Source organism: Methylobacillus draconifructus, from assembly GCF_045984385.1.
Classification (GTDB): Bacteria; Pseudomonadota; Gammaproteobacteria; order Burkholderiales; family Methylophilaceae; genus Methylobacillus; species Methylobacillus flagellatus_A.
The window spans coordinates 1-57671 of record NZ_JBJQIJ010000006.1; the positions used below are offsets into that span (position 1 = coordinate 1).

60 protein-coding genes (1 of these 60 running past the window's edge) are annotated in these 57671 nt (G+C 50.1%); 32 read left to right on the forward strand and 28 right to left on the reverse strand.

Annotated elements, in window-relative coordinates; translation table 11 throughout:
* Positions 1–336 precede the first annotated feature (336 nt).
* The gene (locus ACKF11_RS12705; protein ID WP_407997333.1) at positions 337–1467 is read right to left on the reverse strand and encodes a site-specific integrase; all 1131 of its coding nucleotides are present in this window, start codon (positions 1465–1467) and stop codon (positions 337–339) included.
* A gap of 2 nt (positions 1468–1469) precedes the next feature.
* Positions 1470–1748 (reverse strand): helix-turn-helix domain-containing protein, encoded by a 279-nt coding sequence (locus ACKF11_RS12710; protein WP_407997334.1) that lies wholly within the window; start codon positions 1746–1748, stop codon positions 1470–1472.
* A 183-nt stretch (positions 1749–1931) separates the two neighbouring features.
* Between ACKF11_RS12710 and ACKF11_RS12715 the strand changes: the two genes are divergently transcribed.
* From ACKF11_RS12715 to ACKF11_RS12740, 6 genes are all read left to right on the forward strand, one after another.
* Positions 1932–2963 carry a tyrosine-type recombinase/integrase gene (locus ACKF11_RS12715; RefSeq protein WP_407997335.1) on the forward strand — a complete coding sequence of 344 codons (1032 nt, stop codon included), beginning with the start codon at positions 1932–1934 and terminating at the stop codon, positions 2961–2963.
* 57 nt (positions 2964–3020) lie between these two features.
* A complete protein-coding gene (locus tag ACKF11_RS12720; RefSeq protein WP_407997336.1) occupies positions 3021–3338 on the forward strand; it encodes an integration host factor subunit beta in 318 nt (105 codons plus the stop codon).
* 222 nt (positions 3339–3560) lie between these two features.
* Positions 3561–4124 carry a 3'-5' exonuclease gene (locus tag ACKF11_RS12725; protein ID WP_407997337.1) on the forward strand — a complete coding sequence of 188 codons (564 nt, stop codon included), beginning with the start codon at positions 3561–3563 and terminating at the stop codon, positions 4122–4124.
* Between the two features lie 608 nt (positions 4125–4732).
* A complete protein-coding gene (locus ACKF11_RS12730; protein ID WP_407997338.1) occupies positions 4733–5707 on the forward strand; it encodes a nucleotidyl transferase AbiEii/AbiGii toxin family protein in 975 nt (324 codons plus the stop codon).
* A gap of 5 nt (positions 5708–5712) precedes the next feature.
* Complete coding sequence (locus tag ACKF11_RS12735) at positions 5713–6465, forward strand: hypothetical protein (protein ID WP_407997339.1); 753 nt, start codon at positions 5713–5715, stop codon at positions 6463–6465.
* A gap of 103 nt (positions 6466–6568) precedes the next feature.
* Entirely contained in the window at positions 6569–7348 is a 780-nt protein-coding gene (locus tag ACKF11_RS12740) for a metallophosphoesterase family protein (protein ID WP_407997340.1), read from the forward strand.
* A 44-nt stretch (positions 7349–7392) separates the two neighbouring features.
* Here ACKF11_RS12740 and ACKF11_RS12745 read toward each other — a convergent pair whose 3' ends face one another.
* Positions 7393–8175 carry a hypothetical protein gene (locus ACKF11_RS12745; RefSeq protein ID WP_407997341.1) on the reverse strand — a complete coding sequence of 261 codons (783 nt, stop codon included), beginning with the start codon at positions 8173–8175 and terminating at the stop codon, positions 7393–7395.
* Positions 8176–8183: 8 nt separating this feature from the next.
* Complete coding sequence (locus ACKF11_RS12750; RefSeq protein ID WP_407997342.1) at positions 8184–8621, reverse strand: hypothetical protein; 438 nt, start codon at positions 8619–8621, stop codon at positions 8184–8186.
* A gap of 94 nt (positions 8622–8715) precedes the next feature.
* Between ACKF11_RS12750 and ACKF11_RS12755 the strand changes: the two genes are divergently transcribed.
* The 14 genes from ACKF11_RS12755 to ACKF11_RS12820 all read left to right on the forward strand — a co-directional run bounded on the left by ACKF11_RS12755 (position 8716) and on the right by ACKF11_RS12820 (position 18033).
* Positions 8716–10668 carry a helicase-related protein gene (locus tag ACKF11_RS12755; protein ID WP_407997343.1) on the forward strand — a complete coding sequence of 651 codons (1953 nt, stop codon included), beginning with the start codon at positions 8716–8718 and terminating at the stop codon, positions 10666–10668.
* Between the two features lie 51 nt (positions 10669–10719).
* Positions 10720–11343, forward strand: a complete 624-nt coding sequence (locus ACKF11_RS12760; RefSeq protein WP_407997344.1) for a hypothetical protein — start codon at positions 10720–10722, stop codon at positions 11341–11343.
* Positions 11343–11807 carry a hypothetical protein gene (locus tag ACKF11_RS12765; protein WP_407997345.1) on the forward strand — a complete coding sequence of 155 codons (465 nt, stop codon included), beginning with the start codon at positions 11343–11345 and terminating at the stop codon, positions 11805–11807. Before ACKF11_RS12760 ends, ACKF11_RS12765 begins: the two co-directional genes overlap by 1 nt.
* A complete protein-coding gene (locus ACKF11_RS12770) occupies positions 11740–12708 on the forward strand; it encodes a hypothetical protein (protein ID WP_407997346.1) in 969 nt (322 codons plus the stop codon). Before ACKF11_RS12765 ends, ACKF11_RS12770 begins: the two co-directional genes overlap by 68 nt.
* A gap of 41 nt (positions 12709–12749) precedes the next feature.
* Positions 12750–13058, forward strand: coding sequence for a nicotinamide mononucleotide transporter (locus ACKF11_RS12775; RefSeq protein WP_407997347.1), 309 nt, complete (start codon positions 12750–12752; stop codon positions 13056–13058).
* A complete protein-coding gene (locus ACKF11_RS12780; protein WP_407997348.1) occupies positions 13037–13831 on the forward strand; it encodes a lytic transglycosylase domain-containing protein in 795 nt (264 codons plus the stop codon). Before ACKF11_RS12775 ends, ACKF11_RS12780 begins: the two co-directional genes overlap by 22 nt.
* A 7-nt stretch (positions 13832–13838) precedes the next feature.
* The gene (locus ACKF11_RS12785) at positions 13839–14168 is read left to right on the forward strand and encodes a hypothetical protein (RefSeq protein ID WP_407997349.1); all 330 of its coding nucleotides are present in this window, start codon (positions 13839–13841) and stop codon (positions 14166–14168) included.
* A 95-nt stretch (positions 14169–14263) separates the two neighbouring features.
* Entirely contained in the window at positions 14264–14482 is a 219-nt protein-coding gene (locus ACKF11_RS12790) for a hypothetical protein (RefSeq protein ID WP_407997350.1), read from the forward strand.
* A gap of 17 nt (positions 14483–14499) precedes the next feature.
* Positions 14500–15471 carry a hypothetical protein gene (locus tag ACKF11_RS12795; RefSeq protein ID WP_407997351.1) on the forward strand — a complete coding sequence of 324 codons (972 nt, stop codon included), beginning with the start codon at positions 14500–14502 and terminating at the stop codon, positions 15469–15471.
* A gap of 257 nt (positions 15472–15728) precedes the next feature.
* Positions 15729–16232: a hypothetical protein gene (locus ACKF11_RS12800; protein WP_407997352.1), complete on the forward strand. Its 504-nt coding sequence runs from the start codon at positions 15729–15731 to the stop codon at positions 16230–16232.
* Positions 16233–16320: 88 nt separating this feature from the next.
* Entirely contained in the window at positions 16321–16740 is a 420-nt protein-coding gene (locus ACKF11_RS12805; RefSeq protein WP_407997353.1) for a hypothetical protein, read from the forward strand.
* Complete coding sequence (locus ACKF11_RS12810; RefSeq protein ID WP_407997354.1) at positions 16737–17156, forward strand: hypothetical protein; 420 nt, start codon at positions 16737–16739, stop codon at positions 17154–17156. The genes ACKF11_RS12805 and ACKF11_RS12810 overlap by 4 nt, the downstream gene beginning before the upstream one ends.
* Positions 17157–17213: 57 nt before the next feature.
* Positions 17214–17666 (forward strand): hypothetical protein, encoded by a 453-nt coding sequence (locus ACKF11_RS12815; RefSeq protein WP_407997355.1) that lies wholly within the window; start codon positions 17214–17216, stop codon positions 17664–17666.
* A 70-nt stretch (positions 17667–17736) separates the two neighbouring features.
* A complete protein-coding gene (locus ACKF11_RS12820; RefSeq protein WP_407997356.1) occupies positions 17737–18033 on the forward strand; it encodes a WYL domain-containing protein in 297 nt (98 codons plus the stop codon).
* 106 nt (positions 18034–18139) lie between these two features.
* On the opposite strand, the gene ACKF11_RS12825 is transcribed toward ACKF11_RS12820, so the two are convergent.
* Complete coding sequence (locus tag ACKF11_RS12825) at positions 18140–18592, reverse strand: hypothetical protein (protein ID WP_407997357.1); 453 nt, start codon at positions 18590–18592, stop codon at positions 18140–18142.
* A gap of 36 nt (positions 18593–18628) precedes the next feature.
* The gene (locus ACKF11_RS12830; RefSeq protein ID WP_407997358.1) at positions 18629–19144 is read right to left on the reverse strand and encodes a hypothetical protein; all 516 of its coding nucleotides are present in this window, start codon (positions 19142–19144) and stop codon (positions 18629–18631) included.
* A gap of 141 nt (positions 19145–19285) precedes the next feature.
* On the opposite strand from ACKF11_RS12830, the gene ACKF11_RS12835 reads away from it, so the two are divergent.
* The gene (locus ACKF11_RS12835; RefSeq protein WP_407997359.1) at positions 19286–20572 is read left to right on the forward strand and encodes a tyrosine-type recombinase/integrase; all 1287 of its coding nucleotides are present in this window, start codon (positions 19286–19288) and stop codon (positions 20570–20572) included.
* Here the strand turns inward: ACKF11_RS12835 and ACKF11_RS12840 are convergent.
* The gene (locus ACKF11_RS12840) at positions 20569–20883 is read right to left on the reverse strand and encodes an immunity protein Imm33 domain-containing protein (RefSeq protein ID WP_407997360.1); all 315 of its coding nucleotides are present in this window, start codon (positions 20881–20883) and stop codon (positions 20569–20571) included. The genes ACKF11_RS12835 and ACKF11_RS12840 overlap by 4 nt on opposite strands.
* A gap of 103 nt (positions 20884–20986) precedes the next feature.
* On the opposite strand from ACKF11_RS12840, the gene ACKF11_RS12845 reads away from it, so the two are divergent.
* The 3 genes from ACKF11_RS12845 to ACKF11_RS12855 are packed head-to-tail and all read left to right on the forward strand — an operon-like array spanning position 20987 to position 23179.
* Positions 20987–22105 carry a hypothetical protein gene (locus ACKF11_RS12845; protein WP_407997361.1) on the forward strand — a complete coding sequence of 373 codons (1119 nt, stop codon included), beginning with the start codon at positions 20987–20989 and terminating at the stop codon, positions 22103–22105.
* Positions 22106–22121: 16 nt separating this feature from the next.
* Entirely contained in the window at positions 22122–22745 is a 624-nt protein-coding gene (locus tag ACKF11_RS12850) for a DUF2026 family protein (RefSeq protein ID WP_407997362.1), read from the forward strand.
* Positions 22746–22747: 2 nt separating this feature from the next.
* A complete protein-coding gene (locus ACKF11_RS12855) occupies positions 22748–23179 on the forward strand; it encodes a hypothetical protein (RefSeq protein WP_407997363.1) in 432 nt (143 codons plus the stop codon).
* Between the two features lie 139 nt (positions 23180–23318).
* On the opposite strand, the gene parC is transcribed toward ACKF11_RS12855, so the two are convergent.
* A complete protein-coding gene (gene parC / locus ACKF11_RS12860; protein ID WP_407997364.1) occupies positions 23319–25946 on the reverse strand; it encodes a DNA topoisomerase IV subunit A in 2628 nt (875 codons plus the stop codon).
* Positions 25947–26088: 142 nt separating this feature from the next.
* Here parC and ACKF11_RS12865 point away from each other — a divergent pair, with 142 nt between their 5' ends.
* Positions 26089–28452, forward strand: a complete 2364-nt coding sequence (locus tag ACKF11_RS12865; RefSeq protein ID WP_407997365.1) for an AAA family ATPase — start codon at positions 26089–26091, stop codon at positions 28450–28452.
* Positions 28453–28600: 148 nt separating this feature from the next.
* The gene (locus ACKF11_RS12870; RefSeq protein WP_407997366.1) at positions 28601–28885 is read left to right on the forward strand and encodes a hypothetical protein; all 285 of its coding nucleotides are present in this window, start codon (positions 28601–28603) and stop codon (positions 28883–28885) included.
* Between the two features lie 78 nt (positions 28886–28963).
* Here ACKF11_RS12870 and ACKF11_RS12875 read toward each other — a convergent pair whose 3' ends face one another.
* The 5 genes from ACKF11_RS12875 to ACKF11_RS12895 form a co-directional block, all read right to left on the reverse strand.
* A complete protein-coding gene (locus tag ACKF11_RS12875; RefSeq protein ID WP_407997367.1) occupies positions 28964–30961 on the reverse strand; it encodes a DNA topoisomerase IV subunit B in 1998 nt (665 codons plus the stop codon).
* A gap of 33 nt (positions 30962–30994) precedes the next feature.
* On the reverse strand, positions 30995–31222 hold the full coding sequence (locus tag ACKF11_RS12880) for a hypothetical protein (protein WP_407997368.1): 228 nt from the start codon (positions 31220–31222) through the stop codon (positions 30995–30997).
* A complete protein-coding gene (locus ACKF11_RS12885) occupies positions 31219–31806 on the reverse strand; it encodes a thermonuclease family protein (protein WP_407997369.1) in 588 nt (195 codons plus the stop codon). The genes ACKF11_RS12880 and ACKF11_RS12885 overlap by 4 nt, the downstream gene beginning before the upstream one ends.
* Positions 31807–32117: 311 nt before the next feature.
* Positions 32118–32804 carry a response regulator transcription factor gene (locus ACKF11_RS12890; protein WP_407997370.1) on the reverse strand — a complete coding sequence of 229 codons (687 nt, stop codon included), beginning with the start codon at positions 32802–32804 and terminating at the stop codon, positions 32118–32120.
* Complete coding sequence (locus tag ACKF11_RS12895) at positions 32804–34315, reverse strand: PAS domain-containing sensor histidine kinase (RefSeq protein WP_407997371.1); 1512 nt, start codon at positions 34313–34315, stop codon at positions 32804–32806. Before ACKF11_RS12895 ends, ACKF11_RS12890 begins: the two co-directional genes overlap by 1 nt.
* A gap of 248 nt (positions 34316–34563) precedes the next feature.
* Between ACKF11_RS12895 and ACKF11_RS12900 the strand changes: the two genes are divergently transcribed.
* Positions 34564–35991 carry an AAA family ATPase gene (locus ACKF11_RS12900; RefSeq protein ID WP_407997372.1) on the forward strand — a complete coding sequence of 476 codons (1428 nt, stop codon included), beginning with the start codon at positions 34564–34566 and terminating at the stop codon, positions 35989–35991.
* A gap of 219 nt (positions 35992–36210) precedes the next feature.
* On the opposite strand, the gene ACKF11_RS12905 is transcribed toward ACKF11_RS12900, so the two are convergent.
* Positions 36211–37023: a WYL domain-containing protein gene (locus ACKF11_RS12905; RefSeq protein WP_407997373.1), complete on the reverse strand. Its 813-nt coding sequence runs from the start codon at positions 37021–37023 to the stop codon at positions 36211–36213.
* A gap of 177 nt (positions 37024–37200) precedes the next feature.
* Between ACKF11_RS12905 and ACKF11_RS12910 the strand changes: the two genes are divergently transcribed.
* The 4 genes from ACKF11_RS12910 to ACKF11_RS12925 are packed head-to-tail and all read left to right on the forward strand — an operon-like array spanning position 37201 to position 45071.
* A complete protein-coding gene (locus ACKF11_RS12910) occupies positions 37201–38589 on the forward strand; it encodes a hypothetical protein (protein WP_407997374.1) in 1389 nt (462 codons plus the stop codon).
* A complete protein-coding gene (locus tag ACKF11_RS12915) occupies positions 38586–39413 on the forward strand; it encodes a hypothetical protein (protein ID WP_407997375.1) in 828 nt (275 codons plus the stop codon). Before ACKF11_RS12910 ends, ACKF11_RS12915 begins: the two co-directional genes overlap by 4 nt.
* On the forward strand, positions 39391–43944 hold the full coding sequence (locus ACKF11_RS12920; RefSeq protein ID WP_407997376.1) for a hypothetical protein: 4554 nt from the start codon (positions 39391–39393) through the stop codon (positions 43942–43944). The genes ACKF11_RS12915 and ACKF11_RS12920 overlap by 23 nt, the downstream gene beginning before the upstream one ends.
* Complete coding sequence (locus ACKF11_RS12925) at positions 43941–45071, forward strand: Wadjet anti-phage system protein JetD domain-containing protein (RefSeq protein ID WP_407997377.1); 1131 nt, start codon at positions 43941–43943, stop codon at positions 45069–45071. Before ACKF11_RS12920 ends, ACKF11_RS12925 begins: the two co-directional genes overlap by 4 nt.
* Before the next feature lie 97 nt (positions 45072–45168).
* Here ACKF11_RS12925 and trfA read toward each other — a convergent pair whose 3' ends face one another.
* The 4 genes from trfA to ACKF11_RS12945 all read right to left on the reverse strand — a co-directional run bounded on the left by trfA (position 45169) and on the right by ACKF11_RS12945 (position 47640).
* Positions 45169–45975, reverse strand: a complete 807-nt coding sequence (gene trfA / locus ACKF11_RS12930) for a plasmid replication initiator TrfA (RefSeq protein ID WP_407997378.1) — start codon at positions 45973–45975, stop codon at positions 45169–45171.
* Position 45976: 1 nt separating this feature from the next.
* The gene (locus tag ACKF11_RS12935; RefSeq protein ID WP_407997379.1) at positions 45977–46522 is read right to left on the reverse strand and encodes a hypothetical protein; all 546 of its coding nucleotides are present in this window, start codon (positions 46520–46522) and stop codon (positions 45977–45979) included.
* 93 nt (positions 46523–46615) lie between these two features.
* Positions 46616–47074, reverse strand: coding sequence for an ankyrin repeat domain-containing protein (locus ACKF11_RS12940; RefSeq protein ID WP_407997380.1), 459 nt, complete (start codon positions 47072–47074; stop codon positions 46616–46618).
* Entirely contained in the window at positions 47074–47640 is a 567-nt protein-coding gene (locus tag ACKF11_RS12945; protein ID WP_407997381.1) for a hypothetical protein, read from the reverse strand. The genes ACKF11_RS12940 and ACKF11_RS12945 overlap by 1 nt, the downstream gene beginning before the upstream one ends.
* Positions 47641–47763: 123 nt before the next feature.
* On the opposite strand from ACKF11_RS12945, the gene ACKF11_RS12950 reads away from it, so the two are divergent.
* Entirely contained in the window at positions 47764–47964 is a 201-nt protein-coding gene (locus ACKF11_RS12950; RefSeq protein WP_407997382.1) for a DUF5397 domain-containing protein, read from the forward strand.
* Positions 47965–48401: 437 nt separating this feature from the next.
* On the opposite strand, the gene ACKF11_RS12955 is transcribed toward ACKF11_RS12950, so the two are convergent.
* From ACKF11_RS12955 to ACKF11_RS13000, 10 genes are all read right to left on the reverse strand, one after another.
* Positions 48402–49130: a nucleotidyl transferase AbiEii/AbiGii toxin family protein gene (locus ACKF11_RS12955; RefSeq protein WP_407997383.1), complete on the reverse strand. Its 729-nt coding sequence runs from the start codon at positions 49128–49130 to the stop codon at positions 48402–48404.
* Positions 49120–49593 carry a helix-turn-helix transcriptional regulator gene (locus ACKF11_RS12960; protein ID WP_407997384.1) on the reverse strand — a complete coding sequence of 158 codons (474 nt, stop codon included), beginning with the start codon at positions 49591–49593 and terminating at the stop codon, positions 49120–49122. The genes ACKF11_RS12955 and ACKF11_RS12960 overlap by 11 nt, the downstream gene beginning before the upstream one ends.
* A gap of 355 nt (positions 49594–49948) precedes the next feature.
* Positions 49949–50365: a hypothetical protein gene (locus ACKF11_RS12965; protein ID WP_407997385.1), complete on the reverse strand. Its 417-nt coding sequence runs from the start codon at positions 50363–50365 to the stop codon at positions 49949–49951.
* Positions 50366–50382: 17 nt separating this feature from the next.
* Positions 50383–52707, reverse strand: coding sequence for a DotA/TraY family protein (locus tag ACKF11_RS12970; RefSeq protein WP_407997386.1), 2325 nt, complete (start codon positions 52705–52707; stop codon positions 50383–50385).
* Between the two features lie 161 nt (positions 52708–52868).
* The gene (locus tag ACKF11_RS12975; protein ID WP_407997387.1) at positions 52869–54620 is read right to left on the reverse strand and encodes a DUF2201 family putative metallopeptidase; all 1752 of its coding nucleotides are present in this window, start codon (positions 54618–54620) and stop codon (positions 52869–52871) included.
* A 10-nt stretch (positions 54621–54630) separates the two neighbouring features.
* Positions 54631–55482 (reverse strand): ArdC-like ssDNA-binding domain-containing protein, encoded by an 852-nt coding sequence (locus tag ACKF11_RS12980; protein WP_407997388.1) that lies wholly within the window; start codon positions 55480–55482, stop codon positions 54631–54633.
* 52 nt (positions 55483–55534) lie between these two features.
* Positions 55535–55762 carry a hypothetical protein gene (locus tag ACKF11_RS12985; protein WP_407997389.1) on the reverse strand — a complete coding sequence of 76 codons (228 nt, stop codon included), beginning with the start codon at positions 55760–55762 and terminating at the stop codon, positions 55535–55537.
* An 11-nt stretch (positions 55763–55773) separates the two neighbouring features.
* On the reverse strand, positions 55774–56715 hold the full coding sequence (locus ACKF11_RS12990; protein ID WP_407997390.1) for a hypothetical protein: 942 nt from the start codon (positions 56713–56715) through the stop codon (positions 55774–55776).
* Complete coding sequence (locus ACKF11_RS12995) at positions 56712–57083, reverse strand: hypothetical protein (RefSeq protein ID WP_407997391.1); 372 nt, start codon at positions 57081–57083, stop codon at positions 56712–56714. Before ACKF11_RS12995 ends, ACKF11_RS12990 begins: the two co-directional genes overlap by 4 nt.
* Positions 57084–57247: 164 nt before the next feature.
* Positions 57248–57671, reverse strand: the 3' portion of a protein-coding gene (locus ACKF11_RS13000; protein WP_407997392.1) for a class II aldolase/adducin head domain-containing protein. Its footprint extends 137 nt past the window's final position; 424 of the gene's 561 nt are visible here — the last part of the coding sequence; its start codon lies off the right edge, out of view — the gene reads right to left on this strand; it ends in the stop codon at positions 57248–57250.

Here is a 57671-nt window from a genome sequence, read left to right on the forward strand (position 1 = left end):
AAACACCGGATTGGCAAGACTATCGAACACAGGTTGAAACGCTATACCAGCGATCGTGAAAGTTAGCGACGGGCCGACCCTGTACGCCATGAGAGAATTTCAAACGATACCCTCCTGGGCAAGAAGCAACGCAAGTCTGCCAATTATTGTTAACGCAGATTGTGCTAATAATGTCCTCTCCACCTCCACTTTTCCAGCTACCGGATTGGCAATGAGGCAGCAGGAAAGAAAAATCTAAATTTGGAGGGGATTTATAGGATGTTGCAGCGGGAATTTATTCAATTTAATCAATTAAATGAAGGGTTTTTATTTAACACTAACCTGTGAAATAAAGTGTTAAAACGCTTCTTCGAACCTCATTGGGTTCACCATCACGACCGTATTTAGATCAATGATTTCAAGATATTGATCAGGTGCCGTAACTTTGTTATTGGCCATGAGCATTGACATAATTTTATGCATTAATACTTGTTCAGCTCTAACCATTGCATCATCTTCAGAGATGCCGGTGGCCACTAGATCATCAAAATCCAGGAACCTGTAGTGTATCCCATCATCACTGATCGTCTTAACGGCTGGGTAGGGCAGCAGACTATTTACGATCGTGTTGTTGCCCCTGGCCAACTTGTTGGAATCCAGCTTCTTGGCCAGTTTGATTGCGTGCAGGTGAGTATATCGCTTCAACATCGAGAGGGTCTTATGACCACTGATTGATGCGATTTCCATCATGTTCAGCCTACCAAGCTCAAATAGCCGGCTGATGGCCTCGTGACGTAGGTCGTGAAAATGGAGATCCAAAATACCCAACTTCTCATTCATGTAGCGCCAACATGATTTTAGGCCGTTCGAGCTATAGGTAAACACCGGGCCGTTAGATTTGGTACCAAGCAGCATCAGAGTCTCTTTTGCGCGCATGCTGAGGGGAACATCGCGAGTTGAGCCGTTCTTGGTTTCTGGCAAATGCACAACACGGTTACGTAAGTCTATGTGCTCCCAGGCGAGTGTCAGGATCTCCTTTTGCCTCATGCAGGTCTCAAGGGCAATCACTACAATTACATAGAGCTCTCGGTTAACATAGTTCCAGGCGTAGCTGAGGATCTGCCGATCCTCCCTGGCAGTCAATCTACGAGTTCTTCCGGCAGGAGGTTTGGGTTTTCGTACATCTTTGACAGGGTTCGGCCCGCAAATACCCCACTCAATGCGCCCGATGTCGAACATATTAGAGAGTAGCGACATTTCCAACCGTACGGTCGATGGTGACAACGGTTTAAGAGTCTTGGGATTGATTTGGCCAAGGCGGGTGTCACGGTACGTTGCAATATCGACGCTGGTAACTTTCGAGGCCTTTAGGCTGCAAATAGCTTCATTGCGAAGCAGGGAAGAAATTCGGTGCCGTTCTTGATCAAATCCCTTCTTCAGAATAGAAACTTCTTCCCTATACTTGATCAGGGCGTCCCTTATCAGCATAACTACTCCTGGTGACCAACGAGACTAATGCGGTAAGCCGTGGAAAAGGAACACAACAGGGCGTCCAGATCTGTTCCGAGACCGTTGCTCAGCTTGATGATCACAACGAGGGTAGGTGAATACATACCACGCTCTAAATCCCCAATGTAAGTTCTATCTAATTCACAGCGCGCTGCCAGCACGTCTTGGGTAAGGCCAGCGGCTTTCCTAGCATCCCTTAAGACTGCTCCAAAAATCAAACTGCTGGGCGCCTTTTGTTTTTTTGATATTGCCGTCTTCATGGCACCCAAATTTACTTTACATGGGATGCAAAGTCCTCCGGGTAAACACGGTATTAAAAATGAGATTAACGCAATTAAGTAAAAAATACTAAATACTGTTGTTTAGTCTTCAACTGACATGTTTATTTGCGTTAATCTCAAAATTAAATTTCAGCTGGCTTATCCCCAGTATAAAATTCACCTATGCGTACCAAAACATCTCAAAGCCTATTTGATCAGTGGTCGGAAGTGCAGCAACGCCGAGGCCTCTCCAAACCTAAGAGCCTTCAAGTCTACATTTCCATGTGGAATAGAATCTCCAAAACGGCAGCTAACATGGACTTGGACATTTCCAAGGCTAATCTAGTAGATCTGATTGAATTGGTGAATCAGTCGACTCAAGATTCAACGAGTTCCTATCCAAAGAGAATGGCGCAACTGCTGGCTCGTGTGCTTCTATCAGCTGATGACAAGAATTCAGCTGCAGCAAAGCTGCCTGATCAATTTCAGGATAATCGTCGAAAAAAACCTCTCATCCTCAATGCGACAGCTGTTATTACCACATTAACTGACGATGTGGCGCTCACTCCGAAACGTGTTAGTTCAACGCTAGGAGCAAAACGCGCACTTAGGCAGACAGAGATCCGCAAATGGAAGGTGACCAGGGCAAAGGCAATGGCTGCCTGCGCACTATATGCTGGCTTGAAAGCGAATGAAATTCTAAATCTGGAGCTAAATTCGATCATTCCAGACAATGATGGGTGTGATTTCAATATACAGGGAGCACGGCGCCGGCGAATTCCAATGTCTTCGCAAGGCCATCGATACATCATGGAATGGATGGACGCCAGGTCCAAGATTTTCGACAAGCTCAACCAGGAAGAAAAGGCGCAATTCACCACAAAGTTTTTTATTGGATCTTCCAGTGGAGGTCCTATTTCAAGGGCGACGGTTCACCGAGAAATTCAGAGGGTGTTGGAAGCGACCTTCAGTGAAGATGAGACTGGCCAGGAACAATCATTTACTGCAACCGCTTCCAGGAACGCTTTTGCTATCAAGCAAGCAATGAATGGCATACCCAAGCACATCATCACAGATTGGCTTGGATATAAGCACTCAGCCACTATCTACGATCGCATCAGTGCATTTGAAGAAAATGGAGGGGATGCGGTACCAGCTAAGGATAATAGCGCACCGACAAACCAGTATGCGTTATTCAAGCTTAGGCCCGTTTAGATACTATAGGCTGCTATAATCTAAAAATATTGCACACTCATTACAGGCGTACTGAAAATGGTTAGATCAGAGCTGGAGGAAAAGCTGGCAGATAGATTTTCACAAGACTTCTCCCGTGAGTCAGTGAAGGTTGCCTCTGATACCATTCTAAAAGCACTGTCTGAGCAATTGGCCAAAGGTGGACGTATTGAAATTCGTGGCTTTGGCAGTTTCTCTCTCAATATCAGGCCCCCCAGGGTCGGTCGTAATCCAAAAACTGGGGCTAGTGTTGAAGTGCCTGAAAAACGCGTCCCACATTTCAAGCCAGGCTTGGAAATGCGCGATCGTGTAAATTCCCACATCGAAACCAAAGAGCAGATCAAAATAGCTGCTTAATTCCTATACCTCATCCCTGCAGCCTGGCGAGATTCTCTCGCGACCAGGAGAAAGTTGGGGAGGGGTTCAAAGTTCTGTGCTTACTATAGGTTCCACAAAATCTAGTTTGGTGAGCACTTCAATTCTAAAGTGTTGCCATAAGCTGTCTTTATCCTATTTCCATACACAAGGATGTGATTCAAGGGCAGCCTAAACCACTCTATCTTTATAAATAGGACCAAATTGCAAGGATCTTTACCTGTACTTGTCATCGATCTGGAAGCCACTTGTTGCGACCAGGGCACCATTCCGCCTGAGCAAATGGAAATCATCGAAGTTGGAGCTGTTTGGGCCACGGTAGAGGGTGAAATCCTGGATAAACAACAATGGTTTGTGAAGCCATTGGAGCGACCGCTACTTACTGATTTTTGCCGCTCATTGACCCATATTGAGCAATCCAGTGTCGACGGTGCAAAACTTTGGCCAACTGTAGCTGCAGAGCTGATGGTATTCGCCAAACATTACCAGGGGCAATGCTGGGGGAGTTGGGGTGCATACGACCGCAGGCAGGTCGAGCGCGAGTGCACAAGGCATGGTATTGCAGACCCGCTGGATGGGCTTCGGCATATCAACTTGAAGGCTTCCTATGCCAAGGCCCGTAAAATTAAGCAGGTTGGAATGGCTACAGCACTTCAAATCTCGGGATTAACATTGGAAGGTGAACATCATCGAGCACTCTCTGATGCAATGAATATCGCACGCTTGATGCCTGGGTTAGATTTTGTTTTTCCTGAATTTAAAGACTGATTGCACAACACCAAATTGGCAATAAAAGAGCTATAGGATGGAATCAGCGAATATAGGATTATCCGCGAAAATGGGACACCTTATGGCAACAAAAACTTTGTAACCTAATGATTTTATTGAATGCAGGTGGGACAACTTATGGCAACCAAAGGACAAACTGAAATTAACCCGATAAAAAATTCAGGCTCATCAATTGTTCAATTGAACAATACATGATTTCAACCTCAATAATTGATCAGTAATGCAAGCAGTTATTTTGTATATTATTGTTTTTATTAGATATTTCTAAAGGCACCCTGAAACTAAATATTGGGTGTTTTCGGATCCCAGGGTGCTGAATTTCATTATTCTTTTGGTGCTAAGCGTAAGCCTGTGCGTTTGGCTTTCAGCAAAACTTCGATTACATCGGCAGCACTTGTTCCGTGAATATTGATAACGTTATTGACCTGAGCTATCGATAGAATTGAAAACCACCCTTAATCCAAGGTAATCAATAATTTAGCACCTCTCCAAAAGCTAAATTTCTTCATATATCTCCCATGTGGTATACTATACGCAATTACAATCCGCATTTGGTTTGTACGTTATCTCGAATACCAGGAGAAATCATGAGCAACCTCAGACGCAAACTCAGGAAAAGTGTTGAAGAGATTTTTGACGCCCAGTCCATCGATGTCGCCCTGGCCACCGAGATCCTGCAAGCGCGCATTTTGCACGCGTTGTTTGCCTCCCTGACACGCGACCTAGTGATCGTCAAAGGCGGCATTGCGATGCAGATGCTGACTGGCAGTAACCGGGCAACAAATGATATAGACCTGGCAGCAGAACCAAACGTGGTCACCAATACACTGCTGAACCATATGCGCCAGTCGATCAAGCAAGCTCTCAAGTGCGGCTTGCTTGAGAAAGCTACTTTCCGTGAGCAGGACACCACTGGTGGCGGCTTGTCACCTAAGTTCCATATCAACGGCGTGCTTGCCGGCACCCAGTCCAACGTTCACATCAAGATTGAAATCAGCAAGCGAGATCTACTCCCTGAAGAGGGTATTTCACGCTTTGAATACACACCACCAGCTTCATCTGGGCTGCCCCCATACCTGGTGCGCACCTATAGTCCAATGGCCGTGGCTGCTTCCAAGACCGCAGCCATGCTCGATACCAAGCGTTATTCCCCACGCGACATGTACGACCTTTTCGTACTGATGGAAATGAAGGTTGAGGCGCCTGTGGCCATGCTGGCTGGATTGGGCAGCGATGAAATATCACGCATGTGCAATTACCTGTGGACCAAGGTTGGTGCATTTACTTACAAAGAATTTGTAGAGAAGGTAGCGCCCCATCTGCCTGCTGAAGTAGTTGAAGGCATTGATGCCAAGGGCTGGATCCACATTCAGGTGCAGGTTGGTGAAACCCTTGAAAAATGGCTAGATCAAGCTGGCGCCATTGCAAAAGAGCGAATTCCCAGAGCAGAGATGCGTCATCACTACGATGAGCTGAAGCAAAGAGAATCAGAACCTGAAAATGAATCCAATATAGATCCCGTGGAAACAAAGCAACCTCGCCGCAGTGTTTTTGGAAGGTAGTAGGCATGCGCAATGAAGCCATCGCGAACCTGACCAAATTATTGAATGGTCCAATGAAGCCACGTGTGATACCCACGACAACGCTTTACGATTTACTTTTAAAACAAGTCAAAAAAGTAGATAAAAATAAAACCATAAGTCTTGCTACTTATTTCAGGCATTTAGATACCTTGGTCAAAATTGGTTTCCTGGCAAAGCTTGAAAACACTCGGGGGGTTTATGTCAACCTTCTGGCCGTCCCAAAAGTTGAGGCCAATGAAATAGCTGAGCATCTCGTACCTGAATCTGTAATCACCTTGCACAGCGCTTTGCACTACAGCGGAGCACTTAATAATCCAGCCAAGATTGTGACTGCTGTTATCCCCACCAAGCCGAAAGGTTGGCGCGGTGGTGAGAAGGTGGATGGTAGCTACAAACCATTTGGGGAATTCTGGTTTTTCAGGATGCCTGAGGATATGGTGCATTTACCTGACCTGGACAGCTCAGACTATGTGATCCCCTATCTAAATTACCAAATGGCTACCCCTGAGAAAGCCCTGCTAGATTGGATCTACATGGCCACCAGCCCCAGGATCAAAAGTAATGAGGGATATCCCCCCTTGGACATTGATCTCAAGAAACTGGATAAGCATAAGTTGGCCAGGATTGCTCGGTCTATGCGCTTGCATGATGAATATCTGGACTGGCTGAACGCTAAGCGTGACCACGATTCCAGCCCAAATGTTATGGGCAACATGAGTGTGGCGCTTGGCTTCTGATTAAAAATTAATCACCCTATTAAGCTGTTGAATTCAATAGCCTAATCTGACCAATCATATTGGTTATGCACAGGTATTGTGGAAAGTAATTGTTGGAAATTCGATGATAACCAAAAAAAGCAACATATTATTCTGTGGTGACCCACACGGTCAGTTCAAGCACATCCAAAGAGCGATCGATCAAGAGAAACCCTCCGCTGTCATTCTGCTGGGTGACATGGAACCACCCCAGCCGCTACATGAGTTGCTGACTGGTGCTCCTATCTATTTCATTCCTGGCAACCATGATGGCGAATCAGTGCTGCACGCCAGCAACATCTTTGAATCGGCCTATGCGGGCAACAACCTCCATAACCGGGTAGTTGAAATCGACGGCATCCGTATCGCTGGCCTGGGCGGTGTATTCAGTGAATCAGTATGGATGCCACCAGCAAATCCTGTCGCAGAGAACCTGGATCAATGGCACAGTCAAAATCAGTGGTCAGGCCAATACTTTGCCCAGCAAAAAGAATTGCATCGGCACGGCTCCATCTTTCTGGATGACTATCTAAACCTGATGACGATGAAGGCTGACATACTGGTTGTGCATGACGCACCTTCATGCCATCCATACGGCTTTGAGGCCATTGATGACCTGGCGCGCGAGCTTGGTGTCCATACGGTATATCATGGGGATCATCACGATTCTTTAGATTATTCAGCTGATGAACCGCTCATGGGTTTCAGGACTTATGGTGTTGGATTGCGCGGGATTACAGATCAGAATGGCAATAAGATTCGTGCAGGTGAACTTGATGACGATCGGTTTGAAGCTAGGATGAAAAAGAAAGCTGATCGAGATCAGTTTTTTGGTAGGCCGATGGCCAATCGAATGCGGATGTAATTACGAATAGAAGAGGGGGCAATTAATCATTGCCCCCTTTTTTATTAGAACGAAGCTTGAGCCTGGTCAGCTTTCTTAATTGCGCAGTGTTCGCCTTTTTCGATTACCGCGGCATAAGTCACCATATCTGAATTGCCTATGGGTACCAGATTGCAGGATTGAAGAACCGCCAGCTGGTCAGATTCAATTTTCTTATTCCAACGCCCGGTCACACTGACAGCCATTTCGTTTAGCCCGCGGCGAACCGAGTAAAAAGCCTGGCCAGTGCGTTCCATTTGGTCGCGCATTTTCAAATAGCTGGCTTCGGAAATCCTGTTCCAGTCGTAATCATTGCGAGCCAGGCTGGCAGCATTGGCGGCGCGCGCGTAATTCATGAAGGCGACCTGGGTAATGATCACCATTTCCTGAAATTTTGGCAGTTCCGTCTTGGGATCCATTTTGTGATCACCATTGGTCCATTGTCGACCATCTGGGTCCTTGAACGAGCCACCGGATGAAGCCAGGCTTTTACCCAGAACTCCACCAGCGATACCACCAACCACACTCATAACCTTGCTGCCATTACCGCCACCCACCTGGCTCCCAAGAAGGGCACCTGCGACAGCACCACCGATCGTGGCCATGCCTTCCTTAATTTTCTGAGGTATGACTACAGCTTCACCGGTCGGAGCTTCACTTTGCTCCGTTGCTGCGTCTGATTGCGCGCTACCAAAACCATGGTTGGCCTGCTGGGTAGCACCTTCCCAGGCCGCCAGCGAAGTTATTGGGGCACCTGACGCTATTGCTGACGCCAGGATCACCAATTGCAATTGCCTAAAGGCCTTCATGTCATCTCCTAGTTAAAAATTGATTTAAGGGCTTGCAAGCGATCCAGGTAAGCCTGCAGCTCGCAATTGAGGGGGATATCCGCAATTTCGGAATCATTGATCTCATCATCAATCAAACAATTCATGATGAGCCTGGTGTCGAAATCGGAAACAAAGGTGGGGGGCTTGCTGCTGATATAACCTGCGAACTCTTCAGTGCTGCAGATCACCGTTTTGGCGGCGGATATCCTGGTAGCCAGATACAGGATGGCCGCATTTACCATGGAGGCAAAATCACCGTCTCGCTGGTACCTATCCTGAATGATCGTTCTGTGCTCCAGAGGCAGAACATTAATTGCCACCATGGCCGAATCGACCAGGCTTTGTGAACTAATCACAATCGTGGGGTTTAATTGATGCGATCCCACGCCATGGACATTTTGCCCACCAGCATTCAAATTAGACATTCAGTTTTCTCCTTTGGATTGCTTATATTATATCGCATACGCAATGTGCGTGCTATAATATATGCCGAATATGTAATCAACTCGGAGACTTAGAATGGCCGGAAGAAAAAAAGAGATACCAATCGAAGAGGCGCTGGGTGTAACGCACATTTCCCAATCTCTCCTCATTCTCCCGAGAAAGCTACTGGATCTGCGCAACCCCATTACCAACCTTGCTGCAATGAACAGGGATAGTGGCAAGCAGGTTCTTACACTGACGCTCAAAGACAAGATTTACTATAGTGGTTCGGGCAAGCAGCTGGTGAATTCTAACAATGGCATTCCCATAGGAAAGCCAGCGCGTGTGCGCTTGACTTTCGTTGATGCCAAGGGGCAGTTCATCAACTCCACCTGTTTCCAACCCTTCCAGTTCTACCAGATCCCAAATAACCAAACCATGACAATCATGGCCGAGTACGGTGAATACAACGGTAGATCCACTCTGGAAAACGTTGAAATTGTTCCGGATGCCCTAGTTGGTAAGCTTGCTCCCATTTACCCTGCAATCCGTGGCAAAGCTAGTGCCGATGCGGTATTCGCCGCAACGCGTGACGCCCTGGATAATCACCTGGATACGGCCGCTGAATACTTTGTTGGCCATGCCGGTATGCGCCCGGATGACATTGAGAAGCTGGTGAATGCTGATGCTATAGGCCTACTTCTGGGTATACACGACCCCCTTACGCCTGATGAATTCGAGAAGGCATTGGCCGCTGCCAAGAAGATTGCAATCCATGAAATCCAGCTCAAGGCTGATCGCATGAAGAATCGCCCACCTGAAAAGCGCTCTATGTTGCTTACCTCGCCCATCACCTTTAACGGCATCACACCCACAGATGATCAGGCGCGCGCACTGGAAGAAACCCTGACTGACATCCGTTCTGGCTTTGCAATGCGTCGCTTGCTGTCAGGTGATGTTGGCCGTGGCAAAACACTGCCCATGATCGGTGCGGCCGCATCGGTATGGCGTGCCCAGCGCGAAGCGGGCAAGGATGTAAACATTGCGATCATCCTTCCCAATGAAGGCCTGGTAAACCAGGTGATGGCCCAGATGGAGCACCATTTCCCTGATGTTGTGACATCACCCATCACTGGAAGCCGCAAGAAATCCTGGGAAAAGGGCGCTGTGCTCATTGGGACATCCGCAATAGCCCACCTCAAGGAATATAAGGCTGACCTACTCATCGTCGATGAGCAGCAGAAATTCTCCAGGGAGCAGCGTGAGGCTGTAACTGAGGATCACACCAATTTACTTGAAGCGACGGCCACGGCCATTCCTAGAACTATTGCACTCATTCAGCGCGGTGGCATGGACGTCTCGATCCTGAGGCAGTCCCCAGTGGTGAAGGAAATTGATACCTATCTGGTCGGCGCCGACGATCGTTTTGCCATCTATGACGACATCAAAACAGAGGTTGAGGCTGGTAACCGCGTGCTGATTGTCTACCCGCTGGTAGATGCTGGCGACAAGGATGAGCCACAAGACTTCCCAACGGTTGAAGAGGGCTATCAAGCTTGGGGCCTCATGTTTGGGGACAAGGTGGGCATGGTGCATGGCCAGATGACTGCTGATGAAAAAGCAGATGCCATAGCTAAGATGCGCAGTTTGGAAACCCAGGTTCTGGTTGCCAGCTCAGTCGTAGAGGTTGGCCTGGATATTCCTGATGTCACCATCATGATGGTGGTTGATCCCCAGCGTTACGGCATGAATCAAATCCATCAAATGCGCGGCAGGCTTGTTCGTAATGGCGGCAAGGGCAATTGCTACCTGTTCCCGACTCAGGCAGTCGGTGAGGATGCAATGAAGCGCCTGGAGGGCCTGGTGGAAACCAATGATGGCTTTGAGATTGCTGAACGTGATCTCCAACTGCGTGGTTTTGGTGATCTCAGTATCGACTCTGAGGAACAAAATGGGGCGGCCAATGTGACTTTCCGTGGCCTCAAGATCATGCCTCAGGATTTCGACCCGGCGCCCGAGCCAACAATCAGCAGGGGCCCAAGGCCTTAAAAAGCATATCGCTTTTGTGATATAATATATGCACTTTAATAAGGGTTAATCATGACTGCCCAGTACATTTTGGATGGACTCAACAAATTGGATGCCCAGCTCCGCGAAAAGGGCAGGATAACCTCCACCGAGCTCATGAAGTTTATGGAGCGCAGGACAATCACCAGTGTGATTGCCAAAGGCATCCAGCCAACCAAGGAAAATCTGGAGCGCGAATTCGATACCCAGGCCCAAAAGTATGGTCATGCGATCCTCTATTATCGCGACATGGGTAAGCAGCGCTCTGAAATTATCGTCAACACTGCCATGCAGAACCTGAGGGTTCAGGAGCAACGCATTGTTCAGCTGCAGGAAGAAGAGCTGGAAATGAACCTGCAAAGGCTTGGTGAGCGTGACAAGGAAGCCAAAATCACTTTTCTGGCCATGGCCAAGACTATTGATGAAGTGCAGGATCTAATGGCCTTCACTGAAACTGGCGATGTTGGTCAGCTTGCCACTAAGGCTGCATTCGACAAACTGGTCGGGGGAAGTCCCATCATCGAATACACGAAGATGCTGGCCCAAAGGCCCCATCTCGTAAAGGGCGCCCTGGAATTAGCTGGCGCCAATCAATTAACCGGCATGGCCAAGTTGGCCGTTAAAAAAGCCACCTTTGGTACTGTAGGAGGTTTGTAATGAGTTCAGTCAAAAATGGCGATCTAGTCATCCTCAATTCCCCGTTCGATAAGGCAGAAGTGATTGCGTTTATTAGTTCGACCAAGACCACCCCAGGCGGTGCTGTCGAAACTGTAAACCTTGCCTTCGAGTTCGATGACATATCCAAGCCCGAGCTGGCTTACGAGCTGGATGAAAACGGGGTCCGCAACCTGGTTGTTGAAAACTTGGGTAATCACCTGGAATTCTTTGATTCCAAGCGTGTGGAGTACAAGACCATATTGCGCTATGCCGACGAAGCTATGGGTCCGGTGACCATGGCCTGGGCAATCTCTAAGCTTGCCCAGCCCGGCACGCCTACTACTGAAGTGTCAGTTAAATCGATTATCCAGGAAGCAACAGAGGAAGGAAAAAACCGTGTCCGCATTCTCCAGAAGCAAGTCGATGACATCCTCGCAAACCTCGGAAGTGGATCCAGCAGCTGAAGAAGTTAAGGTTGATACGCCTGCTATCCGCGCGGGCATGTCCTTTGCCTCCCAGAACAAGGTTGTAGATCCCAACGAATATGCTTTGGATCATCCCAGCATGTTCAAGCGAATCCATTATATGTCTGAAGACGGCACTTCTCAGCTTGTCCTGGTTGAAGGATCTGGCATAGTCGACCTGGTGACCAATGAATCAGCAAATGGCTGGTACATCAAGGCAGGCAAGTATGGCGGGGATAGATTCCATTTTGTTGACGGTAGGTGGCACCATGACCATGAGCCAGCTTGCATCCTCAAAGACGATAAAGGTGTTATCTGGTACAAAAATGGCTTGATGCATCGCGACAATGGCCCAGCCGTAGAGTTAGTGACAACTGGTGGCGATATCCGCAAATCCTGGTACCGCAATGGCCTGCGCCATCGCACTGACGGCCCTGCGCATCAAGTCACCCGTGAAGACGGTGTGGAATTTGAGATGTATTATCAGAATGACGTGTTACATCGCACTGACGGGCCGGCCATGACTATTATGGATGCCGCGGGCAATACCATTAGCGCAGAATATCGCGTGCAAGGTTTATTGCACCGGGAAGGTGGCCCGGCATACCAAAGCGGCGAGCTGATGGAATTCCGCCAGGAAGGCGAGTTGCACAACCTGGAAGGACCGGCATTAATCCAGCCAGGCAAGACGCCTCTGTATTACCTGCAAGGCCTGGAAGTCACGGCTGCAGAACAGCGCAAAGCCTATTTGGAAAACCGCCAGGCGTCGATTGGCAAATCCAAAAAAACCACAGGCCCGACACCTGCTAGATCTGAAACCCAAAAACAGAGTGATATGGTCCGCAAGATCGATGGCTGGGTCTCGAAGAGGGAAGCAAAAAACAAATCTCCTCGGCCATAAAGTTTTTGATGATGATGCTTATGTGATATACCATTTGCAATATGATACTTGACACACTCCTTACTTTAATCGCCTCCATCTCCACCCCCGGTTTCTGGGTGGAGATTTGGAACAGCTACATCACCACTCGGGATTTTTGGGTGCAAGTCATCATCTTGCTTACCGGCCTGGGTGGTCAGCACTTGGTTGCGAAACGAAGGGTAGAGGGGTTCTATCTTTGGTTTATCGGTAATTTCGCCATCATTCTCGCGGCTATACCAAGTGGCATGTATGGAATGGCCGTGCTTTACACCATCTACATTGGATACAACCTCTATTCGATTAAGGAATGGAAGAAGGCGACAACATGATTCAAGGACTACTAAATCCCCAGAAGCACAACGCCCTGCTTGAAGAAGCACGCAAGATTGAGATGTTTCATCACGTGCCCGAAACCACTTCTAAAGATGGACTGGTGCTTGCTGGAACCATAATCGCTGGCCTTGTCCTGGCAGCGCAAACTGTTTTGATTGATGCCCCGGCAAACAAGCCAGGCAATGACGCCCAATCCAGTCACTATCCAGTACACCTTCAGCAAGATCAATATCCTGAAAAGTTGTATATTAGGGATGACCAGGTGGACATCAGTCCGGAAGCCAAGAGGGAACTGGCTAAAGCGATAGATGCCACATGGAACACTGGCTTCATTCGGGCTAATCAGGTTGTCACTATGGCTGTCGATGCAGGTTCGGCATCAGACCTGGATCCTATCTTGATTCTCTCTGTAATGGCCAAGGAATCCAGCTTCAATCCAGCTGCAGTCAATAAACTTGGCCCTGAGGGCCTGATGCAGGTATGGCGCAAGTGGCATGCTGAAAAATATAAAGAACTGGGTATTCCTGCATATCAAAATCCTACACCGAGGGAGAATGTTATCTTGGGTGCAGCAGTGCTCAAGGAATACCTTCATATGGAGCAGTTTGATATCAAGCGCGCTCTGCAAAGGTACAATGGTGCCCTGGCGCTCCCTGGAACTGAGTACGCCGATAGCGTGCTCGAATATCATGGGATATTTTCCGATGCGGCCGGCCTAGTTTCTCCATACCGGAAAACCGAGGCTTTCAGGGTGTCAAGTAATTTTTAGGTAACTTATGAACAATCAAACACAACCTATTGAAGTAGATATCAATACAGCTTACCAAATGATGGTTGCAGCATCTCCTGATGATGCCGCGCTGGAAGAACTACTGGCAAAACTGATGGGCATGACTGTGTATGATGAGTTATCCGATGTTCACCGTGAGCATTACCGGCAAGCGGCTGCGGCAGCCAGCACACTGATCGCCATTCAAGAAGCGGGCAATGTCCCTGCGTTCAATCCTTTTGATTTCGTGTGCGGCCTACCCGCCATGGCATTCCGCCTAGTATTTGCACGCAGGATCGCAGATCTACGCGGTGTTGATGTCGGCCTGAACGAATAAAAATCCATTTGATTCGTGGTGTTCAATGCTGTATAACTATAATCGCTTATGTGGTATAATGTTCACCATCTTTCAACGTATTTTGGTGAACAACTATGGCTAACGAACAGAAGACATCCAACAACCAAGGAGGCTTTGCCGAACTGGATGTGCAGAATGGGGCAATGACCAGCCTGGTGGCTATGTTATGCAGCGAGCTGCAAGCTGGCACACCAGAACATCAAAAGCTTGAAACCATGATCGGCGACACCTTTGCAGAAAAGTGTGTGGAAGAAGCCGTCAACCAAAGTGAATCCCCCAGGATGCGCATGTAGCTCGGACATGCAATTGAATGACGTCATTATTAATTTTTGCCTCTGCACTCATCTCGATTGCCTTCCTGGGTAACCAGCTTTCACAATTCGCAATCAAAGAATCCTCCACCCTGGGTGGCCTAAAGGGTTCTCTGGTTGCAACCCTTCCAGCAGCGCTCATCTCCGCAGTCGTAATTGCAGCAACCAGCTATAGTGCTGACCACATCACCCTGGTGCGGGATGCCTCGTTCGCATTGTTCATGTTCAATATCGCAGGCATTGCCGGCGCAGCATTCGTGGTCGCCGCTCTCAAGCGTGCCAGCGTCTCATTCAAAGGCCAGCTCGATCCTTATGGCGTGCCATTGCTCATACTGCTGGCGGTACCATTCTTCCTACCCACGTTTGTTCCGGATTTCGCAAAGGGCAAGTGGTTGTGGTTTGTGATCATCAGCATGCTGGCGCTTTATGCTCTGCAGATCTCCCAGCCAACCAAGAAGATCGAAATTCAGCAGCTGGTGTCGTCACAGCAAGCTCAGGACAACCTCTTTAAAGTTTGGGCTGACCTTGGTATTGGATCCTATGTCATAGCAGGGCTCATGCTGGCAGCCATTACATTCCTGGCACTGCAGGTAGGGGAGACCTTCACTGAGGCCTCAGCGCTGCTCAGCCTATCGCACACATCGCTTGCAATACTGATTGTCGTAGCGCTGCAATATGCTTCCATCCGCAGGGTTGTACCTTTGCTGGCCAAAGATAAATTCCACCTGGCAGTCATCCAAAATACCGTGCTGACCTTTTCAACGGTTGCTTTGGTGTTGCCCTTGATAGTTGTGGCCAACCTCGGCCTGGGCCTGGAACTCGAATGGTTATTCACACCGTTCCAGGCACTGCTGACAGCGCTGACATTACTTGTCTTCCACCTGGTTGCGCGCGACAAAGACCAAATAGGTCTGCTTGAAGCCGCTGGATTGCCGCTGCTATTCCTAGCTTTCCTCTTCAATGGCCTATAACAGGACGCGGATATGAAAATTCAATTGGGGTTTAGCGATCAAGTTCAATCCAAGGACGAAGGCTTCAGGATAGAAGAGCGTGTCAATTGCAAGAGCATCCATGACTGCAGATGATTGGTATTTCATTCATACTAACCCTCTCAAGAAGGACTAACCAATTGTATGGAAGATAACAACTGACTTACCAAGAATTGACATAGAGTGATGAAAAATAAATTAGAAAAACTATTTGAAATCAAGATATAAGGATTAATTTCGTGGAAACAAACATCCATAAAGATCACGTCCAGCAAGCAATAACCAATTTTGGTCGGCCACTATTGCTTGGAAAAATTGAAAACTGGGAAGATTTGTTTGAAGACCTGGTCTATGCGGAGGCGTTGCCTCCACTTTACGGTCGCAACTACTACCCATTAATTAATAGTATCAATGGTAGTGTCTGGTTTGATATGGCTAAAAAAATAACACTTCACGCCAAACCCAAACCCGAACTAATAGATAGCGTGCGCAGAGCTATTGGCCACAATGAGATTAAGCCTCCTAATGGAGGGTATTTTTCTAATCGTGAATCTACTAACCTGGATAATTTAACTGGTTTCAAACTAATTGCATGGGAAAAAAAAGGTGTTGTTCTCATTAAAGCCAATCGATTAGATCACTCTGACTTTGGTACTTATATTGGATTCATTGATATTGCGAAGGTACCAACTATATTGCCTGGGGAAGATTACGCACCTAAACCGAACCGCCCCAAACTGTAAGAAAAAAAGGGCGAATGGCGACATGTCATGATTTCTGATAATTGTAATTATCAGAAGTTTAATAATTCACCGTAATGAGAGTGACAGAATGAGAATTCAAACAGCTTACGATTCCACACTAACTGACTTGAAATTTGGTGTTCTAGGTCCAGATGAATTCGTTGTCCAGTTTTCCACTGATCTTCAGCATGAACCATCAACACCATACTTTTCATTTCTGACAGATGCTGAAGCTGATAACCACCATACGGATGTGTTAAAAATTGAAGTTTATGCATCAATCAATGGGGAAGGCCCTAGCCAAGTTGGTGTTGTTATCTTGGAAACTGATTCTCTAGAAGATTCAGAGATATTGGATTCCATTTCGGGACAAGGGGAAGTGCTTTATATGATCAAACAAGAAGACGATAGTAATGTCGTGCTCTGCATGATCAAATTATCATTGGGTATTAACAACATTGAATGGATGGAACCTTCACCACTCTTCAAAAGGACAACTAGTTTATGAAAATACAATTAATTGGCATTGACCACCACGCAGTGACATCAGCTTATGCATCCGTGGTTGATGGTGACCATTTATCCATACTGATCAATACTCGGGATCGCTACGTTGATTTCCACCGTGTTGGCGCCTCACTGGATTACATCGCAGACTATCAGCAGGCCCACGGTCAGGACGCTAAGGTGCCCGAGCATGATTGCGTGCAGATATTCTCGAACAATGATGCCTCTGACCCTGGCAGCGTGGTTTGCGAGGTCGTTTTCATCGCAGAGAATGATGCTGAGATCAAGCTGCTGCGCGGTGCCTGTTATATTTCCCAGGAAAAGGACCAGATCGAACTCCTCAAGATCAATCGAGAGATGAAGCTCGACGCCGAGACGATCGCTGAATTCCGCCATCTACCCAAGCCAAAGCCCTAAATCGGGACCCAAGCCGTCCCGCCATGCAACCACCAATGATGTAAGGACCGTACACAGATGAGCTCTATTGAATTAAAACTGGTTGAGTGTGCCCTAGCCCTTCAGGACAACGATAAAGCCTTCCAAAATGGCAAGTTAGGGTCTGTACCGCATGCCTATGCCAGGGAAAAATTGCTGATTGAGGGAATCAACCTGGTAGCCAGCCTGCACAACGTGAAATTGAAGCAATACACCAGCATTGATACCCGCGGTGAGATCACCGTATTCGCTGATGGATGCACGTTTGGATCATTTGCTGAAGTGTTGAATAATCACAATCCAAGGACTGGGATTGCCCCGGGTGCGATTATGCTTCCCGAAAGCTCTTGGTGCTGGGTGAACCACTTTGAGGTTGAGTCTCTGGTTAAACAATCTGCCATCCTGCACTCTTCTGCAATCAACCAGAGCGCAGCTGAGATCACACATCAAACATCAGCACTTCCAAGGCGTCCAGGCCCTAACTTGCATTGATCTACTAGGTTGGCCAAGATACAGGTATAGATTCCTGTTCAATGGCTGACCTGCTCTTCTGTGTAAACCCATGAACAACCCTGCAGGCGTGGAGCGAATCATCTACCCCCACTCTATCGTTCGTGCACCACGCAGATGGCATATTCGTGCCTGGTGCGATAAGAACAAGGCATTTAGGGACTTCACACTAGGTCGCATTGCAAACGACCTTGAAGGCAGCCAGAATGGCGCTGAGATGTCCAAAGAGGCTGATTTGGAGTGGAATGCCGAAGTCAAAATTCATATCACTGCGCATCCAAAACTAACAGATGAGCAGCGAGTCATGATCAAGGATGAATACTTTTCAGGATCTAAAGGTCGCCATTGACCCAGAAACACAGTTGCCACCTGAATACCAGCTTCAAGCCACTCTGCCTGAGGGAGTCCCTACGACGTTCTCACAATAAAACAAGGGGCCGAGGCCCCTTTGTAATTTAGTGATTGGCACTATAGTTCTGCATACCTATGGCCACCTGGTCGACCGTGAGCTCATCCAGGATGCCCACAATACGCGAGGTTGGATGTTTGTCCAGGATGGCCAAGATGGCAGCTTCATGCTCATCCTGCGTGCAGCTAAACACCGCCAATTCAATGTCATCAATACTAGGCTGACTGATCTCTTCATCAGTCATGATGGCGACAAAGGTGGTCTCACCAGGCACTTCGGCCGCGCCTTCACCAAATTTGAATTCGTTCATTGCGACCACCAGCACCTGGATGGTCTCTTGGTTCAGTACGGCTGCCAGGCGGTGCCCTTGCAGCTTAGTCATGACGGCATTAATGGCCATTGGGATTTCAGCTTCAACCTTGCCATCAACGAATGTCATGCCGAAATGAGATGGTAGGCTTGGAGACTGCTGGTTTGTTGTAATCACTGCGAGTGTCATATTGTGGCTTTCTTTGATTTATTGGTTGACCAAGGATTAGCTGACTTTGAGGGTGCCAGTGGAGACCAGCTGGGCGGCATCGTCAGCCTTCTTGGCGCGCCAGCTATCCAGGTCTGGTAAAACACCAGGCGCCTTGCCGTCGACCTGCCCTTCCAGAGCGGATGTCTTCATGAGCTTATCGATGCCGGCATTGATGAAGCTGTTACGGTTTTCATTCTTGGTACCCTGGAGCTCATACTGGGCCTGCAGCTCCTTTTTGCTGGAGAACCTTTCCAACAGCTTACCAAAGGTCGAGATTGCGATCCCACCAGCGGCCACAGTGCCTGCAGTGGGCATAGCCACAGCTGCCAGTGCTGGCGCCACTACAATTGCACCTCCTGCAGCCATCAAAGCTACTGTCGCGGCCAAGCCACCACCGAACAATATTGCCCTACCGAGCTTGGCATCGGACTGATAACTCGCGATTTTGCCGTTCAGGATGCGGTTGTAGTTATTACTGAGCGTTTGACGCATCTCAGCAATTTGGTCCTTGTTGAAGCTTTGAATTCTCATCGTGCTTTCCCGGGTGTTGATTTAGAGTGAACATTATACCGCATTAGTCGCTTATGATATCCTACATAAGCATCGTATAGATTTGATATTTAACCTGGGCCACCTCATCAACTATGCCTTGATTCCAGTTAAAATACTGACATGCAAACATTCCACCAGAGGTTCCTTGCTGCCCTCAATCCATCCAATGATGGATCCAGTGGGTTATACAGGGGGGACACCGCCCTTCTAGCCGCCGAATACCATACTGACCAGGATGCCATTGCAGGCTTCCTGGCTGAATACACCAGCTCACCAGCCACACATCGAACTTACGCGCGGGAAACCGAACGACTGCACATGTGGGCCGTGCTCTGGAAAAGCAAAGCCCTATCAGATCTCTCAACAGAGGACTTTCAGGATTACCTGTCCTTTCTTGATGCCCCTGACACCAGCTGGGTGAGCAAGCAAAAATTCAGGAAGGAAAATCCAAACTGGCGCCCTTTCGTCCTGATATTGGATAAGCCTGATGGCAGCGACACCACGGGCTTGCAGACAGAACCCAAACTTGAAGACAACCGAGGCCTGGCCAACTCTGCGATCGTTGTTGCCCTGGCTTCTATAGGCTCCCTGCTCAACTGGCTAGTCCAGATCGGCTATCTGCGCATGAACACGCTGGCGCCGCTAAGAAAAGAGAAGCGGCTCAGAAAGGCTTCATCCAGGTTCAATGCCCAAAAGGTCAGCCGTTTTCTTGATGATGACATGTGGAATGCGGCAATCCAGGCGATTGAAGATCAACCAAGGGTTACGCCCCTGGATATCATCCACTATGAAAGAAATCGATTCATACTGGCCATGTTCACCTTGCTGGGATCTCGCGTTTCAGAAGCATCCAGCTCATCCATGGCTGACTTTGTAAAAAGGAATACAGGGTGGTTCTGGGAAGTCACAGGCAAGGGCGACAAGGACGCCGAAGTAGCGTGCCCGAATGATTTCATAGAATCTCTAATGCGCTGGAGAAACGCGCTTGGACTACCAGGGCTACCTAGCCGGCAAGACAAGCGCCCGCTGCTGCCACCCATCAATAAGTTTGGTGAGCCACTATTCAGGGTCATTGATAAGAGGGCCAAGGTAGAAGAAAAGTCTCACCGGCGCGAGGGGATTACTGATCGCAGAATCAATCAGATCCTGAAAACCATTTTCAGCCTGGCAGCCAATAATCCAGCATTGAGCGAGGATAAAAAGGCGACCTTGAGGAATGCCTCTGCTCACTGGCTAAGGCACACCTCAATCACTCAGAAAATTCACTCTGGAATGTCACCCTTTATGGTGCAGGAAGACGCCAGGCATAGCGATATCAGGACGACCAATCGCTACTCTCATGACAAAGAGAAAATGCGCTCTGATGAGGCCCAGAAACATAAGCTGAACTGGGGCAACAAGGCCTAGCTGGGCTTGAATGTCCTGGTATTACCCACCGCCTCAAATGGCTCCCCTGCCTCAAGGCGCACGAAGCGGCTGCCAGGCGCAGACTCAAGCAAAGAGACAAACGAATCATCCTTGTTGAGCACGGCGCCAAGCGAGATGAACATCATCTCTTCAGGATCATTGAATTCCTCGGGGCTTTCCTTCCCGTTCAAAATGACCCAGCCACTATCAAGCTTGTTTTCCGGATCTGGCTCAGTGCGGAATACCGCACCTATCAATTTCCCATGTACTTGAATTCGGCTGCCAAATCTTTCGCGCGCTTGAAATGCCAATCCTGCATAACTAACCTTTTCGTTCTGAAAGCAAAAATGAAAGGTTTAAAAATCGCTTTTAGTATACCCCATGGGGAGAAATATTGGCCGCGTGGTATAATGGATGCATACCATTTTTAATCAACCCTTATCAGCTTTCCCAAAGGGCATCATGACAGCGATTTTGGCCTACCATGGATCTGGCACTCCAATCCAGAGCTTCGATTATCAGTACACGGATATCGGCAACGATCAGGAAGGCAGCGGCTTTTACTTCACCACTTCGAGAAATGACGCTATCGGCTATTGCACGCGGCGCCTCAATGGTGAGGTAAAGCCTGGCGGCATGCTCCACCCTACCCTGCACGAAGTCAGCCTCAATATCAGCAATCCAATTCATCGTGATTTGGAGATGGTGATTTCTAAAGAACACGTCAAGAAAATCATCCTCAATTCTCCTATGCTTGATGAAGCCCTGGAGAACTGGGGTGATGTGAACTTCACGCCCAAGGATGACCTGATCAATGAGGCATTGGATGCCTACGTATGGCCTGAGCCATATTCGCTGATCAAGCAGCTCAACATGCTATCCAATGACTTCTACAAGGGCTCTACAAAGGAATTCTTTGATATCGTCCGCGAGCTATTGGGGTTTGATGGAGTCGTAAGCCCGTACGATGATCACACCCACTATGTAGCATGGTTCCCTGAGCAAGTTGAAATTCACGCCAGGCTTAACCTGGTTGAGATGAAGATCCAGGAAGCGGGTGAGGTGCTGGATGATCCCCTATTGAGCGACTACATGCTGCTCTACCATGGTACCGACATGGAATCTGCTGAAAACATCATCAACCATGGCGTCGACATCAACAAATGCACCAAGGGTTACTTTGGCCAAGGTTTCTACCTGGCAACCAATGTCGAACTTGCCATTGCCAACTATGCCGATTTCTCCGGTGAAGATGGTGCTGTTATCGCCTTCGTTGTTCCTTCCATCAAGGATGTGCTGGATCTACGGGAAGTTGATGACTCCGCCAGGTATACGGAAAAGCTCAGCAAAGACATTGGCAGTGACCAACTACCGAACCTTGCCATTAAGAATGGCATTGATGGTGTGTTCGATCGTTCCTTTGGCGGGGTCGTGATCTATAACCCCAATGCCATTACCCCGATTGGGCTTGTTCATGCTGATACAATCGCGCAGATCAAAGCGAAACGCAGCTCTAACCAACACAGACCTTAATAGACGATATATCCCCATGGGCCAATCCAAACTCAAGAAGCAACAATCGACAAACAAGCCCCTGACCGAGGATTTGGTAAGGGCTGTCAGCCAGGCGCTGATCAAGCTGGCCCGCGCGGCGAGCGCGCAGTATGGCGTGGATTGCGCAATGCATGCCGGCCTTGGACAGCAGTTGCTGAAGCGCGAAGGCATTGATGCCCAAATCGTGAATGGCGAGGCAGCCTGGCGCGTGGGTGAAGGCGACGGCGATATGGTCGTGCATGCCAAAATGCCCGGGATGGTTTACCAGGGCGAAAATGCTTTGGCGTTCCACTCCTGGCTTGAGTACGGTGAATACATCATTGACTTCACGGTCTACCAGCTCGTTGAAAAAGCTGAGGCCCTGGATCAGCTGGATGGCGGCAAAACCACGGTGGATTGGTGTCCAGACTACCTGTTTGCTAAGCGCGAGACTGCCACCAGCCTGCACGCTGCCACCCAGGGTGGTACCGGCCTATACCACTACCGCAAAGATCCGGTCATCCATAACAAGGTCATGGCCAACTGGAAAGGTGTCGACCAGGAAGACCTCAATAATCTGATCAGGATCATGGATAACCCAGACATGATGGTCTTGGGTCCAATGAACATGGGTCTATAGCCATGAGCATCGTTGAAGCTGGAATCATTGATACAACACTGATTGACCTCGCCAAAGCCAAAAAGCCTGGCAAGACTAACAGGTACGATGCCAAAGTGCATTGCTATAAGGGTGAAATCAACGTCAACCTGAAGCCTGAAGGTTATCGGGGCGTAGGCTTTACTGTTTCCATCATGATCGAGGATGGCTACCCAGTCGTCCAGGTCTACAACGATGAGCCAGAGATCAGCGACCCGCTAGTAATCGTGGAAGCCAGTGAAAGGACCTACAAACTGGTGACCTTCGATGAAGACATGGGGCCATTTCACCATGGCCTATGTCCAAGGGTATCCCGCCAGTCGCAGGCATACGATGACTTCCTGAAAACCAAACTAGCTGAAGAAGTGAGCGAAGGGATTTCTGAGGCCGTAGTGAGAAAAAAACCCAGGATGTAACCTGGGCCTTCGGTGCGCAGCTGAATTTACATCCTGGGGCGCAGCACTGCTTTTTCTGACCCCTCTCCTTCATCCCCATCATGGTTTGTTGCGCAGCACTGTGCGCAACGGACAAAGCATATGTCTGTAGGCCGAATGCTCATAGCAGGCTGCCCTTGCGCGCACGCTTTAGGATGTATTTCTGCAATGCCTCACCCTGCAGTACACTTTCTTTCCCGCGTTTGGAGGTAACGGTTACCGCCAGGGGCGATGGATAAATACCGATCTCTGCGATCACATTTCCGTCTGGTATATCCATGATAGTGACGCCCTTGCCACCTGAATTCAGCGTCTTCATTTCATCCAGCCTGAAGATCAGCATCTTGCCCTCGGACGACTTGGCGACCAGGTGATGATCACCAATCTCGGCCGGTACAGGCACGGGTGCATGAATCTTTTCCTTGGCCTCAACCGTCATGAAGGCCTTGCCCGACTTACCGCGCGCCACCAGCCCAGAAAGTTTGGCCATGAAGCCATAGCCATTCTCACCAGCGAACAGGTAGCTGGACTCTAGGTCCCCAGACAGGACATGGGCAATCTTGCCACCTTCCTGCAGGTCCACCAGGCTGGTTACCGGCACGCCGTCTCCCTTGCCCCCAGGCACCTGGGATGCTGGGAAGGAATATGAGCGACCGTTGGTATCAAGCAGGATGATCTGGCTGATTGTTCTTGTCTGCAGCACGACCATCTGGCTATCCGCTGGCTTCCATGTAAGGGCTTCAACATCCACATCGTGGCCCTGCCTGGATCTGATCCAGCCTTGCTTGGATAGGATGATGGTCACCGGCTCATCGGACACCATGGCATTCGTATCGACACGCACGCGCTCAACTGGCTCAATCAGGGTACGGCGATCGTCACCAAACTTTTTGATGTCATCACGGATTTCCTTGATGATTTGGTTGCGCATGGAGGTATCGTTGCCCAGCAGCTCCATCAGGCCAGCAGCTTCCTCACGCAATTGGTTGATCTCGTTTTCGATCTTGAAGCCTTCCAGCCTTGCAAGCTGGCGCAGCCTGATTTCCAGGATATCCTCCGCCTGAACTTCAGACAGCTTGAAAACTGCAATCAGGCTTGCTTTGGGCTCATCAGACTCACGGATGACCCTGATCACCTCTTCAATATTCAAGAAGGCAATCATGCGGCCTTCCAGGATATGGATCCTGGCATTGATCTTGTCCAGAGAGAACTGGGAACGCCTGGTCACTGTTGCAAACCTGAACTGCGCCCATTCGCGCAGGACTTCCACAATCCCCTTTTGCCGCGGGGCGCCATCGAGGCCCAGCGTATTCAGATTGATGGAGAAACCCATTTCCAAATCTGTGTAGGTGAACAGGAAGTTCATCAGTGCTTCTGGATCAATCTTCGATGTCTTTGGCTCCAGCACGATCCGTACTGTGTCACCACTTTCATTACGATAGATATCCAGCATGGCCTGCAGCGCTTGCTTGCGGGTGATTTGCTCCTGTGTCAGGGCTTTTTTGTTCTTGGGGATCTTGGGGTTTGTGATTTCCTCGATCTTGGCCATCACGCTCAGGGGCGATAGCTGATACGGCAGCTCGGTAATGATGATCCGGTACTGGCCACGTGCCAGCTGCTCAACTTCCCAGCGGCAGCGCGCGCGCAGATTGCCCCGGCCGGTTCTGTAAGCCTGGAGCAGATCATTCCTGGATGAAATGACTTGGGCGCCTTCTGGGAAATCAGGACCAGGCACGATTTCCATCATGCTGTTGAAAAGGCTTTCAGTCTGGGCAGGCGTTGGTTCCTGACCATTCAACTTGCCCAGGTCTTTGAGTGCCAGGATGGCAGCCTCGGAAACCTCGCGGAGGTTATGTGGGGGACAGTCACCAGAAATGCCGACCGCAATGCCGGAGTAGCCATTCATCAACAGGAACGGCAAACGGGCTGGCAGCAAAGCAGGCTCATCAAAGGTGCCATCGTAATTCTTGTTGAAATCGACGGTGCCCATATCGATCTCGGACAGCAGCAGCTCAGAGATTGGGGTAAGCCGCATTTCGGTGTAACGCATGGCGGCCGCAGAGTCACCATCTCTGGAACCAAAGTTACCCTGACCATCAATGAGGGGGTAACGTTGAGAGAAGTCCTGGGCCAGCCTGACCGCCGCCTCATAGGCAGCCGAGTCACCATGCGGGTGATACTTACCAATGACATCACCGACCACGCGCGCTGATTTCACATGCTTGGCAGAATGTGTCAGGCCCAGCTGGCGCATTGCGAACAAGATACGGCGGTGGACGGGCTTCTGGCCATCCTGCACATTGGGAATCGCCCTGCCCTTGACCACGGACATGGCATACATCAGGTATTGTGTTTCAGCGTAGGCACCAAGGTTGGCGGTTTCGCCACCTTCACCATCCCGCCCAAAGCCCATCAACTCATCCATTGGAATGAATGGGGGGACAACATCACCCCCAGCAGATGCCACCAGCGCGTTTTGGTCATCATTGCTTTCAGGCTCCATGACTACCTCGGATTCAGGCTCAAGGACTTCCACTGCCACATCACTTTCTTCGCTACCAGCTGCAGCCTCATAGACTGGCTCGATAGTGGAGGCTTCCACAATGGGTTCCTGCGTTGCCTGGGCCTGCGCATTTTCATCATTGTGTTCGACTTGGGTGATTGGCTGATTCGACTCTGCAAGCCCTTCAAAGAGGTCTCCATTATCAATCGGGGTGGTCGTACCTTTTTTCCTGTCAAAAACAGACATGTTGATTACCTAACGTATTGGAATGGGGTGAGTCGACATTGATTATATGGAGACGGCATACCTGTGTCAATCGCGTTTCAAGTATAACATAAGCGATTCGTGATAAAATACTAGCCACTGATTCAAGGTTAAGGAATTCCCAATGGCGGTACTGCAGACGAAGATCAAATCCAAGGTTTTTGAGCGAGGGATGTTTGCCATCTTCCGCCTGGACGACGGGAATTCAATTGCCGGTGAATTGCCAGCCATGAAGGCTGATCACCTCATAGGCGCCCAGGTCAGGCTTGAAGGCGATTGGGAATCGAATAAATTTGGCGACACCTTCAAGTTCACATCCCTGATGCTGGATGAAGATCGCGTGGTGCACTTCCTGAACAAGATGGTGGGCTACATCTCTCGCCCTACGGCTATGGCCATCAATAAAGAGTTTGGCGAGGAAGGCACCTGGGAGGTGCTCAACAACGCGCCTGAGAAGCTCCTCGAATTCAATGGCATTGGCCCCAAGAAGCTGGAGAAGATCAAGGCTTCCTGGGCAGCTGTTAAGCCTATGTGGATGCTTGGCAAGATCCTTACGCCACTAGGTGTCACGCCACGCCAGATCGAGATGATCAACGAACACTTTGGCGACAGGGCTATCGAGACCCTTGAGAAAGACCCTTACGCCATCGTCGCCATCCGCGGCATAGGCTTTAAGGTTGCCGATGAAATTGCAATTAAGGTCGGGGTATCACTTGATAGCCCAATGCGCTTGAAGGCATGTGCCGAATATTCAATACGTGACCTCATGGACAGCACTGGCAACACAGCGCTCAAACCATCCGCTGTGATCGAGAAGATGAAGGCCTGTATTGCCGACACCACGACCCAAGTCAGCGACGACAAGAAATACGAAAGCGCCCTTCTGGATTCACTCAATGCACGTGTGATTTCATTCCTGACTGCTCCTGCTGATAACCACCCTGATCGGATCACCGCAGATGACCCAGTGGCCTTGTGGGGCTCCATTGAAAATGAACTGGTTATCCTGCGCGCCGCCCGCAACCTTGTGATGCGAGGCCCTATCGTGGAAGACATCGAGAAATGGATCACTAACTACGAGGCAAAAGAATGCAAGGGCAAGCCATTTGGAGACCAGCAAAAGGATGCCATCAGGCTCGCCAATCAAATGCCAAGCCTGTTCTCAATCTCAGGCTATGCCGGCACAGGCAAGACCACCACATCCAAGGCCATCCTTAAGCTGATATGCGAGCGTCACAATCCTGATGATATCGCCTGCTGCGCACTGGCCGGGGTGGCAGCCAACCGGATTAAGATGCAAAGCGGCTTTGAAAGCTCAACCATCCATTCACTACTGGGCTGGGATGGTACTGGTGGCTTCGAATTCGATAAGAACAACAAGCTCCCCCATTCCGTTATTCTGCTGGATGAGTCGACCATGAATGATTCATGGCTGCTGGCCCAACTCTTCAGCGCAATCGACTTCAAAAACACCACCTTGATCATGCTCGGAGACCCAGGACAGATCGACCCTGTTGGCCCTGGCCAGCCTTATGCCGACCTGATCAAGTTAGATTTAATCCCCAATGTCACCCTGTCAAAGATCTATCGCACAGAAGAAGGCATGGTCATTCCCGTTGTGGCGGAATCAGTCCGCAATTGCCGCACGCCTGATCTCACTGGCAGTTACAAGGACTTTGGTTACACCAACATCTCGATTGAGGACTACATGCGTAAGCGTCGAGTCATGTCAAAAGACGAGATGGCCAAGCTGCGCGATGAAAACAACATCAAGATCCGTGACAAAACCATGGATATCGCGATCACCCAGCGGGGTGAGATGCGTACAAAGCTACGCAATGGTGACCCTTGGGGCTATATCACCCACCTTCAGGTCATCTCCCCCATGAAGAAGGGCACCATTGGTGTTGCTGAGCTCAACAAGCACCTGCAGCACATCCTGAACCCCACCAGCGGCCAACTGGAAGTCCATAAGGCCAGCTTCAATGAATTCAGGGTTAACGACAAGGTGGTCCACCTGAAGAACAAAGATATGACGACCTTCCCCAAGCACGCCTATAAGGGCTACAGGGACGGTAAGGATATTGATGACGTGGAATCCACGATCAAGGTATTCAATGGCCAGCAAGGCCTGGTCATAGGCGCCACTGATGAAGAGGTCCACGTCTACTTCCCGATTGAGGATTATGTCTGCGTGTATGAGTCAAAGCACATCAACTCGGGCATGCTGGATCTTAGCTACTGTTTGACTACCCATAAAACCCAGGGGTCAGAATATAGCTATGTCGTGCTGCCCACCAGCCTCTCACATTTCAATATGCTTTCTCCCAGGATGCTTTACACTGGCATGACCCGGGCAAAGCAGCGCCTCGATATAGTTGGCCAACTGGAAGCCATCCAGGCGTCTTGCAACCCCAAGATGCTCCGCGATCGGGAAACCTGTATTCAAGAAATTGTGAAGCAAGCTATGAAAATCCCAAAGCCTTAGATTCTGTGCATCCCTACCATTACCAACGGTTTCCAAGATGGCTTATACTACGCATAAAATGAAAACATATTGGACTGCTAAGACAAAATGAAGGTTAGTATGGACCCTGGAGGAAATTACGTAATGTATAGGGAACAGGAGTGCTTAGATGAGTGAGTTTAATTACGAATTGTATGATGCGTTAAGGGCAGTCAATATTCCTGAAGACAAAGCCAAAGCAGCAGTCCAAGCAATAAAAATGGCTGTCGACAAGCGGTATAAAATCCATGAGGAACAGCTTGCTTCAAAAGGTTCTTTGGTCACCATTGATTCAGTAAAATCGGTTATGAGACGTGATCTGGCAGATGCCAAACTTGAAATTTTCAAATGGTCAGTAGTATCTATATTTGTGGCTGTAAGCTTAGCTGCTTTCATAGTGAAAATTATCGGTTAATTTATTACCTGACTATAATCAAACCTTCGATGCAGTGACTCGGCGGTAAATTAACTAATCTCAAGCACCCATTCAATATTATATATCTGCTTCCACTAGGTGACCGCGGGCTTCCATCCAGTTACGGCGCTGCTCAGACTCATTCTTATCCATCAACATGTCAAAAATACGCAAGGTCTTTTCCTTGTCTTTCTCAGTCATCACGACTTTGGCCAGGCGCCTGGTATCAGGACTCAATGTGGTTTCCCAGAGCTGATCCGGATTCATCTCACCCAGACCCTTGAATCGCTGAATGATCAGCTTTTCATAGGCAACACCTTCTTTGGCCAGGCGATCCACAATGGAATTGAGTTCTCGCTCATCGGAAGCATAGATCTTTTGCTCAGGCTTGCTCTTACCGCGCGCTGGGACGTCAATACGGAACAAGGGTGGTATCGCGATATGGACATGACCACGATCAATCAACTGGGGCGCATGGCGCAAGAACATGCCCAATACCAACACCTGGATATGGGAACCATCGATATCCGCATCCGCCAGGATATTGATCTTGCCGTAGCGCAGACCACTGAGATCCGCAGGCTGGCCGTCACGGTGCGGCTCGATGCCTAAGGCAACAAAGATGTCGTGGACCTCGGCGAAACCCAGTACCGTGGCAGTCTCTGACAACCAGGTATTTTTGATCTTGCCCTTCATGGGCAGGATGGCCTGGCGCTCACGATCGCGCGCCATTTTGGCGCTGCCACCAGCGGAGTCACCTTCAACCAGGAAGATTTCAGCTTCCATCGTGCCGCTGAGCTCACAATCAGTCAGCTTGTCTGGCAGCACGGACATGCCCGAGGATTTCTTCTTTTCCACCTTCACCATCGCCTTGGTACGGGTGTTGGCAGAGCGAATAGCCATTTCAGTGATCCGCTTACCGAAATCTGGATTCTGGTTCATCCAGGCTTCCAGGATAGGCGCCACGGTCGACGTCATGACCTTGTGGGTTTCACGATTGGTCAGGGTTTCCTTGGTCTGGCCCTGGAACTGGGGTTCCAGCACCTTGGACGACAGGAAGAAATGCAGGTTGCCCCAGACATCTTCGTGGGACAGCTTGATCTTGTTCGGCATCATGGCGTGGTGCTCAGCAAACGAGCGTACAGCTTCTAGGACACCATTGCGCATGCCGGTTACATGGGTACCACCATTCAGCGTGGGGATCAGGTTCACATAGGATTCGCCCTTGCCACCAGCTTCAGGCCGGAAGGCAATGGCCCACTCGCCACCCTCGCCTTGTTCGGTAAACAAAGACCCTGTGATGATGGGCACAGGCTTCACATCTTCTTCGGTCTCTTCATTTACTAAGGATTCTTCGAGGTATTGCTTCATACCCCCGGGGAATTTCCAACTCTTGACCGTGAATCGCTCAGCACCAGCCTCGATCTCGCGCGCACTATTCTCGATGCGCATCTCAAGCTCAACGCCAGGCAGCATCACCGCCTTGGAACGGACAAGATGCTCAAGCGTCTTGACCGACACCTCAGCACTATCGAAATACTTTGGATCTGGCCAGCAGCGTACGCGCGTGCCGGTGTCGCTCTTGTTGCAACGGCTCTTCACTGACAAGGGGGTGACTACCTCACCATCCTTGAAGGCAATGTAGTGGACTTGGCCACCGCGCCTTACCTCTGCCTCCAGCTTTGTGGAGAGGGCATTGGTCACAGAAACACCCACGCCATGCAGGCCACCGGAAATGCTGTACGCCCCATCGCCAAACTTACCGCCCGAGTGCAGCTCGGTAAAGATCAGCTCAATCGCAGGCTTGTCTTCCACGGAGGAAGTGTCTACAGGAATGCCGCGGCCATTATCTTGGATCTCCACCGAGCCATCGTTGTACATGGTCAGCAATACATTGGTAGCGTAGCCGCCCAGCGCTTCATCACTCGCATTGTCCAAGACTTCCTGCACGATATGTGTGGGAGAGTCTGTCCTGGTGTACATGCCAGGCCGTTTACGTACTGGTTCCAAGCCACGTAGAACGCGTACATCCTCTGCACTATAGGTGCCGGCCTGCTTGTTTGGGGTTGTGGTCATGTCCTGAGTATCCCTGAATATGCTGTTGATTGTTTAACGGGTACCAAAAATTGCGCTCAACGCTTTATGCGCTATGGTGTCTATCAGCGCGAACTTGGCGGCTGTCCACATAAACAGAGCAGCTGCGCTATCGCTGGATGACATTGAGATGCCGAGGGCAGCGCCCAGCAGAAACAAGCTGGCTTTGACGTCTGCCCCGTTCTCACGCGAGATAATGGTGAACCGCTTGGGTGGCGCGGGGTTTTCTTGCTGAGAGCTCATCGACGCACCAGCAGACTGCAGTTGTCGGTGGATTTACCAGGCTTGCTGGATCCCTTGGTCATACGGCGATGATCCCAAGGCATGACAGGATTGTCATCGGCCCACAGGCCCGCCCTGGTCTGGTAAGCATTACTCTCCAGGGGTACGTATTTAACCGCCTCATCGTTTGGCGTGCAGCCATTCTTTTTCCTGCAGATGCGGTAGGCCACGGCCCAGCCGTTGCGCACCAGGGCTTCATTCATGCTGACCTGGCCAACAACGACTTCACCCAGCACGCGCTTATACATGTCGTTGCCCTTGGTGATGACCTGGACACGCTGGTTACAGACCTGGCGTGCCAGGAACATCTTGGATTCCGGACCAAAGCGCTGATCAAGCTCTGGGGCATCTATACCCACCAGCCGGATATTGTGCCTGGCGTTGGAGTCATCGATCAGTGTGACGGTGTCACCATCGTGCACACGGAACACCACGCCACTTAAAACATTGTCTGCAGCGCTAGCAGCTTGAATCATGGCAACTGACAGGGCGGCCACCAAAGTTTTGAATGAGGCGGCCTTTAATGGCTGTTTTGGCTTCAGCATGTGATCCTAACTAAACATTCGGAAATTGCGTTTAATATACCACATTGGCACTATTAAGTCAATTTTCAAGCGCCATTGCCAGGGCTAGAAGTTTTTTGAAAACAGGACGGAGAGTGATGGGTGCAGCCGAAAACCAGCCGCACCAAAAGATCACATAATCATTCACTCAGGCCAACTGGATTTTCCTTGTCGACCTGATTGAAGAGAAATTAAGGGTAATATTGATGTGCTGATTACAGCATGCTAATCAGAGGGTTACATATCGAATAAATGACGCGTCAACCACGCGTAGTTGACGCGTTATTCACGCGTTAATTGCCATTAAGCATCTGGTCACCTGTGATATTGTTGGTGATCGCATAATGCAAAAGCCCGGCCTTTTGTTTGACGCCAAGCTTACGAGACATATTGGATATATGGGTCGAAACAGTCTTGGGACTAATGGAAAGCTTCTGGGCAATTTCCGATGGTGACTGCCTGTCCCCTATCATTCTCAGGATCTCAAATTCGCGCGCGGACAAGCTGGAATGGTTGTCATCATCTACACCTTCTGTCTCCCCAGTAACCTTCGCTGGTTTGGACAACTGGGAATAGATCATTTCGTTGACCTTTTCCGAGAAATACTTGCCGCCATTGTACACGCGTATGATGGACTCAATCAGTACGGCAGCCGGCACAGTTTTGCTCAGGAATCCGCTGGCGCCTAGGCGCAATAACCTGATGGCATAGTGTTCTTCTGGGTAAGTGGAAAAGAAGATGATCTTCAGATCTGGCTTCTTGAGTAATGCAGATTTCATGACCTGAATACCATCCATCTCAGGCATATTGATGTCCATGATAATGACATCAGGTGAATCATCGATAATACTGGCCAGGGCTTCCTTCCCTGTATTGGCTTCGGCTATGACCTCTATCTCTGTAGACTCTGATAGCCGCCTCCTGACACCCTCAATGATCATCGGGTGATCATCCGCGAGTAGCACACGGATTTTTTCCATTATTCCTCCGGTAATTTTACCTGTACTGTTATTGACGTCCCCTTTCCAATGCTGCTGTTGACCATGACGTGCCCTCTGGCACTTCTGGCTCGCTCCAACATGCCAAGCAGGCCAATACCACTACTTTTTAGTTTATGTTGTTTCTGATCAAAACCACATCCATTGTCAGTGATGACCAGGATGAAATTGCCATTACCAATCCATGCATTCACACGCACAAAAGTGGCGGAAGCATGCTTCATGATGTTGTTTAGTGCCTCCTGCACAATGCGGTAGATCTCGATTTTCTGTTGTCCATCCAAGCTAGGTTCGCAGAATATCGTTTCCTCGTAATTGTCCTCAAAGAAGCTCTCATCATCAAGCGTTGTGTCATTCTGACCAACACGATAAATGCCGGACTCATCGTAGAGTATTTTCGAGCGGATCCCGTACTTGAGGGAGAAGTCCATCAGCAGCTGCTCGATCGCCGGAATCAAGCCCATATTGTCAAGCAAGTCCGGCCTCAGACCACGTGAGATTCTCCTGGCCGAACTCAGTACCTGGTCACAATCATTCAGGACACGTTCAAACAGCGATCGCTCATTCTCAGGCACCTGCTCCAGGATATTGCCAAGTTGGATGATGATCCCTGACAGGCCACCTCCAATCTCATCGTGAACGTCCCTGGCTATCTTCTTGCGCTCCGTCTCAATGGTTGTACTCATCCGCTGGTTGAGCGAGCGGAACTTATTGATCGTTTCTTTATTCTCCATCTCATACTTGATCTTGCCTGATAGGTCGCGGGCAATAATCGAGATTCCAGGCTGACCATCATTGTCCAACCTAGACAAGATCAAATCGACTGGGAAACCCGTACCATCGACTTTAGTCATGTACGAGACAGCTTTCACATCAGCTTTAGTGCGTAAGCATTGGTTCATCAGTAATGAAAGCTTGTCGCTATCAAAGTGAGATTTGAGGTTGATCGCTTCTGCTAGCGTGTCATTGGCGTACCCTAGCTTTTCTAGAGCTACGGAGTTGGCGAAAACGATGCTACTAATGTCTGGATGAAGAATGAGCATCAAGTCATTCTTCCTAAGTATCTGCGATTTAACAGGCCGACTGACCTGTTTCATCTCTATCAGGGATATCTGAGCACCCAGCTCGCTGCACGCTTTAATAATTGGCCAGGTGGTTTCAAGCGTTGGCTCTGTCTCATTGGTACACGCAATGACAGAGAATGAGGAACGACCAGCTGCGACCGGGAAGGAAATTGCAGGGATGCCAAACAAAACCCCCGGTCCGGGATTGTTAACATTGTAGGAAAGAGCTTCGGCTCGCTCTATGCTGCGCAGGTCTCTGGATGAGGCCACGATACCGCGGTTAACTGTAAAACTACCTGGCACAGCCTCCCGAATGACAATGGCTAGGCCAGTTTCACTTGCAACCTGCAGGCAGAAATACCTGCATACATCTTCGATTGACGACTCCTCAAGCATCACTGAGCCAGTCATATTGCCTTTTGAATGCATAAATCTCACTGCGATACCTGAAACTGGATCTCCGCCCGATTTTTTTGTGGCAAAAAAAGTAGTAAAAACGAACTTTCTCCGAGAATAATAGGAATTTTCCTAGGGAGTATCAACCCTTCCTTAGAAAATAATACGAATCTGTATAGTCAATTTTCAGATTTTCTCCGATTGGCAGACCCCTGCAGACGGTGCATTATTCGCACATCGGCACTTATCAAACCGAATAACCAGCTGAAAGACATAAAATAATGACTACAGATTTGACAATGGGGAAACAACTAAGCCACCTGATTGCTAGCCAAAGGCTACTGTACAACGTATCCATGCTCACGCCTAATTCCGACACCAATGAGATCATGAATACAATTACCAGGGTACGCCAGTTACATAAGGAAGGTGCTGATCTGGATTTCGTTGCTCAGGATGACGACATGACCGTTTTAGGACATGCAGTTTTGCGTAGAATGGAACCCATTGTTAACGTGCTTGCTCATTTGGGCTGCAACATGGATATGCCCATCAAAAATAAGCATCCATTGCTATACGCTGGTATGATTGATCCAGGTTTTATGAAAGTTTTAGTAGACAACGGATCAGGTGTTAATTTGGATTCAAACAAAAAAACTACATTGATTGAAGATGTCCGATTAAATGTCGGGGAAGAGTCAGCTGACCAGCTACATCTGGCACTTCTTGGCTATGAAGAAGAGCAAAACCCCCAGCATGCAATGGAACATGTTCTCTTTGATTTTACGCGTGCCCGTGAAGAAGAAATGAAGGAGCGCAACGAAAAGCGCAAGCACTACCTAAAGCTTCTCACAGCCAGCACCCCATTCCGTAGTTATTCCGCTACACCGAGCTCAGAAGCCCTGGATTCACTGTACGAACGTTTCCCCAACTTCCATGAAGTTCTGGATCACGTGAACAGGCAGATCTGCCTGGCCAGGTTGTCGGAAAAATCAGTATTCACCATGGCCCCAATCCTGTTGCATGGCGCACCTGGTATCGGCAAGACACGCTTCATCCGCGAGCTGTCCATTGTCCTGGGCATTGAGTTCAACAAGATCTCCTGCGGCAGCTTGACTGCAGGCTGGGTGATCAGTGGCAGCTCCACCAGCTGGGAAGAAGGTCGACCAGGTCACGTCCTGACATCATTGCGTGATGGCAAGACTGCCAACCCCATCATCATGCTGGATGAGATCGACAAAATGCGCCAGGACGGCAAATACACACCGTTTGGCGCCCTGTATGACCTGCTGGAAGATTCCACAGCGGCATCGTTCGTTGATGAGTCGATCGCACTACCTATCGATGCCTCCAAGGTGAGCTGGGTGGCCACGGCCAATGAGGTGGATTCCGTTCCCCAGGCCATCCTGTCACGCATGCATTTGATCGAGGTTGAGACACCAACACCAGAACAGATGGTTGCCACGATCGCTTCCATCATGACTGACATCATCAAGGAAAATGAATACAGCTGGGGATCCAGGTTCAGCCCCAACCTGGCGGACGATGTCGTTGGCATGCTGATTGACTATAGCCCTCGCGATATCCGCAACATGATCAAGGATGCCATGGGCGAGGCTGCAGCCAGCCGTGATGAAGCGATCTACGACCTCAAGGAAAGTGACTTTGTCACCCTTCGTAAGCGTAGGCGCGGTCCAGGCTTCGTGTAAGCCGGCAGGCACCCTGATTCACCAGTTGCACTAACTGTTAACTAATCAATGGCAGGATTGATGCGGCACTTTCTACTTTGAGCGCCAAAGTGATTGCTCTATAGGAACCTTTCCCCTTGGGTGCGGACGGGTCGACGACCTTGCGTGGACAAAACGAAGAAATACACGAGCGTCAGCGCTTGAGAGCATGGTCTAGCCTGTAATTTGGATAGCATAACGTTACGACGCTGGCTTAATTTTCACGATTATCACTTGTTGTGCCGCAGGAGATTTCTCCGCATCATCATCAAGACCAAGTCGCCGTTTTAGATAAAAAAGCAAAGACTTCCGCAAACGGATATCGGTTCTCCCTTGCATCATGGAGTAGTCTCGCTCGATGATTTTATGCTGCTCTGCTGTCAGCGCCGGGTTCGGTGCAATAGTGACTTTGATAAACTCATTCCATTCCATATCGGCTGTAGCCGATATGGCTGACACCTGCTCATCACGAATATCCATGATTCTACCTAGCACAAAATCACGGAACTCCTTCTTGGCATAGCAGTAGGCGCGAACATGCCATCGCATGCCATCCGAAGCCAAGCTGTGTGGTGCAATTCTTCGCCAGTTTGGGTTTGGGCTACTTAATGATTGGTAGTAGATTTCTACAGAAAGCCCCTCCCTCATGCTCTTGAGAAGCTGTCGTAACGCACTGCTGTCAACGCGGCGCTCAGGCGCGGGAAGGATGTCGAAGGATGGTGTCGCACCTATCAAACCAGGGATGCTTTGATTTTCACCACTGATTGCTAAAGCCGTAAGCTGGGATAAGTACCCCTCGGCACGATCTGAAATAAAAATTGGCTTGAAAGTCGGCGTTGGAAAGTAGTGCCTCAGCCGTTTGTCGTAATCCATATTACCGGGCGCACGTTCCATGTACTCGCGGAAATCCAGGGTGGATTGAGGCACAGAGATTCCAAACGTTTGAATGAGGTCGCTGCGATTGACGTGTCCCTCCCAAAGAAGGCGAAACTCTATGAATTGGAGTCGCTGCATGGCACTCCAAACTAAATCTCGTACTTGTTGGCTCTTAGTTTGCATACATCAATAATACCACACATGAATAAATAATATGTTGACCTAGTTATTATTTTTATTCGATAATGGACGAAAATTTATTTGGGCATAATAACTGTGCTCATTGGAACCTGGATATTTAAGAAGATTTAAAGAGTGGCACTGAACATCCAAGCTAACGAACTTCCTCATGACATCCGTCTAATTGCAGCGGTGTCACGCTTGATCGATCTTCATCAAAGTCGACGGGAAGGTGGGGGGGCATACGTTCCTGATGTGCCTGAAAAAGCCGGATATTACCTGGCTCTCGCCTTGATCCTGATGGATTGCCTCAAAGAACTCGAGCTCGAGCGCGGAATCGGTGCGGTGCCGTTTACTTTGCTGGCCGGATCGATTCGCAATAGGGTGCCTTCGATATCTAGCGAAGACATTGAGTATTGCATTAAAAACCTGAAGAGCGAGCGCGAGATCCATTACGGCGTTGAAAGCGGTGACGGGTCAATCGACCTTGCCAGAACCTGGGATACGACGCCATTGCTGATGGTGGCAGATGGGTTCAACCAGGTTGGGCTGACAGAAAATGCCCGCCTGCTCATGCGCATATCATCTGTGCGCGAAAGCTGGCTTTACAGTGATCTAGATGCGGACCGTTTAATCAAAGCCATCGAGCGCGGTCAATTCAATGACATCCCGGCATTTTGCAGGGCGATGACGCTGGACCTGGCGACCAAGAGCAAACAAATTTCATCCGTACTAGAGCGGCCGGCACTATCAGAATTGCGTGAGTTGCTCTTGCGTGAAGGCATTGTCATTACAGATTCCCTGATTGCGGCTACGGACACCATCAAAAGTGCCATCGAACTTATTTTTGACGAAAGAACCCGATCTGCATTCGCAATCTGGGCCGAACGGGAAAGGCCGGACTTTGCCCTCGGCAACCTGCAGGCCGATCTTGAGTTGGTACTGCAGAACGTCGAATCTCTTTCGCGGCGGTTCGTGAATTTTATCGACTCCGCTCAGCGGGTACGGCAACAAGGGGCTGAGCGTATCCGCTTTATCGATCTGGCTGACTATCTTGTTCGCAATGCAAAGCCGGAAGATGGAAAACGTCTGGAATTGCTGTTCAATCGTATTCTGCCCGCTGGTATAGACTCGTCATGCTTTCACCCCGCACTCATGGTTGGATCGGTCGAATTCCGGGAGAAAGAGTCATCCACGGAAGTATCAGGCTACACCGTCGATCCGCATTCTGCGGCACCACAATCCCGCTTTGGTGAGTTCATAGCTCGCAATCGCCAACGGATTGTTACCAGGCTGGCCGAGGGCCCTGCACTCCTCAGCGAGATATTGGGCATGGGTGGCTACGACCTGCTGCCAGATGAATCTATCCTCGATCTGTTCGGAGTTTACACGACCCCTGGTGCTCTGGATGACGATGCCGTCATGATCAGCGTTGGCTTGAGCGACGGGATACTAATAATTGAACACGATGATCACGTCATCACTGGGACGGATCCAATCATGATGCTGGAGAATTCTGCATGACACCAAGGGATATGGGCTTTGTTTTTGGCCTGCTGATGAAATACCGTGAGATCTATGGTAACCCGCCGGACCGACCGTTGCGTGAGGGTGAGTTAGAAGCTGCACGCATGCTCTCTGGCAGCACCCAGTCAGACCTTCGCGAGCTGGATGAATTCCTCTCGTCCCAAGGGTTCACGCTGTATATCCGTGATGCCTTTGAATTCGGTATCCCTGCCAAGAGTGGCCGGCCAAATATGGTTTATGTGATTACCAGAAAGCGCGGTGAGGATCTCGCGCCATACCTGAATTCGGGCTGGTTCATCGACCAGATGCGCGACCGCCGGAGCACGGCGACCAAGGCCGAACTTGTATTCTGGGTCACAAGGCTATGGCTGACGCTTCAATGGTTCTTTTACCAGCGCATTGACCGTATGCCAAGCGAGGTAAGCAGTTACCGAGATGCCCTGGTGTCCGAAACGCTGTTTATCCAAAGCGTATCTCAGGGGATTGAACGTCTGGGTAACGAGGGGCGCCCTGAAGGTGAGTCCGGAGTCATGTGGGACTCTCTCTGGGAAGGGAAGAAAAGCATTCCCGGCTATGTGACGAGATTCCTGAAGGTCATGGAAACGGCAGGAATGATCGAGCCGGCCGGCAACCCTGGCGAATATCGCCAGACCCTGCTTGCGGCCATCGACATGGCAGCCATCGCGGAAGATGAGTTGGCGTATCTTATGCCGTCCAGCTCATTTGATAGCATCGACAAGAGAAGCGTTGAGCTTCTGGTGGGCGAAGCGAACGAACAAGATATGGAAGGTGGCTCTTATGCCGTTGATACAGCGCATTGAAGTTTCAAATTTGATGAACAGCAAACGCGAGGAGCCATGGCGTCCAGACTGGCCGCATCAGGTCTTCGAGCTGAACGGTGAAAACACCGCCATGAACATCCCCAACGGCAAAGGCAAGAGCACGCTAGTCATGTCGATCCTTGCCATGTTGAGGGGCCACAAGTCCCTGAACGACATTCGAATGCGCCACTATGCGCCTCGACGTACCGGGCGTTATACGCACATCCGCATCCAGGTGCTGGTTTCGCTGCCGGGTGAGGATAGTAACGACTTAATCGCTCAAGCCGGCGGCAGCCTCGCTGGCAGCCCTATGGTGTTTGGCCTATACGGTAACAGCGGTGAGAATGAACGTGTCAACTTCTACGCTTATCGAGGTACCTTCGATGACTGCAAGATCGCTACTGTGCATCAGCTGCGTCACGACCTGGTGAGCGACAAGGACTTCCTCGATCAATTGCGAGCGCGGCCCGGGGTATTCCGGGACTCGACAATCAAGGAATGGGTGGCTTACCTCGACGATTTTTTCGATATGTCTAACCTGCAGCAGCAGCTCGTCTACCAGCTTGCGCGCGGCGCTGAAGGTGACAGCAATTACTTCGAGGTGAAGCGACTCCCCGGCCGTAACGACGCAGCATCCATCTTTTACGAGCGCTTGGCCCCGGAACTGCTCTCCGAGGTTATGGGACAGCTTGGCGAAGAGGGCGAAAACGGAATTGAGGACACCATTCACGAGAAGGTCAGTCGTCTGATCGTCGCCAAACGCAACACGGCGAAGAAGGCAGAAATACTCCGGCGTACATCGAATACGGTGAAGGAGTTGGAAGATGCGCTAAAGAAGGGGGCGGCGTTCCTCGAGGCCAAAGACTCTTACGATGCACACCGAGCCGAATTTGAAACAGAAGTAGCCGCGATCCGGAGCGTACTGGTCGACAATCCCATCCCAGGCGTTCCGCTTGCGCCACCGGAGCATCTATCTGTGCTGGCCAGATCAATGGTGATGCAGGGGGGCGCATGGTATATGCCAGATAGCGTGATGGGGGAATTTACTGGTGAAGAGCCAAAGCGGGTGAATGAGCGTGCGCGGGATCGGAATGGGATCGATCTTACGCCAGCGTCGCGTTTGCAAGTTATTGATTTTAATTGCGACCTTAAGGTTTCAAAACGTACGAGAGGACATGCAAACCAACTCTACACTAGAGACAACGCCATCGCCTTGTTGAACGTGACCACTACTTTCACCAAAAACTGGACGCGCGATAAGGCCATTGAGGCTGTTACAGAGGCATTCGACTGGGTAGATGCACATGCCGACACCAACCCGGCTCGCGTACTATTCAAGCAGCGAGCTGCAGAGCTTGGACAAAAGAAAGAGGCGCGTGAGGCTTTCAGTATGAAGGTGACTGATTATTACGCCGAGCGTGACAAGCTCCGTGAAGAGCAGCAAACGATTGGAGAAAGTCAGGCAGCCTATCGCGAGATGAGTAATAGCTCCCTGTTCACCTTAGAGGAGCTTGCCAACCCGAACGTCACCGGCGAACGCGTAGTTCAAGAGGCGTCCGGGGCATCTGCGGCGCTAAACGCGCACAAGGATGCGACCCGCGAGTTGAAGGATGTCTATGCTTTGTGGCAACAGTTCGAGCAAGAGTATGGACAGGCTGAGCCCCCGTCGCAGGTGGCGGCACGCCTGGTTGCTGACGAGAAATCAGAGAAAGACGGGCTGAGCCACATCAAGGGGAAAATCCTTGAATTGCGGGGCCAGCGCCAGGGGCTGAAATCATCCTTGGACAAGGCGATTGCTGCACAGAAGATTGCTGACGGGCAACTGGATAAGCTTAAGCATCTGCAGCCAGGCTTGTTGACGTACAAAACCATCTTCGGCGAAGAAAACCCGGTCGGGCTGGAAGCCAAGGTCACGCGCGAACATCGCGAAGCTGTAGATCGTAAGCATGGGATCGGCATCGAGCGTTCCAAGATGTCTTCCGCCCTTTCCGCACTTGCGGAATTCCGGTTGTCCTATGATGACGCAGATCCGTCGGTATGGATCGCTGGGCGCCTGGCCGCATGGGAGGCCAAGGGCATTGAAATTACGGGATTGAAACTTCAACGTGCTGACGCAGAACAACGTCGGAAGGATCTCGACAAGGCTGCGGTGGCGCCTGGCCGTATTGCTCGTGAAGCGGCCGCTGTCGCCGGCGGTAATGCGATGCCATTGCATGAGGCGATTGGCAGCATAAATCTATCCTCCGATCGCAAGGAGAAGGCGCTGACGTTATTTTCTTCGCTGCTCCATGCCCCGGTATACCAAACGTTGGACGAAGCTGCCCAGGCGGCCAGAAACCTCGCCGACAATGATCTTGAGTCGCCCGTGTTCATCCTTGGTGAACTCGATGAATTCTGCAACAGCGACAATATTCTGCTTGACGCCAATGTGGCGCACACATGGCTTGTGGGCGTCCGTACGAGACCCGTGGATTGCTTGCTGGATATTTCCCTCGTGGAGCGAGAAAAGGCCATAGAGGAAGCGCGCATTACCGCTCTCGGGCTGAAGATCAAATCCCTTGAGGATGAGCGCAATCGACTCTCCGCAGACCATGTGGATGCCAAACACGCGCCCGGTGCGGCCACAGCGGTCGTTAATGGGTTTGAAAAACTGGATACCCAGTTTGTTGCCGAGTTGAATGACATTGAAGCGCGATTGCCGCGGCTGGCGGAGCGTGCTTCCGATAACGCCCGTGCAGCAATCAAATCACGCATTGAACTGGATGCACTCTTGTCCGGAAATGTGACTGAGCAGAGCCTGATTGACGCATCCGCTGAAGCAGGCAAGGTGACAGGGGCCGCAAAGGATGCGTACGACGCGAACGAACAACGCATCTCTGACATGGAAATGGACCAATCCAAGGCCGAAGATACGTGGAGTGCGGCATTCAAGCTTGCGCAGAATGCCCCAGTCCTCCTCAAAATTCAGGCGTTTGTCGATCACCCCTCCATGAACCCGCGTTTCATGGCAACGGCGGGCGAGGTCGAGGCGGCGCTTGATGAAGCTGCCCAAAAGGCAGAAAAGCGCACGAGATTCCGTTTCGCGCTGGCTCATAATTTCATCCATGGAGAGCACTCCCGTCCGCAGGAGATCGAGGAGCGCATCAAGTTCATTGGTGATGAGATCAAAGAAATTCAGGACAAGCTCATTCCGGCCCTTGATGCCGACATTGAGCGTCTACAGCAGGAAAGCATTGACATACAGACGCAGGCGGGCGAAATCGACGATCTAGTTCGGACTCTGATCAGGAAATACCGTGAATTTATGGCCGACCAAGATGCGCAGGACGCTCCGTCTCCGGACAAGCTTCTTAGCCATCCTGTCGTCAGCCTTGCCGAGTTAGTGCGACAGGAAACCGATCTTACCGAGCGCGTGGCTCTCTTGCTGGACCTTGCGTCCGACCTGGACGTCGTAGATTCCTCCGTTATTAGCAAGAAAATGCGGGAATCCAAGCAAGCGTACAGTGAAGCAAAGTCGGTGCTGGCGTCGCACATCGACCTCACGCTGATTAAGCCTGACCTAGACCTGTCCGAGCATGTCAGGATTGAGTTGGTTCGCGGCAAGGAAGACGTCTCCGTGCTGGCACACATCTACAAGGTCACGAAAGAGAATTACGATAAAAATAGTGCTGCCAATGCCACCGCGCAGACCTTCCTCGACAAGGAATGGGGCGATGTCAGCGACTGGCTGCATAAATTCACCCTGCGCCTGCCTGACAACCTTCGCATCATGAAGTCTATCTTCTCGCCGCAGCGAGATGGGGCGACGGGCACCGTAATCCGCGCCGGGTTCGACATTTCAGCGAAACTCGCCGACTTGCAGGACATCAAGGCAACGCTGGACGAAATTGTGCTGATGGTTGAAAACTACGAAAAGAACAGCGATGTCATCAATCAGTTCGACCAAGGGGTACGGGACAAGACCATCGCCGACCTTCGCCGCGAGATCAGGAACAACTTCTACCAGAAAGTGATCCTTGATCCTAGTATCCACGTCTGCATGCCTTCGATTAGCCAGAAACCGCTGCTACTAGAGAAGAATATGGTCAGCACCGGTCAGGGTATCGCGATGACGCTGCTCTGGATCGTTAAGATGGCCAATTACGTCTCTGAACGCGAATTGAACCGTAAAACAACTAACCAGGCCCACCTGAAACGTATCAAGGCTAATAAAACGCAGTTTGCCATTATCGATGGCGCGTTTTCTAGCCTTTCGAAAAAAGAGTTAATCGATGACGCACTGAATAGTGTCGCCCAGACACGTGGGAATTTCCAGCTCATCATCACTGGGCATGACGAGAATTACCAGAATAATTTCCAATACTTTCCCTCTTTGGTTGTGGCGCGGGAGATCGGCGGCAAGTTCATGTATGCAGACAGTACAACGAAGCGCATGGTAGATCCCAGTTCAGTTGGATCGCATTATGGCGCCATGGGCTTGATGAGCCTGCACAGGACACCAAAGGTCAAGCCTGACGAGGCGACAACATGACTTTCGGCATCCCAATCGAGGCGGTAAAGTCTGCGATCATCAAGAAAATGGATGGCAAGATTTTCCTGATGCCTAAGGGACTGATCGGCAGCCTGGCAAAAGAATCTGGGGAAGATCCGCTGGCTGTTAAGCAGGCCTTGGCCAGATTGTCCAAAGATGGCTGGATTGATGGCGTATCTTTCGATGGGACGCCTTTCGGTCAGGTCAAAATTCTTGGCGTCGTGCCGACGAAACAAGTGAACCCCTTAGAAGAGTTGTGGCTTGATGCTCTACGCAGTGAATCCTTAAGCAATGATGAGATCAAGTCATTGTCTGCCTGCTGGACGAGTTTGGATGGATTCTGCCAGAGCGACTTACGTGCCATCGCGAGCGGCCTTAAACGGCTAAAGCAAGACCAGTCGTCACTGGCCGGCACGCCGGCATACATCATCAGCGCCAGATACTTTCTGGGTTCATCTAAGCTGCTTGGCGAGATTTCGGATAGAGTCCTTTCAGCTTTTGGTATAGCATCTGATCGCTTTCCTGGTCATCCACCTTATGTCGTGGTTGGTGGGTGCGCCACCCCGGAGACTGTCGTGCTGGTCGAGAACCCTGCATCATTCGAGTTGGCCATGTCTACAGAGGCAGCAAAGAGGTGCGCTTTCATCGCCACTTATGGCTTCGGTCTAAGCAAAGCTAATAACGAATATGGCAACCAGCTTGCCGGCTTGGTGGAGTCCCACTTCTCAGGCGCGATCACACTGGTTCGGGAGGGTTCATCCTGCCCACCAGTGCGTGATTTGTTCAGGTCAGCGAATATAACCTTCTGGGGTGATCTGGACACAGCGGGAATTCAGATTTATCTACGTTTAAAGCAGCGATTACCCAAACTTGAATTAAGTGCCTTATATCGCCCAATGATTGATATGTTGGATAATCCGTTGTTTTCACACCCCTACGTTACAGCAACTGGCAAGCGTGGGCAGTGCGATATGAAAGCCTCTTGTTCTAGCAATGAAGAGGTTGCTGTTGAGTTATTGAGACGCTGTCGCACTCGGGGTGTCGATCAAGAATGTTTGCTTCCAAATGATATTTCGAGACTCGCGGCTGATCGGTTACAAATACCCCGTGCCCCTACCGAGGCATAGCCATATTTTTTAAAATTACTACTCACGGTAATTCAACCTAGATTTTAATTGTGCAACTGGTGAAACAGGGCGTCTGGGTTTTCATTTTGCATACTCCCTATTTTGAAATTGCTCTAGCAACCACGAAAACATCACGCTTTGGATCGATGCAGAAGGATTCCAGGAACCCCAGCTCCACCAGCTCCCTACCCGCCTGATTGAGCTCCTGCCTGAAGTGCTTGAGCTGTTTCATACTGGAACCACACGCATACATGAGGGTTTCGCATTTGAGCGGCAGTGGCTTTTTGTGTGTGCTGTAGTTGAGGTGCAGCCACTTGGCCAGGGGACCAAGCTTGATCCTGGTTTGCCAGTCAAACTGTGAGTAGGCAGCCCAATCGAAAAGCGAGACGATCTTGGGATCAAACCATACTCTCCAGCTCCGCCTGGGCTCACCAGACTCATCGCGCCAGGAGAACCTGGATACCAGGCTGCCCGAATAACCTATGGAGCGCCCTTCAGCCTCTGTGGACTCGACCACCAAGGCCGTGGCTTGCAACCTGACCAGGCACTTCTTGAGCTTCTCTGTGTAGATTGAATTCTGGGACCTGCCCAGGACCTTGAGCATGGGGGTGGTCAAAAACTCAACCCCATCTTCAAAACTGGACATGCGCTGCAGGTGGATCAGCTGGAGGAAAACATCAGCATCATCCTGGCGCAGCTCGAAACCTGTGTAGGTGATTTTGCCCGTCTTGCCGTAAGAGGCAATTTCTTGGGATTCTAGGTATTCACGTTTGGTTTTGGTGGACCCAACCCGGAACAATGCTGACCTGGCGATGACGTTTGGCACGCCACGTTTATGATCCGACCAGATGGGAAGTGGTAACGAGGCCTGGCGATTGGCTTGCTCAGCTACATCTATGGCCATTCTAAGCAGCCAGCCTAAAACTCGGGGAGTGCCTCTTTTGTGGGGGATTCAGCGAACGCTGAGTTGCCAGGGCTTCAAATGCGTTTTTCATGGCCACCGCATCATTGAGAGCGTTGTGCCTGGGGAAAGTAATCGGGTCAAACTCTGATGCATACATGTCGGAATACATGTTTTCCTCATCGAATGAGGTGAAGCTTATGCATTCCACCTTGAATACGGCGCCTGAAAACTGTTCCAGGTACTGGACATCTTCAATGCTATCGCAGGTCAGGATGACATCTGCAGGTCTTGTGTTGTTGGCTTCACATAGATCCAGGATGAACTGAGTGATTTCACCACCAAGAATGCCCGGGCTCGTTCTTTCGCTTGGGTCTTTGGTCAGCAAAGGCAAAACCGTATCGTAGACAAATTCAGACTTATAGCCTGCTGCCGGCGCCTTGAACTCCCTGTAGAAGCTAATGGAAGCATCGGTACCGCCAACCATACCAAACGAAATTGGAGTATCTAAAACTGGATCGAATTCGAAGTCAAAAAACAAACGTAGCAAGGGAAAGCCCTCATATGATTACCAATTAATCTCGTATTATATACTAGATAAGAGGTTTTGTCAATATGAGCATGCTGGGAACCCTTGCCAGCACTAGGCTGCTAGGCCAAATGGGATCGGGATGCCCTTGTAATATGGGAGGTCGGTACCACGCGTAGTAACTGCCACGCCGTGGTCACTCAATAGCTGCAGGATATTGTCGACCACATCATCCTGGAGACCTGGGCTGGTTTTGACAGCTTGCACACAGGTATTGCTATCGTTATCAGTGATCAGCGGATCTGCGCCATGCTCCAGCAGGAAACGCACAGCTGAAGTCTGTCCACCGTAGCACGCCAGCATGAGCGCGGTATTACCCTGCTTATCCTGGGCATTGATATTGGCGCCTGCGATCAAAAGAGCTTCCGCAGCACCTTCGTACCCGAAACAGGACGCCATCATCAGGGAGGTGAAACCCCTATCATTGGGATGGTCGACCTTGGCGCCATCGGCGATCAACGCTTCAATATCACCGGCAGTCACCTTGGAGCTGTAATCATAGAGGTTGCGCATTATTTCAGCGCCTCAAGGTACCACTCACCTTCCATGAATTTTTTCACTGATGCCTTGTTGATATCCAGGCTGCGCATGCGAATCTGCCACAAGCGGAAACTGTATTTCCACCAGATAGTGCCCCACATGAAGGCGGAGCCGATCCCAACCAGCCAGGCAGTCAAGCTGCCGTACCAGGCGGCCAGAATCACAGATCCAAGCGCTGTGCCCAGTGCAATGCGCGAAGTCCACTTAAGGCTGCGCTCTATGGACACAATGGCTTCTTCCGTGACGCCACGCTCCTGGCAAATCTTGTTAAAGCTCTCATTGCGTGGTTCATGGTCTTGGCTGTACTTCAAGATCAGGCGACAGAAGGCGCGCCAAACTGTTTTGGTATCCGGAGAGTTCCAGAACTTCACCTTGGGCAAATACAGGGGACTAATACTGAAGGAATCCTTGACCATGCCTTTCAGCTCCTGGCGCTCTGGATTGAGCTGGATATCCGCACCTTCAATAATTTTACGGCGGATCCATGATAGCTTTTTTGGTGCCTGATGTTGCTGAACCTGGTTGTCTAAGTCACTCATATCGCGAATCCTATATTAGATAAGAGATATTATAGGTCGCCACACTATAAAAGTTAAGGAAATTATTTGGCCGGCGCTGCATTGCATTCATGGTTTCATTGAATTACGGCTAGCAACTCTAATATGCATGGAGTCATCGCACCGCCGTCCGTACCGGTCGGCAAGATCAAGAGCTTCGGCCCGTTCGGCCCGAAGTACGAGGTTGGTCAAGCCCTTCGCCAGTTGGATGATGGGGACTGGATGATCGAGGTCACGATGGTTGAAACGGGCGAGAAGGCGGAGTACCGCTGGACCCATCTGTCTGATGACCCGGATGCGCACTGATGTACGAAGTGGCTTTTGATCTGGTGTGGCTGATACCGAAAACCATCACCTCAGGGTGTGACTCAGGCTTACACCGAAATCGGTGCTGTGCTTGCCGATCACGGTTTTCGTCACGTTCATGGGAGCTTTTACGTCACCGACGACGAGAACATGGCGAATCTGTTCCTCGCCATCCAGGCGCCACTCGCCAAAATGTGGTGCCCGAAGTGCGAGATTTTGACGCCAAGGAAGGGCAAGCCGAAGGCCGTGCACCTACACGAGTCGCCAGGGCCACCAAAGAAATACGGGGCTGACATAAACACACTAATCGAGCTACTGGAGTCCGGACAGCTGTGAGCCTTCAAACACAGTCTAATCCGGATAGCCGGCTTTTCTAAACTACATATCGAATGACCCAAGGGGCAGCTTTCACCGCGACATGCATTGAGCTTTCCATGCTACGGCGTAAACGCTCTTTGCAATTCCGGAAGAATGGAGTAGTGACCACTTTCAATTGCAGAGATCATTCGCACTCTCTGCTTAGGAAGAATATCCAGGCTGATCAGTATATTGGGCAGGTTATTACTCTGAATTACATTCATGGCATCTTCATACGCACTTTTGATCACGCGATAGCCATAAGCATTTGAAGCCAGCCTAATAGACGCATCTGGTATTGGACCCCATTCCATCTGCATGCACAGTAAATCCAGGATATCTTTCTTTTGAGAATCTGCAGCGTTGCCACGATCGGCATTTGCAAGCAGCTTTTCTGCAAAGAGTGAAACGCGGGATAAGCTGGGCACAACAAACTCATTAATCCCACCGACCAGCTCAATCCTGGACTCTCGTATCACTTCAAACTTGATTTTGACACCATCAACCAGAATGGCAGTCCTCACACCATCAATGTCTGCCCGGACATCCCGGGCCAATGGTGGAACAACTCCGCCAATGAAGAAATCACCCAAACCACGATCAAACACTGATTCACGAATCGCCCTATATCCATCTTGGCTGGCCACCATGAAATCGATATCTACAGAGGTGCGATATTCGTTTAACAATAATGAGATTGCAGTACCGCCACCAAAAAATACTTCATTTCGCAGAAAATAATCCGCATCCATGCTGGACAGTATCCTGGCAATTCTCTTGTGGTGCTCACGATGATATTCAGGCTGCAAGATATACTCCATTTCCCACTGTCTTCTTTAACCTTTGAAACAGGTTCAATTCCTTGGGTACCATCGCATCGATATCAATGAAGCGAAATTGCTTCTCATACAGTGCATAGGCCTCTTGAGCAGTGATCATGACAGGCTTTTTAGCATTAACCTCATGCTTACGATCCCAAAGCAGGCTGAGTAACTGAGGATAAAGACGTGCGTTAATTTTTGGGCCTTGAGGATCAGGAGGCGCGACTGTTAGCAACTCATTCATCTTCTCAGTATTCAATAATTGAATTTCCAAAAAGTCAGCAATCAGCGCGATATTGTGTAAGGTGACATTCTTGCCATTCTCGATGTCCACCACAGTCGCACGTCGGACACCCACTTCCCTGGCAAGATCTTCCTGTGTCAGTCCAGCCTTGAGCCGCCTGGCCTTCAGTATTGTCGTCAGCTGCGTAATAAAATCATGAGTAAGCATCCAGACAATCTCCGTCTACCTTTAGTTAGTATATTGTAGCCAAAAAAGATCGTTTTGTCAATCATATAGATTACTATACATTGATGTATATGTACGTTATTTCGTACATTTATAGAATGAGCAACCCGCCAGTAGTGCAAAACCGCAATGGGAGCCGGTATTTAAGCGAGTGAATGCACCTTTAATACTGCCAGATAGGCCTCAGCAAAAATCCAGTGCAGGCTGGAAGATATAGAATGTTTTCTTATTGGCTACAATTGAAGCCAATATTGCTACCAATAAAAGCATGATGCCAAATAAACAAAAGCCCCTGCAGTCACAACTGGCAAGGGCTTTCGATTTGATTAAGGATTGATTACTCTGATTGCCTTTCACCTGGCCTGAGGGGATCCCAGGACCGACCCTGCTCATTACGACTTGCTAGGATTTTTTCCAATTCCGCCTGCGCAAATTCGTTAAATACCTTGTCCCGATTTTTTTTGTCCAAAAGTGGGTGATTTGGCTGAGTCTTACGCAATTCCCCCAGCAGCAAACGTACAACTGCTCGAAGGCCAGCATCATTAGATTTACGCTCAATGGCTACCTGAACAGCCTCATCCCGATTCGCTACCAAGCCTTTAACTTGATCCTGCAGCTGCAGGGCATAGTCGTGCCAGTAGTCGATAGAATTGCCTTCCCGAGTTTCTATTGTTTTTTGGGCAACAGGCTTTTCCAGGTGGGGGTTGTAGGCAAACAACCCACCGATACCAGTATCTATTTTTCGACCGAACATCCTGCAGTTCCCTTCAGTTAGAATTTGTTATCTGGTTTCGTAGCCCCTGGACTCAGGGCCGCATTGTTCTTTTTGCTATTTTTATCATCTTGCTTAACCTTGCCAAGACCAGCTGCAGCCGAAGCACCTTGACTCATTTGATGCGCTTGACCTCTCATCACCATCGCTGCAGCCACAACCTTGTCATTGTGTTGCTCAACACCGATAGAGTCATCGTCGCGACCACCAACCCATTGAAGGATCGCGTCAGGCACAGTTTGAACCAAACGATAGCATCCGTAAACCATCATCAGGCTGATAGCGGCATACAAAAGACAACCAACAACCAAACCAATGATGCCTGTAGCTGAGGTTACTTGGGCACCAGCGAAGGCCACCATGTACCCTTTGGCCAATATGGTGTCCATTGCAAACATGATCGCATAGCTACCGAACATTGCCAAAATAGTCAGGCTAGGCCTCAGTGTCACCGACATCAACAACACATAACCATTGGAGCCAGAACCAAACGCTTCATGGCCATCAGGCGTTGCATGTGAGATCGCCCACAGGGGTGATGCAATCACAGCAATAAAGAAGCTTGTCAGCCAGCTCATGACGGCGAACAACATCAGGATAAATGGCACCATCGGGAAAATGTACGCCAGCATCGCTCCCGCAAGGAATAGGACTGATATTGCAGAGTTTATGAAACCCATGACGCCGGACATCATGCCGGCCATCTTGGCGTTGCCATTTTTGCCACCACTCTTCAGTTCGCTCAACTTACTAGCAATCTTCCCACCCCTGCCAGCAGGAGTAAGGCTGGCCACAGTCTGGGCACCAGTTGCGAGGTATGCTGCATCGATCATCAAATGACCAATAGCCTGAGAGCGTGACATTGGGTCACCAGTGCTGTTGAGGTAGCTGATAATGCCGTTCTGCATATTCAAGAATGGGTGCATCACCGCACCGGACAAACCGGTACCTAACATAAACTCGCGCTCTTTGTCTGCACCAGAAACCAGGGAGTCGGCCAGCTTGGCCACATCCTCTTCAGCACTGCTGATGGTCATGGCAACATTTTCCAAGTAATTGTTACCAATCCTTGGTTCTGGGATATCAGATTCAACGTTGTTTGGTGCTGAGCGAATGATGTCATTGGCAGCAGCATTCATATGGCCGATACGCGCATAGTAGGCGCCGGCCATTGCCCAGCCATCCTTGGTCACGTTGGCAGCAAAGTTACCCAGGCCCTGGGCATCCATGTGGGATTTGATCGTTGCAACGTTCTCTGTCAGCTTCTTCATGTACGCGTCCATCGCAGGCTTCATTTCAGCTGCAGATGGTGGCGCGCCCAGATCAATGCCTTGCTGGCCATAGCGGCGCTGAACCAATGGCAAAATCTTGTTGTAGGCTTCAATCAAGCCATCACGCTGGGCAAGCACGATATTGCGCGAGACACTGGAGTCAAACATCATGTCGACACGGTCAACAAGATTTGCAAAGCCGGTGCCGGTGGAGCCAGAGGCTTCATACTGGGTAGCGATAACGTCACCCACACCCCATTCGAATTTGCCGCAAACCTCGTTGCTGATGATGTTGTCACCAGAGTAGCCCATACGCAGGCCATATTTCTTGAATGGGGATGTCAGCTTCGCTGGCTCATCACCATAGGCTTCAAGCGATACTTCAGCACCTGTGGGGTAACCTTCAATATTGCCGCTATTGCGAGAATTCTGGATCTCACGGTTGTATGCCACCGCACATGCAGTGCTGACATACAGATTCTTCATGAGCTCATAGGTGTCACGGCTGGGCTCAGGTGAGGAGATAAACCCACCATTCTTGGCGAGACGTTCTGCAGCTGCAGATAACATCATATCGGCCATGCCTACGCCCTGGATGGCAACCCAAACCACCAGCAACTGGACGGCAGAATAACCCGCGACGATCGGGCCGGTCATGCCCAGGCCAATCGTGGCACGCGCTGGGATCCACATCGTGGACCATTGACGGCCGAGCACTTCACCTTCGTGAGCAGACTTCAGCACACCCGCGATGATGATGTAACCCACGATCACGGTGCCAATGAACATCATGCAGCCGTTCCACACCGTCATGATGTCGGAAAGCACACTTGTTACCGCCTCACCACCAGCCAGGCCTGTAATCTTGCCGATCGCCTGGAGCGAGACATCACTGTCAGGCGGAGGTGTAATGCCTGCAGCATTGAGATCAATCGCAAACGCGGCTATAGGGTAAGCAGTTGCCCCCAGCAGGGCGAGAATCCAAATAGATTTCCCCCGGAATGCAGCTCCAACACTACAAATGTTTTTCCACATGGTTTTTAGCATTTTCATCGGCTCACCTTTGGCAGCACCTGGTATAGAATATCAACGTGCAGAAATATTAGTTTACATCGCTTATATAGTACCATATACGAGATTAGGTAATCCAGCAAGTTTAATGGCGACACCCACAAAAAAGCCCGGTTTCCCGGGCTTTTTCTTTCAATCTATCTTTACTGTCCAGCTTTCCGAATAGGCGTAACCTTCACCTTATCCATAGTGAGATCAATATCCTGCCGCTCTCCCATGGACACCACTGTTGCGTAGTCTGAAACAGCATTCGCAAAGTGATCATTGTATGTACCAGGGCTAGCCAGATACAGGAAGTTCTTTGGCAGCTTTTCTGGCAGATTCTCACGCAGTGGAGGCGCGTCACCCAGGTCAGTGAAATAGAGCAATGAGCTCATCTTCATGCCTTTTTTCACGCGGCTCAAAACTTCAGGCGAATTGAGCGCCATATTGATGCCCATGGTCAGGCTGGTACCACCACCGCCACGGATAGCAAATGCATCCTTGATCATCTTTTCAACATTCTGTGGCGTGATCACAATCGCATTCCCACGAATGACCGTATCAATATGCATAAACACTACATCAGGAGCACTATTGCGGTTCGCTTGCAGTAAGCCAAATATCTCGGAAGCTGACTCCAGACACCAATCAGGATGCATGGATCCAGAAGTGTCCAGCAGCGCCAAAACAAAGCTATTTGGCCTAGAGGGCACCCTGGCGCCCAAATAGAGCGGATTGGTCATGTTCATGTAAGCAGGATCGATGAAGTACGCATCACCAGGAACGTCCATCGAGTGAGTCGTGCGCACACCGTTACCCAGAATGGCTGTCTTGACTGATGTCTTCCAGCTAATCTTGGGCTTGTTGATCTTGCCAATAATTTGCTCAGCATAAGACTGGGAATGTGCACCAGGGGTGCGGTCACCAAGCCTTTGCTTATGGGCGGCCATTTCAGTGACAGCATTTTGCAGGGAGCTCATTTGCTGCTGCTCCTGCGCCTTGACCTTGTCATTGTCCAGCTCACCATCAGCGTTCACAGGCATCTTGAGCTTGTCGACAACATGGCCTAGCCCAGCACCACGGAGAACGCGTGCCAGCTGCTCAGGGGAAACAAGATGTTCCGTACCCATGCCGGCCGATTGGCCTTTTCCATCCTGAGGATCGCCACCATCTCCGTCCTGAGGCTCACCACCGTCCCCATCTTCACCGTCATCACCCGGGCTGCCAGATCCACCCTGAGACTTGCCTTGAGATGGCTTACCACTGCCAGGTTGGCCTTTCTGACCTTGCTGCCCCTTGCCCATGGCATCCTGGAGCGCCTTGATCATGTCATCCTCATTCTTCATGAGTTCCTGGCAGATATCCTCTTCACTGCGATGAGCATATTTTTCGATATCGCCTTCCTTAAAACCTATGCCGCACGCCAATGCGGCAGGCAAAGGTGCCAGAACATTCTTTTCAGGACTCTGGCTTTCCACAAAATCGCGCCTGAGTCGTGTATTGATCGAATAGTCTTGCGCAATGTTTGCGATATCCGCCGGGTATTCGAGGCAACGGAAAAAGTGCCTGAATGCGTTATGGGAGATTTCATGCAATGCTAGGAACAATGTGCCCTTGCGGCCATTATCATCCTGGAGGATTTGGTCCAGGAAATCGGTGCAATAGAAGATATTGGCGCCATCCGTAAAAGCCGTCGTACCAAAGTTTCTCTTGATATCAGGATGGTCATAGGCATACATGGGCACCGAGCGCCCGAAGATGCTCAACATCCCAAAGCGAGGCACGCCATAACCTGAAATGAATTCCTCGCCAACCAGGTAAGTCTTCATGTCATCCAGTTCTTCCTGGAAGCTCAGATTTTCATCCGAGAGAAGATATTGTTGGCGTTGCGCGACCGCTTGGGCTTGAGACATGTACTACCCCTTAGTACAAGGTTTTTGGAGAGCTAGGTAGCCCACGATTGCTGGCATCAGTATACGCTGTATTGCCATCCTTATGCTCATCAACACTGGCAGGTGCATACTGGTTGATGAATTGACGCACTTCCCAGGCCTGCCTGGACACAGAAAGCACCACTGCTGGGTTTGCCTCCAGGTGAGCAACAAGCTCACCCTTGCGCGCTGCCAGCTCTTCACGAACGACCGCAGGCACTGGGACGCCATATTCACTTGCCAGCATGCTGATGGCAACGGCATCCAGGAACTTGCTGCCAATCGTATCATTGGCCGGAATGTTCAGCTTATGCTCATCACGCGCCCAGGCAACCAGGCCGGCAATGACCAGGCCGACATTATCTGGGGTCGGGTTATCGAATTCCACATTGACTGTGTCTTCCAGATACAGCTCATTGTCGTTTTCATCGAATACCAGGTGCACGCCAGCATTCTTGGCCAGGTTCTGCAGCTCGATGCCAGAGAACAGGGCATCCTGAGTGCTGAGCGTAGGCAAGTTGTGATCCACTTGCGCCAAATTGAATACCGGCACGGCTGCTGCAGTATTGATCAGCTGGGAAACATCATCACCCTCGCCTGCTGTGCGGGCTTTCCACCAGTGCACAATGTGGGTTGGCTTTTCGCCTTCGCGGGGTGCCAGGCCCAGGTTCTGCAGGTCGACCGCAGAGGCCCAGCGGCTATCCTGGTTTTCATTGGCCAGCAGCATGTAGTTGATGTTGGCAATTTGCTTGCCACTGAGGCCCATAGGCATCAAGACAGCATGATCCACTTGCCAGGGCATCTGGTCACCCAGAATCTTGGCCAGCACGGCATTAAATGCCATACGCAGAGGCGTCACAGCATTTTGAGCTTGTTCATTCACGGCAGTTGTCATCTTAACGGTCCCCAAAATCATAAACCTGGTAATCGCTGGCGTCATCCACGCGACCGCGGCTTGAATGTGTACTTACAACCTTGCGTTTCACATTCCTGGTTACTGGTGCCTGAGGAATAAAATCACTCTCCAGGCCATCCAGGGCGAATACCTCGCCCATATCTTCAATGCCAAGGTAATCAGCCTCTGCCTTGTCGATGTCGTTCAAAACTGCATCAATGTCGATCATGAATTAACTCCCTATCGCAACTTAATACCAGGTGCCGGAAGGGATGCTTTGATATCAGCATCGAAAAGGCTTTCCTGTCTTTTAGCAATCTCCGCAGCAAACGCTGGGATCCTGCCCGAAATTTCCTCGAGCTCATTCGCGACTGGAAGAAGCTTCCTGTCGTAGATGTTGAACTCGACCTTCATTTCTTTTGAGACGTAACTGGCTATAGCGATTGCAGGCGCAATCTCAGTTACATGGCTGTATTGGTCCAACTCAGCCAGTAGGTCCATTCTGGCGAAGTAAGAAAGCTTGGTTCGCATGGAACCATCATGGAGCCTGTCCACCGATTTGGCAGACCCCTGGATATCCCGAATGCACTCTGCGCGCATGCCCAGCAACAGTGCCAGCAATGCGCAGGTATCGTTGTCGACCTCGCACTCAAGGGCTTCACCATCCTTGCGCAGGCGCTTGAGCATTTCAGCTGCACCATCAGTGCTGTTCACCACCACGCCATCCAGGTACCCATTGAATTGGCGCATGGCCAGGGCTGCCAGCTCTGGATCAGATGCATTGTCGAATATAGATTCCATCGCGTGCTGGATCCCCATTTCAGCGTTCTTCCAGCGCGTGACCATGCGCTTATTGAATTCTTCAGGGGAAATGAAGGTGTAGACCAGGTGATTGATCGTGTCCTCATAGGACTCGATGAAATTGAACTTGTGGAGCGCAAGCGCCCATTGGTACGCCAGGCCAGAGCGGCTGACATTTGGATCAACCACGATTTTGACGCGATTGGAGATCTGGTCCAGCTCAACCGAGGGAGCATCACCCATAGAGAGCAGGATGCCCGACCCCAGGATAGCTGGATTCAAACCAAAGCTATTGGCGATCTGGTATAGACCAGCGCTGATTTCAAGCTCCATGCCGTCAGGGAAGCCTGTGGACTGGAATCCAAAATCACTTACCCTCATTGCATGACCACCTTCCCAACAGGCGTACCCACCGGGCCATAAAGCATAGTATCCAGGTGAGCCCTAAAGCAATTGCACGCTTTTTCCATATTATCCTTGAACAGCAAGCCCTCTGACTTGGTCACCTTGCCATCGAAACTCAACCTAACCATCTGGACAGTGCGGCCACGATAATTCATGGACAGCACAGCCACTACCGAGGCACCACGGATCTCAATGCCTGCTGTAATAGCCTGATCATTCGGTGCAATCTGCCAGTTAAGGTCCATGCTTTGGAATGGAACATTCGCAGGCAGGCCTACAGTCAGGGCAAAATTGAACGCCCTTCTGTAATCCAGCACACTTCTTGATTGTTGACCATTTCCCATATGATTTCCGATCATCTGCAAGGGTGACCTTAGTTGTTTTATATTGTTTATATTATACCATGTTCGCAATATGGCACAACGGGATTCAGGGCAGAATAAATTTTTATGCGCACAAACAAAAAAAGAGAGGAAAACCTCTCTTTTTTTAATTGCCTACCGCTGAGTTATGGGCGCGGATTCTGGCGACGGGATTCCTGGTGCTCTTGCTGATCCGCCACGCCACCATCATCAACTGGCTGCTCTTGTTTGGGCGTGCCACCCACGATCTTGGTAGTGAAGCCCAGCGCTTTAGCCAGCTCTTCATCATTAACCAGGCCTTCGGTGGCATAGCCAGATGCCACAAAGGTTTCACCAGTCTGGACATTCTTGAGGTTGGCCAGCAAACGGGAACGATGGGTTTCAGTGACAGGCTCGCCCTTGTAGGTGTTCATGCCCTGGCCTGTGCCTTCCAGCAAACGGGAGTAATTGCCACTGCCATCAGGTACATCAGCACGCAGGGAGATGAATGGCAAGTATTCCTTGCCTTCCTTGGTGCCACCGGCGATCAGCCAGCCCACCACATAGGTCTTTTGGCCATCCTTGTTGATA

Excerpts from the sequence above, each read along its gene's own strand:
- ACKF11_RS12850 (WP_407997362.1), top strand. The coding sequence starts at position 22,122 with ATGGGCCAATCCAAACTCAAGAAGCAACAATCGACAAACAAGCCCCTG.
- ACKF11_RS12885 (WP_407997369.1), bottom strand. The coding sequence starts at position 31,806 with ATGCTGAAGCCAAAACAGCCATTAAAGGCCGCCTCATTCAAAACTTTG.
- ACKF11_RS12950 (WP_407997382.1), top strand. The coding sequence starts at position 47,764 with ATGCATGGAGTCATCGCACCGCCGTCCGTACCGGTCGGCAAGATCAAG.
- ACKF11_RS12780 (WP_407997348.1), top strand. The coding sequence starts at position 13,037 with ATGGAAGAAGGCGACAACATGATTCAAGGACTACTAAATCCCCAGAAG.
- ACKF11_RS12755 (WP_407997343.1), top strand. The coding sequence starts at position 8,716 with ATGGCCGGAAGAAAAAAAGAGATACCAATCGAAGAGGCGCTGGGTGTA.
- ACKF11_RS12715 (WP_407997335.1), top strand. The coding sequence starts at position 1,932 with ATGCGTACCAAAACATCTCAAAGCCTATTTGATCAGTGGTCGGAAGTG.
- ACKF11_RS12990 (WP_407997390.1), bottom strand. The coding sequence starts at position 56,715 with ATGAGGGTAAGTGATTTTGGATTCCAGTCCACAGGCTTCCCTGACGGC.
- ACKF11_RS12975 (WP_407997387.1), bottom strand. The coding sequence starts at position 54,620 with ATGTCTCAAGCCCAAGCGGTCGCGCAACGCCAACAATATCTTCTCTCG.
- ACKF11_RS12985 (WP_407997389.1), bottom strand. The coding sequence starts at position 55,762 with ATGATCGACATTGATGCAGTTTTGAACGACATCGACAAGGCAGAGGCT.
- ACKF11_RS12890 (WP_407997370.1), bottom strand. The coding sequence starts at position 32,804 with ATGGAAAAAATCCGTGTGCTACTCGCGGATGATCACCCGATGATCATT.
- ACKF11_RS12965 (WP_407997385.1), bottom strand. The coding sequence starts at position 50,365 with ATGTTCGGTCGAAAAATAGATACTGGTATCGGTGGGTTGTTTGCCTAC.
- ACKF11_RS12745 (WP_407997341.1), bottom strand. The coding sequence starts at position 8,175 with ATGAAGGCCTTTAGGCAATTGCAATTGGTGATCCTGGCGTCAGCAATA.
- ACKF11_RS12960 (WP_407997384.1), bottom strand. The coding sequence starts at position 49,593 with ATGCTTACTCATGATTTTATTACGCAGCTGACGACAATACTGAAGGCC.
- ACKF11_RS12895 (WP_407997371.1), bottom strand. The coding sequence starts at position 34,315 with ATGCATTCAAAAGGCAATATGACTGGCTCAGTGATGCTTGAGGAGTCG.
- ACKF11_RS12760 (WP_407997344.1), top strand. The coding sequence starts at position 10,720 with ATGACTGCCCAGTACATTTTGGATGGACTCAACAAATTGGATGCCCAG.
- ACKF11_RS12810 (WP_407997354.1), top strand. The coding sequence starts at position 16,737 with ATGAAAATACAATTAATTGGCATTGACCACCACGCAGTGACATCAGCT.
- ACKF11_RS12735 (WP_407997339.1), top strand. The coding sequence starts at position 5,713 with ATGCGCAATGAAGCCATCGCGAACCTGACCAAATTATTGAATGGTCCA.
- parC (WP_407997364.1), bottom strand. The coding sequence starts at position 25,946 with ATGTCTGTTTTTGACAGGAAAAAAGGTACGACCACCCCGATTGATAAT.
- ACKF11_RS12900 (WP_407997372.1), top strand. The coding sequence starts at position 34,564 with ATGACTACAGATTTGACAATGGGGAAACAACTAAGCCACCTGATTGCT.
- ACKF11_RS12765 (WP_407997345.1), top strand. The coding sequence starts at position 11,343 with ATGAGTTCAGTCAAAAATGGCGATCTAGTCATCCTCAATTCCCCGTTC.
- ACKF11_RS12825 (WP_407997357.1), bottom strand. The coding sequence starts at position 18,592 with ATGACACTCGCAGTGATTACAACAAACCAGCAGTCTCCAAGCCTACCA.
- ACKF11_RS12775 (WP_407997347.1), top strand. The coding sequence starts at position 12,750 with ATGATACTTGACACACTCCTTACTTTAATCGCCTCCATCTCCACCCCC.
- ACKF11_RS12845 (WP_407997361.1), top strand. The coding sequence starts at position 20,987 with ATGCATACCATTTTTAATCAACCCTTATCAGCTTTCCCAAAGGGCATC.
- ACKF11_RS12980 (WP_407997388.1), bottom strand. The coding sequence starts at position 55,482 with ATGGCATTTAATGCCGTGCTGGCCAAGATTCTGGGTGACCAGATGCCC.
- ACKF11_RS12870 (WP_407997366.1), top strand. The coding sequence starts at position 28,601 with ATGAGTGAGTTTAATTACGAATTGTATGATGCGTTAAGGGCAGTCAAT.
- ACKF11_RS12790 (WP_407997350.1), top strand. The coding sequence starts at position 14,264 with ATGGCTAACGAACAGAAGACATCCAACAACCAAGGAGGCTTTGCCGAA.
- ACKF11_RS12875 (WP_407997367.1), bottom strand. The coding sequence starts at position 30,961 with ATGACCACAACCCCAAACAAGCAGGCCGGCACCTATAGTGCAGAGGAT.
- ACKF11_RS12865 (WP_407997365.1), top strand. The coding sequence starts at position 26,089 with ATGGCGGTACTGCAGACGAAGATCAAATCCAAGGTTTTTGAGCGAGGG.
- ACKF11_RS12905 (WP_407997373.1), bottom strand. The coding sequence starts at position 37,023 with ATGCAGCGACTCCAATTCATAGAGTTTCGCCTTCTTTGGGAGGGACAC.
- ACKF11_RS12720 (WP_407997336.1), top strand. The coding sequence starts at position 3,021 with ATGGTTAGATCAGAGCTGGAGGAAAAGCTGGCAGATAGATTTTCACAA.
- ACKF11_RS12785 (WP_407997349.1), top strand. The coding sequence starts at position 13,839 with ATGAACAATCAAACACAACCTATTGAAGTAGATATCAATACAGCTTAC.
- ACKF11_RS12830 (WP_407997358.1), bottom strand. The coding sequence starts at position 19,144 with ATGAGAATTCAAAGCTTCAACAAGGACCAAATTGCTGAGATGCGTCAA.
- ACKF11_RS12945 (WP_407997381.1), bottom strand. The coding sequence starts at position 47,640 with ATGAGTGACTTAGACAACCAGGTTCAGCAACATCAGGCACCAAAAAAG.
- ACKF11_RS12815 (WP_407997355.1), top strand. The coding sequence starts at position 17,214 with ATGAGCTCTATTGAATTAAAACTGGTTGAGTGTGCCCTAGCCCTTCAG.
- ACKF11_RS12915 (WP_407997375.1), top strand. The coding sequence starts at position 38,586 with ATGACACCAAGGGATATGGGCTTTGTTTTTGGCCTGCTGATGAAATAC.
- ACKF11_RS12795 (WP_407997351.1), top strand. The coding sequence starts at position 14,500 with ATGACGTCATTATTAATTTTTGCCTCTGCACTCATCTCGATTGCCTTC.
- ACKF11_RS12820 (WP_407997356.1), top strand. The coding sequence starts at position 17,737 with ATGAACAACCCTGCAGGCGTGGAGCGAATCATCTACCCCCACTCTATC.
- ACKF11_RS12920 (WP_407997376.1), top strand. The coding sequence starts at position 39,391 with ATGCCGTTGATACAGCGCATTGAAGTTTCAAATTTGATGAACAGCAAA.
- ACKF11_RS12940 (WP_407997380.1), bottom strand. The coding sequence starts at position 47,074 with ATGCGCAACCTCTATGATTACAGCTCCAAGGTGACTGCCGGTGATATT.
- ACKF11_RS12710 (WP_407997334.1), bottom strand. The coding sequence starts at position 1,748 with ATGAAGACGGCAATATCAAAAAAACAAAAGGCGCCCAGCAGTTTGATT.
- ACKF11_RS12995 (WP_407997391.1), bottom strand. The coding sequence starts at position 57,083 with ATGGGAAATGGTCAACAATCAAGAAGTGTGCTGGATTACAGAAGGGCG.
- ACKF11_RS12805 (WP_407997353.1), top strand. The coding sequence starts at position 16,321 with ATGAGAATTCAAACAGCTTACGATTCCACACTAACTGACTTGAAATTT.
- ACKF11_RS12740 (WP_407997340.1), top strand. The coding sequence starts at position 6,569 with ATGATAACCAAAAAAAGCAACATATTATTCTGTGGTGACCCACACGGT.
- ACKF11_RS12835 (WP_407997359.1), top strand. The coding sequence starts at position 19,286 with ATGCAAACATTCCACCAGAGGTTCCTTGCTGCCCTCAATCCATCCAAT.
- ACKF11_RS12730 (WP_407997338.1), top strand. The coding sequence starts at position 4,733 with ATGAGCAACCTCAGACGCAAACTCAGGAAAAGTGTTGAAGAGATTTTT.
- ACKF11_RS12750 (WP_407997342.1), bottom strand. The coding sequence starts at position 8,621 with ATGTCTAATTTGAATGCTGGTGGGCAAAATGTCCATGGCGTGGGATCG.
- ACKF11_RS12855 (WP_407997363.1), top strand. The coding sequence starts at position 22,748 with ATGAGCATCGTTGAAGCTGGAATCATTGATACAACACTGATTGACCTC.
- ACKF11_RS12880 (WP_407997368.1), bottom strand. The coding sequence starts at position 31,222 with ATGAGCTCTCAGCAAGAAAACCCCGCGCCACCCAAGCGGTTCACCATT.
- ACKF11_RS12925 (WP_407997377.1), top strand. The coding sequence starts at position 43,941 with ATGACTTTCGGCATCCCAATCGAGGCGGTAAAGTCTGCGATCATCAAG.
- ACKF11_RS12970 (WP_407997386.1), bottom strand. The coding sequence starts at position 52,707 with ATGAAAATGCTAAAAACCATGTGGAAAAACATTTGTAGTGTTGGAGCT.
- trfA (WP_407997378.1), bottom strand. The coding sequence starts at position 45,975 with ATGGCCATAGATGTAGCTGAGCAAGCCAATCGCCAGGCCTCGTTACCA.
- ACKF11_RS12705 (WP_407997333.1), bottom strand. The coding sequence starts at position 1,467 with ATGCTGATAAGGGACGCCCTGATCAAGTATAGGGAAGAAGTTTCTATT.